The organism is Paenibacillus sp. Dod16, from assembly GCF_049893405.1.
Classification (GTDB): domain Bacteria; phylum Bacillota; class Bacilli; order Paenibacillales; family Paenibacillaceae; genus Paenibacillus_AQ.
This window is the reverse complement of sequence record NZ_JBNDYG010000037.1, coordinates 1-57671: the sequence shown is the minus strand read 5'-3', so window position 1 is coordinate 57671 and position 57671 is coordinate 1. Positions and strand designations below refer to the sequence as shown.

50 protein-coding genes, 5 tRNA genes and 1 pseudogene (1 of these 56 running past the window's edge) are annotated in these 57671 nt (G+C 49.8%); 5 read left to right on the top strand and 51 right to left on the bottom strand.

Annotation, left to right across the window (positions count from 1 at the left end; genetic code table 11):
* The 18 genes from ACPV3A_RS25100 to cymR all read right to left on the bottom strand — a co-directional run.
* Nucleotides 1–509, bottom strand: the start of a protein-coding gene (locus tag ACPV3A_RS25100) for a peptidoglycan D,D-transpeptidase FtsI family protein (protein WP_194541526.1). 1282 nt of this gene lie to the left of the window's left edge; 509 of the gene's 1791 nt are visible here — the first part of the coding sequence; its start codon is at nt 507–509; its stop codon lies beyond the left edge, outside the window.
* Between the two features lie 292 nt (nt 510–801).
* On the bottom strand, nt 802–1953 hold the full coding sequence (locus ACPV3A_RS25095; protein WP_220686120.1) for a Ger(x)C family spore germination protein: 1152 nt from the start codon (nt 1951–1953) through the stop codon (nt 802–804).
* Nucleotides 1946–3052: a GerAB/ArcD/ProY family transporter gene (locus tag ACPV3A_RS25090; protein WP_194541524.1), complete on the bottom strand. Its 1107-nt coding sequence runs from the start codon at nt 3050–3052 to the stop codon at nt 1946–1948. The genes ACPV3A_RS25095 and ACPV3A_RS25090 overlap by 8 nt, the downstream gene beginning before the upstream one ends.
* A 6-nt stretch (nt 3053–3058) precedes the next feature.
* A complete protein-coding gene (locus tag ACPV3A_RS25085; RefSeq protein WP_426201919.1) occupies nt 3059–4567 on the bottom strand; it encodes a spore germination protein in 1509 nt (502 codons plus the stop codon).
* 201 nt (nt 4568–4768) lie between these two features.
* Nucleotides 4769–6943, bottom strand: a complete 2175-nt coding sequence (locus ACPV3A_RS25080; RefSeq protein ID WP_194541522.1) for a methyl-accepting chemotaxis protein — start codon at nt 6941–6943, stop codon at nt 4769–4771.
* A 215-nt stretch (nt 6944–7158) separates the two neighbouring features.
* Nucleotides 7159–8502, bottom strand: coding sequence for a peptidase U32 family protein (locus tag ACPV3A_RS25075; protein WP_194541521.1), 1344 nt, complete (start codon nt 8500–8502; stop codon nt 7159–7161).
* 12 nt (nt 8503–8514) lie between these two features.
* Nucleotides 8515–9447 (bottom strand): peptidase U32 family protein, encoded by a 933-nt coding sequence (locus ACPV3A_RS25070; RefSeq protein WP_426201917.1) that lies wholly within the window; start codon nt 9445–9447, stop codon nt 8515–8517.
* A 108-nt stretch (nt 9448–9555) separates the two neighbouring features.
* Nucleotides 9556–10599: an endolytic transglycosylase MltG gene (gene mltG / locus ACPV3A_RS25065; protein WP_426201970.1), complete on the bottom strand. Its 1044-nt coding sequence runs from the start codon at nt 10597–10599 to the stop codon at nt 9556–9558.
* A gap of 94 nt (nt 10600–10693) precedes the next feature.
* The gene (locus tag ACPV3A_RS25060; RefSeq protein ID WP_233354791.1) at nt 10694–11008 is read right to left on the bottom strand and encodes a DUF1292 domain-containing protein; all 315 of its coding nucleotides are present in this window, start codon (nt 11006–11008) and stop codon (nt 10694–10696) included.
* The gene (locus ACPV3A_RS25055; RefSeq protein WP_071222779.1) at nt 11005–11307 is read right to left on the bottom strand and encodes a DUF1292 domain-containing protein; all 303 of its coding nucleotides are present in this window, start codon (nt 11305–11307) and stop codon (nt 11005–11007) included. Before ACPV3A_RS25055 ends, ACPV3A_RS25060 begins: the two co-directional genes overlap by 4 nt.
* A 17-nt stretch (nt 11308–11324) precedes the next feature.
* A complete protein-coding gene (gene ruvX / locus ACPV3A_RS25050; RefSeq protein ID WP_194541519.1) occupies nt 11325–11738 on the bottom strand; it encodes a Holliday junction resolvase RuvX in 414 nt (137 codons plus the stop codon).
* 12 nt (nt 11739–11750) lie between these two features.
* Nucleotides 11751–12011: an IreB family regulatory phosphoprotein gene (locus ACPV3A_RS25045; RefSeq protein ID WP_006208869.1), complete on the bottom strand. Its 261-nt coding sequence runs from the start codon at nt 12009–12011 to the stop codon at nt 11751–11753.
* A 217-nt stretch (nt 12012–12228) separates the two neighbouring features.
* Entirely contained in the window at nt 12229–14856 is a 2628-nt protein-coding gene (gene alaS, locus ACPV3A_RS25040) for an alanine--tRNA ligase (RefSeq protein WP_339295942.1), read from the bottom strand.
* Between the two features lie 421 nt (nt 14857–15277).
* Nucleotides 15278–16345: an AI-2E family transporter gene (locus tag ACPV3A_RS25035; RefSeq protein WP_426201914.1), complete on the bottom strand. Its 1068-nt coding sequence runs from the start codon at nt 16343–16345 to the stop codon at nt 15278–15280.
* A 158-nt stretch (nt 16346–16503) separates the two neighbouring features.
* Entirely contained in the window at nt 16504–16713 is a 210-nt protein-coding gene (locus ACPV3A_RS25030; protein ID WP_071222775.1) for a hypothetical protein, read from the bottom strand.
* Nucleotides 16714–16724: 11 nt separating this feature from the next.
* Nucleotides 16725–17246 carry a PRC-barrel domain-containing protein gene (locus tag ACPV3A_RS25025; RefSeq protein WP_071222774.1) on the bottom strand — a complete coding sequence of 174 codons (522 nt, stop codon included), beginning with the start codon at nt 17244–17246 and terminating at the stop codon, nt 16725–16727.
* Nucleotides 17247–17385: 139 nt separating this feature from the next.
* Nucleotides 17386–18531: a cysteine desulfurase family protein gene (locus ACPV3A_RS25020; RefSeq protein WP_339295941.1), complete on the bottom strand. Its 1146-nt coding sequence runs from the start codon at nt 18529–18531 to the stop codon at nt 17386–17388.
* Between the two features lie 11 nt (nt 18532–18542).
* Nucleotides 18543–18962 carry a cysteine metabolism transcriptional regulator CymR gene (gene cymR / locus ACPV3A_RS25015; protein WP_071222772.1) on the bottom strand — a complete coding sequence of 140 codons (420 nt, stop codon included), beginning with the start codon at nt 18960–18962 and terminating at the stop codon, nt 18543–18545.
* A gap of 298 nt (nt 18963–19260) precedes the next feature.
* Between cymR and mnmA the strand changes: the two genes are divergently transcribed.
* Nucleotides 19261–20370, top strand: a complete 1110-nt coding sequence (gene mnmA, locus ACPV3A_RS25010; RefSeq protein ID WP_162487654.1) for a tRNA 2-thiouridine(34) synthase MnmA — start codon at nt 19261–19263, stop codon at nt 20368–20370.
* Nucleotides 20371–20443: 73 nt separating this feature from the next.
* On the opposite strand, the gene nrdG is transcribed toward mnmA, so the two are convergent.
* The 4 genes and pseudogenes from nrdG to ACPV3A_RS24990 all read right to left on the bottom strand — a co-directional run bounded on the left by nrdG (nt 20444) and on the right by ACPV3A_RS24990 (nt 25260).
* A complete protein-coding gene (nrdG, locus tag ACPV3A_RS25005; RefSeq protein ID WP_220686126.1) occupies nt 20444–20947 on the bottom strand; it encodes an anaerobic ribonucleoside-triphosphate reductase activating protein in 504 nt (167 codons plus the stop codon).
* Nucleotides 20944–23123: pseudogene (locus ACPV3A_RS25000) on the bottom strand (anaerobic ribonucleoside triphosphate reductase). The gene nrdG and the pseudogene ACPV3A_RS25000 overlap by 4 nt, the downstream one beginning before the upstream one ends.
* 232 nt (nt 23124–23355) lie before the next feature.
* The gene (locus ACPV3A_RS24995; protein ID WP_339222571.1) at nt 23356–23895 is read right to left on the bottom strand and encodes a PCYCGC motif-containing (lipo)protein; all 540 of its coding nucleotides are present in this window, start codon (nt 23893–23895) and stop codon (nt 23356–23358) included.
* 57 nt (nt 23896–23952) lie between these two features.
* The gene (locus ACPV3A_RS24990; RefSeq protein ID WP_426201909.1) at nt 23953–25260 is read right to left on the bottom strand and encodes a replication-associated recombination protein A; all 1308 of its coding nucleotides are present in this window, start codon (nt 25258–25260) and stop codon (nt 23953–23955) included.
* A gap of 279 nt (nt 25261–25539) precedes the next feature.
* Here ACPV3A_RS24990 and ACPV3A_RS24985 point away from each other — a divergent pair, with 279 nt between their 5' ends.
* The gene (locus tag ACPV3A_RS24985; RefSeq protein ID WP_267907843.1) at nt 25540–25668 is read left to right on the top strand and encodes a hypothetical protein; all 129 of its coding nucleotides are present in this window, start codon (nt 25540–25542) and stop codon (nt 25666–25668) included.
* Nucleotides 25669–25770: 102 nt separating this feature from the next.
* Here the strand turns inward: ACPV3A_RS24985 and ACPV3A_RS24980 are convergent, their stop codons facing one another.
* The 9 genes from ACPV3A_RS24980 to ACPV3A_RS24940 form a co-directional block, all read right to left on the bottom strand.
* Nucleotides 25771–27966: a HelD family protein gene (locus ACPV3A_RS24980; RefSeq protein ID WP_426201907.1), complete on the bottom strand. Its 2196-nt coding sequence runs from the start codon at nt 27964–27966 to the stop codon at nt 25771–25773.
* A gap of 302 nt (nt 27967–28268) precedes the next feature.
* Nucleotides 28269–29024, bottom strand: a complete 756-nt coding sequence (locus tag ACPV3A_RS24975) for a tRNA threonylcarbamoyladenosine dehydratase (RefSeq protein WP_426201905.1) — start codon at nt 29022–29024, stop codon at nt 28269–28271.
* A 35-nt stretch (nt 29025–29059) separates the two neighbouring features.
* Nucleotides 29060–30835, bottom strand: a complete 1776-nt coding sequence (gene aspS, locus ACPV3A_RS24970) for an aspartate--tRNA ligase (RefSeq protein ID WP_194541509.1) — start codon at nt 30833–30835, stop codon at nt 29060–29062.
* Between the two features lie 46 nt (nt 30836–30881).
* The gene (gene hisS / locus ACPV3A_RS24965; RefSeq protein WP_220686131.1) at nt 30882–32135 is read right to left on the bottom strand and encodes a histidine--tRNA ligase; all 1254 of its coding nucleotides are present in this window, start codon (nt 32133–32135) and stop codon (nt 30882–30884) included.
* 808 nt (nt 32136–32943) lie between these two features.
* Nucleotides 32944–33399 carry a hypothetical protein gene (locus ACPV3A_RS24960; protein ID WP_194541507.1) on the bottom strand — a complete coding sequence of 152 codons (456 nt, stop codon included), beginning with the start codon at nt 33397–33399 and terminating at the stop codon, nt 32944–32946.
* Between the two features lie 83 nt (nt 33400–33482).
* Nucleotides 33483–33989, bottom strand: a complete 507-nt coding sequence (locus ACPV3A_RS24955; protein WP_194541506.1) for a type 1 glutamine amidotransferase domain-containing protein — start codon at nt 33987–33989, stop codon at nt 33483–33485.
* Between the two features lie 218 nt (nt 33990–34207).
* Nucleotides 34208–34375, bottom strand: a complete 168-nt coding sequence (locus ACPV3A_RS24950) for a hypothetical protein (RefSeq protein WP_194541505.1) — start codon at nt 34373–34375, stop codon at nt 34208–34210.
* A 104-nt stretch (nt 34376–34479) separates the two neighbouring features.
* The gene (gene dtd / locus ACPV3A_RS24945) at nt 34480–34923 is read right to left on the bottom strand and encodes a D-aminoacyl-tRNA deacylase (RefSeq protein WP_426201899.1); all 444 of its coding nucleotides are present in this window, start codon (nt 34921–34923) and stop codon (nt 34480–34482) included.
* A 471-nt stretch (nt 34924–35394) separates the two neighbouring features.
* Entirely contained in the window at nt 35395–37572 is a 2178-nt protein-coding gene (locus ACPV3A_RS24940) for a RelA/SpoT family protein (RefSeq protein WP_426201897.1), read from the bottom strand.
* Nucleotides 37573–37873: 301 nt separating this feature from the next.
* On the opposite strand from ACPV3A_RS24940, the gene uraA reads away from it, so the two are divergent.
* Nucleotides 37874–39178, top strand: a complete 1305-nt coding sequence (gene uraA / locus ACPV3A_RS24935; protein WP_426201895.1) for a uracil permease — start codon at nt 37874–37876, stop codon at nt 39176–39178.
* 94 nt (nt 39179–39272) lie between these two features.
* Here the strand turns inward: uraA and ACPV3A_RS24930 are convergent, their stop codons facing one another.
* The 6 genes from ACPV3A_RS24930 to ACPV3A_RS24905 all read right to left on the bottom strand — a co-directional run bounded on the left by ACPV3A_RS24930 (nt 39273) and on the right by ACPV3A_RS24905 (nt 45927).
* Nucleotides 39273–39788 carry an adenine phosphoribosyltransferase gene (locus tag ACPV3A_RS24930; protein WP_071222758.1) on the bottom strand — a complete coding sequence of 172 codons (516 nt, stop codon included), beginning with the start codon at nt 39786–39788 and terminating at the stop codon, nt 39273–39275.
* A 26-nt stretch (nt 39789–39814) separates the two neighbouring features.
* Nucleotides 39815–42214, bottom strand: coding sequence for a single-stranded-DNA-specific exonuclease RecJ (gene recJ / locus ACPV3A_RS24925; protein WP_426201892.1), 2400 nt, complete (start codon nt 42212–42214; stop codon nt 39815–39817).
* Nucleotides 42215–42275: 61 nt separating this feature from the next.
* Entirely contained in the window at nt 42276–43241 is a 966-nt protein-coding gene (locus ACPV3A_RS24920) for a cation diffusion facilitator family transporter (RefSeq protein WP_194541501.1), read from the bottom strand.
* 138 nt (nt 43242–43379) lie between these two features.
* On the bottom strand, nt 43380–44297 hold the full coding sequence (gene secF / locus ACPV3A_RS24915; RefSeq protein WP_074961950.1) for a protein translocase subunit SecF: 918 nt from the start codon (nt 44295–44297) through the stop codon (nt 43380–43382).
* Nucleotides 44287–45537 carry a protein translocase subunit SecD gene (secD, locus tag ACPV3A_RS24910; protein WP_194541500.1) on the bottom strand — a complete coding sequence of 417 codons (1251 nt, stop codon included), beginning with the start codon at nt 45535–45537 and terminating at the stop codon, nt 44287–44289. The genes secF and secD overlap by 11 nt, the downstream gene beginning before the upstream one ends.
* A 132-nt stretch (nt 45538–45669) precedes the next feature.
* On the bottom strand, nt 45670–45927 hold the full coding sequence (locus ACPV3A_RS24905) for a post-transcriptional regulator (RefSeq protein WP_006208841.1): 258 nt from the start codon (nt 45925–45927) through the stop codon (nt 45670–45672).
* 188 nt (nt 45928–46115) lie between these two features.
* On the opposite strand from ACPV3A_RS24905, the gene spoVB reads away from it, so the two are divergent.
* Nucleotides 46116–47717 carry a stage V sporulation protein B gene (spoVB, locus tag ACPV3A_RS24900; protein ID WP_194541499.1) on the top strand — a complete coding sequence of 534 codons (1602 nt, stop codon included), beginning with the start codon at nt 46116–46118 and terminating at the stop codon, nt 47715–47717.
* Here spoVB and ACPV3A_RS24895 read toward each other — a convergent pair.
* On the bottom strand, nt 47714–48496 hold the full coding sequence (locus ACPV3A_RS24895) for a YetF domain-containing protein (RefSeq protein WP_426201888.1): 783 nt from the start codon (nt 48494–48496) through the stop codon (nt 47714–47716). The genes spoVB and ACPV3A_RS24895 overlap by 4 nt on opposite strands.
* A gap of 192 nt (nt 48497–48688) precedes the next feature.
* Here ACPV3A_RS24895 and ACPV3A_RS24890 point away from each other — a divergent pair, with 192 nt between their 5' ends.
* A complete protein-coding gene (locus ACPV3A_RS24890) occupies nt 48689–49078 on the top strand; it encodes a TIGR04086 family membrane protein (RefSeq protein ID WP_220686138.1) in 390 nt (129 codons plus the stop codon).
* A 137-nt stretch (nt 49079–49215) separates the two neighbouring features.
* Here the strand turns inward: ACPV3A_RS24890 and yajC are convergent, their stop codons facing one another.
* The 13 genes from yajC to ACPV3A_RS24825 form a co-directional block, all read right to left on the bottom strand.
* A complete protein-coding gene (gene yajC, locus ACPV3A_RS24885; RefSeq protein ID WP_071222752.1) occupies nt 49216–49530 on the bottom strand; it encodes a preprotein translocase subunit YajC in 315 nt (104 codons plus the stop codon).
* Nucleotides 49531–49577: 47 nt separating this feature from the next.
* Nucleotides 49578–50717, bottom strand: a complete 1140-nt coding sequence (gene tgt / locus ACPV3A_RS24880) for a tRNA guanosine(34) transglycosylase Tgt (RefSeq protein WP_071222751.1) — start codon at nt 50715–50717, stop codon at nt 49578–49580.
* 20 nt (nt 50718–50737) lie between these two features.
* Nucleotides 50738–51769, bottom strand: coding sequence for a tRNA preQ1(34) S-adenosylmethionine ribosyltransferase-isomerase QueA (gene queA / locus ACPV3A_RS24875; protein WP_071222750.1), 1032 nt, complete (start codon nt 51767–51769; stop codon nt 50738–50740).
* A gap of 5 nt (nt 51770–51774) precedes the next feature.
* Nucleotides 51775–53865 carry a SpoIID/LytB domain-containing protein gene (locus ACPV3A_RS24870; RefSeq protein WP_426201885.1) on the bottom strand — a complete coding sequence of 697 codons (2091 nt, stop codon included), beginning with the start codon at nt 53863–53865 and terminating at the stop codon, nt 51775–51777.
* A 57-nt stretch (nt 53866–53922) separates the two neighbouring features.
* Entirely contained in the window at nt 53923–54930 is a 1008-nt protein-coding gene (gene ruvB, locus ACPV3A_RS24865; protein WP_076320428.1) for a Holliday junction branch migration DNA helicase RuvB, read from the bottom strand.
* A gap of 29 nt (nt 54931–54959) precedes the next feature.
* Entirely contained in the window at nt 54960–55577 is a 618-nt protein-coding gene (gene ruvA / locus ACPV3A_RS24860; RefSeq protein WP_127594677.1) for a Holliday junction branch migration protein RuvA, read from the bottom strand.
* Nucleotides 55574–56077, bottom strand: coding sequence for a crossover junction endodeoxyribonuclease RuvC (gene ruvC, locus ACPV3A_RS24855; protein WP_071222746.1), 504 nt, complete (start codon nt 56075–56077; stop codon nt 55574–55576). Before ruvC ends, ruvA begins: the two co-directional genes overlap by 4 nt.
* A gap of 212 nt (nt 56078–56289) precedes the next feature.
* Nucleotides 56290–57003, bottom strand: coding sequence for a BofC C-terminal domain-containing protein (locus ACPV3A_RS24850; protein WP_426201882.1), 714 nt, complete (start codon nt 57001–57003; stop codon nt 56290–56292).
* 146 nt (nt 57004–57149) lie between these two features.
* Nucleotides 57150–57223, bottom strand: a tRNA-Pro gene (locus ACPV3A_RS24845).
* Nucleotides 57224–57231: 8 nt separating this feature from the next.
* Nucleotides 57232–57311: transfer RNA gene (locus ACPV3A_RS24840), tRNA-Leu, on the bottom strand.
* Nucleotides 57312–57352: 41 nt separating this feature from the next.
* A tRNA-Arg gene (locus tag ACPV3A_RS24835) sits at nt 57353–57429 on the bottom strand.
* Nucleotides 57430–57433: 4 nt separating this feature from the next.
* Nucleotides 57434–57508 (bottom strand) — tRNA-Gly (locus tag ACPV3A_RS24830).
* A 40-nt stretch (nt 57509–57548) separates the two neighbouring features.
* Nucleotides 57549–57624, bottom strand: a tRNA-Lys gene (locus tag ACPV3A_RS24825).
* Nucleotides 57625–57671 lie beyond the last annotated feature (47 nt).

Sequence of the window (57671 nt, the reverse complement as noted above, 5' to 3'; positions counted from 1 at the left end):
ATTCCCGATTGGCGATTGCCGTATCGCTGCTCATAGGGAAGAACCTTGAGTTTCGGTAGTTCAAGCTCTTGAATCTGCGCAATCTCATCTTTGGTTAAGGAACGAGGAATGAGGGATTTGTCCCCATGCCACAATTCTGGTTCCTTTAACTTACCCCAGGTCTGTATCAAATGATCCTTATTTGTTCCCAGTATACGGGCCAGCTTCACTAACTGATGATGGGAGTTCTTTAGTTCCTGCTCGCCAGCAGGAAACATCACGGCTGCCCAGATAAGTTTGCCCGTGAGCGGTTTTCCGTTCCGATCCGTAAAATGACCGCGACCCGAATCCAGCACAAGGCCCCGCTCCCTCTGGATCAGCGATGCCTCTACCATCGTATGCCGGCTGCCGGGAACGCGCTGATGCTTCATCACAAGCTGCACCCATGCAAGACGCAGCGTCAATACGGCGATTAAAAGCGTGAGTATTAGCCATCCGTATGTAATTCGCTTATTGCGGATAAGCCTCATGTCTTGCTCCTCCAATATGGTCGATGTCTCATCATTATTTCCACATGGAAGCTGCCTCAATCACCCTCGCTTCTATACCAAAATGAGCTCTCCAGAAAAGACACCTCCTGATTAAAACGTTGACTCTTAATCCGGTTTCTTTGGCTGCTTCCAGGGCGGGTCACCATATTTGTGCAAATACTGATTTATTTTGAATAGGGTGAACGGAACAATGATGAGCAGGAGTGTGCATATCACAACAAGCGGATTTAACAAAAGGTCATAGCGAAGGTCCATCATTTCCCCTCTTCTCTTATTCGGTACCGGTAACAGTTCCAATGGTTCTGACTTTTGCGTCAACGTTCACATGAATCTTGCATTGCGAAAATATAGATTGGCCACGGTCCCAGTCATTCTCGTAACGCACCCATGTGCGATATTCCCTTTCTTGGCATTTTTTCCAAAACCCCAGGAAGTCGGTTTTATATTCGTTCTGCGCCTTAAGAATAACGTCCATGGCAATTTGCTTGATCCGTTGCTCGGCTTTGCGTTTGATCTCTCCGTTTAATTCACGAACGTTTTCGCCTTGATCCAGCTCCGATTCTCCAATATTTCCTCTGACCGAAATCTCAACATCAAATTCAGGAAGTCCCCGATCGTCCCGATGGACGCGAATGATCCGGTTGAACTCCTTGACTTCATAAACAAGCTGTTTGCCGTGAACAACCAGTTCCAATGATGCTGTTTTGACCGTTCCCTGGATCATATTACGGCCCGTGGTTTCATCCTGGTCCAGAAAGCCCTTGAACTCGTAGTTCTCACCGTTAAACACTGCGGCGCCACTGGTGGATATTCTGTCATCCTCCGTGATGGAAATCTTAGGTAGGGCATAACTGGACTTGGATAGCAGAAAATGATGCAGTTCACCAATATTTGTAGGAGGCGTGATGGATTCGCTCTTATCCTTATTCTCTTGCGTTGAACGAATATATTGCGCAGGCAAGGTTTCAATCTTCGAATGGGTTTCCAGTATCTTGCTTGCCTCTCCATGAGAGACCATAATATTAGATGCTCTTCGGTTCTCCGGATCCCTGACGAATAAATCCAGTACATCCCCAACGTGCTCCGTTTCAACCAGTTTCTCCGAGATGATGATCACTTGGTTATGGGCAAGATAAGGAGAGCGGCTGATCTCATTCGACATCTTCCGTGCAGCCTTGAATACGCTGTCCGCGGTTGAGGATAGATTGATAAAAGGGCTCCCACCCTCATTCTTCTGACCGCTGGACCCTTTCATCTGTGTAGGCACGACAATTTGAAACGTAAGCTTAATTTGTCCATTCTCTGCCTCATCAAGGGCAGTTCCTACCACAAATCCACGCTCCTCGATTTCTATGCGGTCCCAGCAGCCTGCCAAAGGCCATACCAGCATGAATAACATCAGCATCCGAAGCATTTTAGCCATTGCCCTTCACCCCCCGTATCTTGGCCACCAAGAACAGCAGAGCCGGAAGCACCCATGCGAATCCGATACCCATATAGCTGATCCATTCGGCAACTACGTTAAGCTCCCGGAGCGTGCTTGGCAATAAACCGAGGATGAACAGGATTGGTGCCAAAATGAGGATCATCGTAAATCTGCGATATTTAGGAAAAACGGATTCCAGTGCCAGTAAAGCTACATCAAACGCCATCGCATTCGTGCTGAATAACGTCATCAACCAGATGACAAAAAAGAAAAATTCAAACCGTTCAAATATACCCCCAGGGACCTCAACCTCTTTAGCCAATTCCGCTAACGGATACAATGTATTGGAGACCACGATCGGTCCAAAAACGCCAATGACAAAAACGAAAATAATGAAGTAGATAAAGATGGGTATTAACACCCCCCGGAAGACGGAACCGAGAAGCTTGCTTTTCCTGACAACGTAAATGTTATAGAACAGCATAATTTCGAGCCCTAAATAGGAGAATACCGTATCCTTTGAAGTGATAACGATTCGTCTCCAGTCGGTTTTCAACACAGGCAGCAGATAATGCATGTTTAAACTTCCGAGATTCAAAATTACGATCAGCAGCATGATCGATAGGACAATGGGGAAAAAAATCAGATTCAGGCGTACCAAAGCGATACTCGGCCCTGCGGCTGCGTAAATGAGCACCAGTAAGTAAACTAAACCGATGATTTCCTCCGGCGTGTTATCAAATAGATATAGTCTTGTGATGGTGGAAACACCGCGCACTTGATAACTGACAAACAACAATAGGTATAAACTGATCAGCAGCGTCACCACATGGGCTGCTTTTCGATTCAGGATGATTGTTGCCATCGCATGATAATTTTTGCCGGGAAACCTTGAAGCCAACGCCCCGATCGCCCATGCAAATCCAAGAGCGATCATGCCCCCAAGCATGATCGACATCCAGCCATCCGAAAAATGGGTGTTCCTTGCAATCGTATTAGGGAGCGTAAGGATTCCGAGTCCTATCAACATATTACTAACAGAATATACAATCTCTTTACTGCCAATCGATTGATTGCTTAATTGGTTATTGTTCATTACAAATCACCGCTTTTTTGCCCGATGGATGTCTTGGGGCTTCATAAATAAAGGTCTGCGCGTAAGCCAAGTCACCGGCAGGCGGATAAACATATCCTTCCAATCATGCTGAATAGAGGGTGCAACGGGACTGAGATAAGGGATTCCAAAAGTGTGCAGCCTCATCAAGTGGATACAGATCAGGATAAAAGTCAACACGATCCCGTACAGTCCCAGAAAGCTTGCAGCAATCATGATTGCAAAGCGCAGCATTCGAAAAGATATGCCTGCGCTGTAAGATGGAATGGCAAAAGACGATATCGCTGTCAGGGCCACAATGATAACCATAATCGGGCTCACGATCCCAGCCTGAACCGCAGCCTCCCCTATTACAAGTCCTCCGACAATACCAATCGTCTGACCTATCGGCTTCGGTAGGCGGATTCCCGCTTCACGCAGCAATTCCAGTGTAACCTCCATCAGTAAGGCTTCGATCACAGCAGGGAAAGGTACGCCTTCCCGGGAGGCAGCAATCGAGAATACGAGCTTAAACGGAATCATCCCTGGATGGAAAGACAGAATAGCAATATACAGCGCGGGTAGAAACAAGGTAATTCCGATAGCCGCCAGGCGCAGCAAGCGTATAAGCGAGCCAATGCTCCATCGTTCATAATAATCTTCTGGCGAATGCAACAGAGAAACGAAAGTAAACGGTAGAAGCAGCACAAAGGGTGTACCATCCAGCAAAACCGCTACTTTTCCTTGCAGCAAGGCAGATGTCACTTTATCAGGTCGTTCGGTATTCAGGATCTGCGGAAACGGCGATAAAAAACTGTCTTCAATCCACTGCTCTACCGTCCCGGATTCAGGAGCATAATCAAGATCCAGTGACTTCAGCCTGCGGTTCACTTCTTCGATTAGATCGGGATTCGTCAGGCCTTTAATATAGATGACCGCAAGGGATTGATTGGATCGTCTGCCGATGATGTGCGTGTCGATCGTCAGATTAGGCTCCCGAATATGTCTTCGCAATAGAGATATGTTCGTGTAAATGCTCTCCGTGAATCCCACCCTCGGCCCGCGAACCAACGCTTCGGTTTGAGGCTCCTCAATGCTGCGTGCCGGCCACTTCCGGCTTTTGATCAGTAAGACTTCATCCGTCCCCTCCAGCATTAAAGCGGTATCGCCCGAGAGTATGATAGGAATCACCTCATCCCATCGCCTTGTACGATTGGTTATCTGCAGCGATATCATCCGATTCTCAATCTCGTGCAGCATCATATGAGCACTTATCATGGATTCCTGGGAAAGCTCCTGATTTTGCTGGATCGGCTGGATTATCTGCTCCTTAATCAACAATTGATCAGATAACCCTTCGAGGCTGACAATGGCAGAGGTATAAGTGCTCCCTCCAACCTGCAGCACTTTCGTGGTAAGGTCGCTAGGATCGTTGAGTAACAAGCTAAATGTTGTCAGATTTTCCTTAAGATTCGTTGACAGGAATTCAGGTGTATGACCAGGCTGCCTTGTATTCAAGTGACCTCGACTCCTTCAACCATATTCTCCGTTATCATTGCCTCTGAAAGTTATTTTTATCCGGCATCAAAAATAGCCCCACAAAGTGGAGCCTATGCTTCGTTGCTTATATGCTTCGCTGAAAACTTATAAATTCAGTAATATGAAAAAGGCTGCCCCATCAGCTTAAACGGATGGAGCAGCCTTTGAATTATAACAATCTTACAGTCTAAAACGAGACAAGGTCTCTTTCAGGTCATTCGATACATTCTCCAGCTGCGATGATAGATTAACCAGCTGACTGCTGACGCTTTGCTGCTCTGTAGAGAGAGAAGCTACCTCTTCCGAAGTTGCGGAGGATTCTTCCGCTACCGCGCTCACATTACTCATCGCTTCCGAAAGTACATTCTGAGATTCATTCAGTTCATCAATCGAATGCGTTACCGAATCCAAGGATTCGATAAAATCGACCATCTGCTGCTGAACGGATACGAAGATATCATTTGTTTCCTTAACAGCGTCCATCTGACCTTTGAAGAGAGGATTCGCATCCAGCAATACCTGGACGGTTTCATTCATCTCGGTCATGATCCGGTCTGTAATCTGGCTCACCATATCAATGGACTGCCTGGATTGGTCTGCCAGCTGGCGGATCTCATCGGCCACGACCATAAAGCCTTTACCAGCCGCCCCAGCACGGGCAGCCTCGATTGTTGCATTCAATGAAAGGATATTCGTTTGCTTTGTAATATTCTGAAGTACGTCCAGCACTTTGACAACCGAGGAGGTTGTCTCCTTCAAGCCATCAACCTTGTGCATCATGGAACGGGTCATATCCTCAGTCTGATGGGTCTTATCCAGCAAGTCGCTCAAATGCTTCGTTCCAAGCTCACTCGCGCTTTCCACGTGACGGGCCGATTTGCCCATCTCTTCGTTGGCTGAAACGACCATTTGCATCTGCTTCGAGATATTGTTGGTCAGATCGCTGCCGCGCTCGGCTTCAACCGCCAGACTGCTGGCACCGTTGGCAATTTCCTCGGTCGCTACGGCAATTTCTTTGGCGGAAATAGCCGTCTTCTTCGAGGCATCACTTAACTCGGTTGCCGTTCTAAGCACTTCCTGAGCGGTATTGCTCGTTTGCTGAACGAGTCCGGTAATCTGCTCCATCATATCGTTAAAGCTTGCGGAGAGCTGACCGATTTCGTCCTGGCTCTTATGGTCTGTGCGAACATTCAAATTGCCTTTGGCGCCTTCCTTCATCAACAGGTTAAGCTTGCCTAATGGACGGGCAATCATTCTTACCATCCAAATCCCGATCAGAATGGCAAAAATAACGTCGATGGCAGCCACGATAAGCGTGATGACCAGTATGCTTGATGCATCCTTCGTCAGCTCGCTGGTTTGGACAGATCCTACGAGCTTCCAATCGTTGGTGTTCAGCGTATTATAAACCGCCAGCACATTTCTTCCTTCCTCATCCTTCGTTCTTACGTCATCCGTTTTGGTGTCGGCCGGAAATTCCTTCGCAAACGTCCAAGCGGTTTCCGAACCTACAATGGAGGACTCGCTGGAGGAAACAACGATGCCTTCCGGACTGATCAATTGCAGCTGGCCGTTCTCGCCCAGGTTGATTCCCTTCAGCTGCGTATCCAGTACCGAGGCGTTAAGTTCAAACATCACCACATACGTTGAAGTCAGATCGTTCATAGACCCTAAAGAACGGGCAATCGTGAAATATGGTGCCCCGCTGTTCTGCATCGTTGGCAGCCACATAATCTTCTTGTCGCCTTCCTTCAATTCGGTATACCAGCTTTGCTCAAGGACGGTTTTCGAAGACTCTGACGCTTGACCTGCCGATATGATCTTCTCACTCTTGGTAGGAATCAAATAAATGGCTCGGATCGACGAATCCGATGTAATCTGATTGGATAGTTTATCCCGAATGCTGCGCTCCACCGTAAACGCGTCGTAATCGCTTAACTTTTTATCCGTGTATTCAGACAACAACTTCTGCAATTCAATGTCATAGAAGATTTGTCTACCGGCATTCTCGTACTTCTCCAGAATGATGTCGATTTTCTCAGAGGTTTGAATGATCGTCTGCTGATTGCCGTTTGCAGCATTCTTCTCAATCGTGCTCTTCGCCTTATCGTAGGACAGATAACCCAAGACGATCACAAAAAATACAATCGCTGACAAAAAGATCAGGAACAATCGGATTCCGACGGATTTCGCCGGGTTCATCGGCATCCGGCTTATAGCCGTTCCCACGTTTGAAAAAAACGACTTGGCAGTATGTATCCCTGTTGATGCCGAAGATTTTTCCTTTTTCTCTTTGATACCCCCGGGCTTCTTGCCCTTTTTCGGCTTCTTATCATGCTGCTCAACTTCTGACATTAGCTGTTCACCTACCACAATCATATTATTAATACGTCGGTCCAATCCCTTGTAACGTATTCGTTACTCTTTATTTCGACAATTGGAGGTGTTTTCCTTTGGGTTTTCGCAAAAAAATAATTCTTAATCCCTAATTTTTTTACAAACAAAAAGAATCCAAGGTCCATCCACAGACCCGGATTCTCAATTGTGTAGTTCTTTAGATCTATTTTTTGTTACCCTTTACGCTTTCTCATCATATCAAAATGGCGCACCGGCTGATCCACCTTCATGCGAATGAGCTGCAAAGGATGGCGAGCTGCATCAAGTTCACTGCCGTTCTCATCCTCAATAGGACCAACTGCCTGCTTAAAGAAGGTTCCTTCCGGTCCGAAAAACTCGATTTCATCCCCTGGCTTAAAGTGGTTTCGCTGCTGAATGACAGCCGTTCCCGACTTCTCGTCATAGTCCATCACCAGGCCGGCGAAGTCATAAGGGACCGCCTTCTCTTCGGGTTCATAGATATGATCCTCATGGTCCGGTGTATCATAGAAGAACCCGGTATTCAGCGGCCGATTGGCCGCTTTATTAATTTCTTCGATCCATTCCGGCTTCAATACATAATGATCAGGGTCAGCCATATAGGAATCAATCGCCTGTCGATATACATTAACCACAGTCGCTACGTAATGGATCGACTTCATCCGTCCTTCAATCTTGAAGCTGTCGATTCCCACCTCAATCAGATCCGGAATATGCTCGAGCATGCAGAGATCCTTCGACCCCATCGTAAACTGGTTGTCTTCCGGCTGGAACAACGGGATCTGCGTAACGCCCGGTTTGAATGGGGACGGAGCAGGGGCCGGCTGTTCCATCAACTGCTGCTCTTCCGATACCCACTGGCCTTGCTCTTCTCTTCCATCCACAAACAAATCGTATTTCCAACGGCAGGATTGGCAGCATCCGCCCCGGTTGGAATCACGATCCGTAAAATGATTGGACAACACGCAGCGACCGGAGAACGAGGAGCACATCGCGCCATGGATAAAGGCCTCAATCTCAATATCGACATGCTCTTTAATCGCCGCGATTTCCTCCAGACTCGCCTCGCGTCCAAGTACAACCCGCGGCAATCCTTCATCCTTCCAGAACTTCACGGCCTGCCAATTCAGCGTGGATTGCTGTGTGCTCAGATGAACTTCGAGCTTGGGCGCGGCACGTTTGGCCACTTCAATAATTGCCGGATCTGCGGCGATGATTGCCGCAATGCCTGCTTCCTCCAAACTTCGCAGGTAGGCTTCAATTCCCTCAATGTCCTCATTATGCGCATATATGTTGGTTGCCACAAATACTTTGGCGCCGTATTTCTTGGCGAACTCCACGCCCTCTTTCATTTCTTCAAAACTGAAATTGTCCGCATTTGAACGAAGCCCGTATTTCTGGCCCCCAATGTATACCGCATCGGCGCCATAATGCACCGCAAATTTCAGTTTTTCCAGATTACCCGCCGGGGCGAGCAATTCCGGCTTGTCCAGGCGATAGCGTTTGCCCTTGTACTTTGGCTGTGCCATTGCTTCCATGCTGTCCACTCCTTAATAAACTTGTTCCTTATAGAAAAATCCAAACGACAATTCACGTTCCGGATCCTGAATCGCGCGAATTCCGTCCATCCACTCTTCCTGAAAAGCATAAGTGGATGCATCTGCAGCATATAAATCAATCGCTTGGCGATAGGTTCGAATCACCAGCTCATTGTAATGCCGCGGCTTCAGCAGCGTCTCAACCTTAAAGCTGTCCATGCCTGCTGCCATTAACAGATGCAAATCCTCCAGAATGCAAATATCCTCCGAACTCATAATATGGGTTCCGTTGATATCTTCATAGATCGGATATTTCTCTTCTTGACGCTCAGCTTCAATGAGAAACAAACCGCGCTCCTTGCCAAGGCTGCCTTCATGCACCGGTCTGCCCTGCTGCTGCATATAGCTGTTCACCAGGCGCCGCTTGGAATGATAGATGTTGGTCATGCCATGAACCTGAACCTGTGCTTCCAGCTGAAGCTGCGGCTTCATGTCGGTTACCTCGTCCATATTTAATTCACGCGCAAGAATAACCCGGGAGGCGCCTTTGCTTCCCCAGTAATTGGCCGTTGAATAGTTGGTGGCGGTCATTTCTGCGTTCCAATGAAGTTTTACCTGTGGAGCCAGCTCTTTTACGGTAGTGAGTACGGATGGATCGTTAAATTCCACCGCGTCTACCCCGATTTCTCCGAGCGCCTTAACATAGGCAGGTAGCTCGGGCAGCAAATCATTTGTCATCAAGTTGTTCAAGCTGACGTACACTTTGCTTCCTCGTTCATGAGCAAGATGTACGACTTGGGTTATTTCATCCAATGTCAGACTGCCAGGCAGTCTCATGCCGAATCGATCCTCGCCAACGAGCAGTGCGTCGGCTCCCGCTTCCAGGTAAGCAGCGGCATCAGCCAGAGACCCGGCTGCTGCCAATAATTCAGGTTTGATACTCATTTAAAAATTCCTCCCTACTTAGAGGTTGTTCAACAAGACTCTTCTGAGTACGAGCTGGATCTGTTCCTTGTCACTCAGCGTATCAGCGGACTTGCTCAACACGTAATATTATTGTTGTGCCATCTTCTTGCTGGTCTCGATATTTTTCAAATGCTCTTTATACGTTTTGGCAAACAGATGCTCTTGTGTACCGTCTTTCTTTGTTACATAGAACAAATAATCGGATTTCTCCGGATTCAAAGCAGCCTGAATCGATTCCAGGCTCGGGCTCGAGATCGGGCCAGGCGGCAGACCCTTTTGACGATATGTGTTATACGGGCTTTCAACCTCAAGGTCGGCATAAAGCAATCGTTCCTTCGGTTTATCCAACAGATATTGCACGGTTGCATCGATTTCCAGCTTCATGTCCTCTTCCAATCGATTATATATAACGCCAGCCACCAGGGCACGCTCCTGATCTGCAACCACTTCCCGCTCCACCAGCGAAGCGATGGTCATGAGTTCATGGAACGTTACGCCGCGAGCCTCCAATTGACTCTCCCAATCCGGAATTTCGGCCAAACGTTTCTCCGTTTCTTTCAGCATGGTTTCTACAATACCTTTTGCCGTGATATCCTTCTTCGGAAGTTCATAGGTCGCAGGGAACAAGTATCCCTCGAGATGATGCCTGAGGTCTGCCTCCTGGGGAATTTCTCCAGCAATCGGAACATCCCAGCCGGCCGGCTGATCCACAACCTTCAAGAATTCCTTCTCATCGATTCCGCTCTCTTGAGCGATGGTCTCCGCCATTTGAAGGATCGTATATCCCTCAGGGATCGTGAAACGAACCATCTCCTCGGGCTTCACTTCGCCTTTGTTCATCTTTGATAACAGTTCCTTGAACGGAGTGCCTGGGGTTGCCTCATAGGTTCCTGCCATCAGACGGCTTCCTTCCCCGCTAAGCTTTAAATAACCTTTAAGTATAAGGGCATTCTTGATCAGTCCCTTTTCCTCAAGCAGATCGGCGATAGAGGACGTGCTCATGCCGGACTCCACGGTGAATTCGACGGGAGTTTCCGAGCTTTGAACGGGCTGTAAACCATTCCATACGTAAAATACGGCCCCGCCCGCAAGGAGGATCAGGACCAATACTGCTATTGCCAGTTTCTTCAATCTACTCATCCCTTCACACCAAAAGGGGCGGACAGCTCCGCCCCTTCCTGAACTTTCATTTGAAAATTAAGCATGTGCTCCTGCAGGAGGGAACTTAATCCTCGTCTCCTTCGGGAAACGTCAGCTCATCATAGAGCTCTGACACATTCTCCCATTCCTCGTCGTCGTCAATGGTTGACAGCTGCAATCCGCCGTCCTCGCCCTTTACGATACGAAGCACCTCGTACTCCTCATCGGTTCGATCCGGCTGAACCAGAATGGCATACCCTTGACCATCCACTTCAAATTCGGCGGCAATATCATAAACCTCGATATGGCCTTTATCGTCCTCAAGCTCGACACTCTCACCGAATGCTTCCTTAAGTACTTGGGTCCATACGATATTCTCAACCGAAAAATCAGACATCATTCGTCTCTCCCGTCCAGCTCTTCCACGAGCGTATTGAAGGTTTCTTCAACAATGGCCCATTCTTCATCGTCTTCAATCATAAACAATTTCAAGTCGTCTCCGTCTTCCTCATAACGGAAGGCGTAGACCTCGTCTGTCTCTTCGTCGGCAGACTCCCTTGGTACGACCATCATATATTTAGCATCCGAGCCATCCACTTCGAATTTCATGATGACTTCGAATTCTTCCTCGTTGCCTTCATCGTCGGGAATATAAATAATTTCCGGTTCTTCTTCCATACCAATATGCTCATTAGCCATTGTAATCACCCTCACCTTTACCTTTTAGAATCCAAGTAGTTTTGCAAAATCAAGCTTGCCGCCATTTTATCTACAACCTGTTTTCGCTTCTTTCGGCTGACATCGGCTTCAAGCAATGTCCTTTCAGCGGATACTGTTGATAGCCGTTCATCCCAAAGGTGAACGGGTAAGGATAGGGACTCTCGCAATGTGCTTGCGAATTCCATGCAGATTTCGCCCCGCGGACCAATCGTGCCGTTCATATTTTTAGGCAAGCCGACCACGATTTCACCGACCTCGTTATCTTTGACGAGTGCGGCAATTCTGTCCAGTTCGCCTTCATCACGGCGGCGCTCGATAACTTCAACCCCTTGGGCCGTCCATCCGAACGCGTCGCTTATGGCAACACCGATTCTGCGGTCCCCGTAATCCAATCCCATGATCTTCTTCATCCCTGTGTGCTCCTAACGGTGACTGGCTAAATAGAACCGGACCAGTTCTTCAATCAATTCATCTCGCTCTTTTTTCCGGATCAAACTTCTGGCATTATTGTGCCGAGGTATATAAGCGGGATCCCCGGACAAAAGATACCCTACGATTTGGTTAATCGGATTGTACTCCTTCTCTACCAGCGAATCGTATACCGAAAGTAGAATGTCCTGGGCGGAAGCCTCCTTTTCATCACCTTTTACATTGAACTTGACAGTCTTATCCATGGAGTCCATGTGTGACACACCTCGCTTCTTCAAAGAACATGTTTACCATGCTTCGTCGAATAAATATTTACCAGCTTGATCTAGTTATATCATAACATAATCCTAAGTCTCTACGGAAATCGAAAGCGAAATATTTAGAGAGTGTTCCAAAAAATTCGGGATTGTGTACAGCAAAACGTTGGATCCCGCTTACGATTGCCAGCTGTACACAATCTGGACAATTCTGTTACACGCCCCGGGCTATGAGATCCTCGGCGTGCTGCAGCGCCTGGGTCAGTTTGGAACCATCCTTGCCCCCGGCTTGCGCCATATCCGGACGGCCTCCGCCGCCTCCGCCGCATATCGAAGCCACTTCTTTAACGAGCTTGCCGGCATGATAGCCCTGCTTCACCAGATCCTGCGGAACGGCTACGACGAAATTCACCTTGTCGCCTGCTTTGGAGCCGAGCACGAGGATCGCCTCCGGCAGCTTGCCCTTCAATTCGTCAGCAATGCCGCGGAGTCCATCCATGCTGCCAGCCTGCACTTCAGCTGCAAGCAGCGACGTGTTTCCGACCTGCTTCACTTTATCGGTCAACTGGCTAGCCTCAATCGCTCCAAGTTTGCCTTGCAGGGACTCGTTCTCCCGGGCAAGATCCTTCACCTGCTGGTTCAGGCCTTCAATCCGCTTCGGCACGTCCGCAAGATTGCTCTTCAACAAACCTGCGGCTTGCTTGAGCAGATCCATTTGGCCTTCCAGATGCTCATAAGCGTAACGTCCCGTTACGGCTTCAATGCGGCGAACCCCGGAGCCGATACCGCTCTCGCCAAGCAGCTTGAAGATTCCGATCTGGGAGGTGTTGGCTACATGGCATCCGCCGCACAGCTCGATGCTGTAATCTCCGACCTGAACGACACGGACGATATCTCCGTATTTCTCTCCGAACAATGCCATAGCGCCCATCGCCTTCGCTTCATCAATCGCCTTGCGCTCGATAACGACCGGAATGCTCTTCCATACCTGTTCATTCACGCGGCGCTCAATATCGGCCAGCTCCTCAGGCGTAATGCTGCCGAAGTGGGAGAAGTCGAAGCGCAGACGCTGCGGTTCAACAAGGGAACCTGCCTGATTGACATGATCGCCCAGCACTTCCTTCAATGCTTTATGCAAAAGGTGTGTAGCGGTATGGTTCTTGACGATATCATTGCGCATAGCGGAGTCCACCTGCGCTTTGACCGTATCGCCCACTTTAAGCTCGCCGAGCTCTACGGTTACGAAATGCACATGCTGTCCATGCGGAGCCTTGAAAAGACCTTCCACTCGGGCACGAACGGATCCGCCTTCTATCATCCCCTGGTCGCTGACCTGACCGCCGCTTTCGGCATAGAACGGGGTAACGTCCAGAATGACCTGACAGGTCTCGCCTTCACTGACGCTGTCTGCGAAGCTGTCACCGGAAACAATGGCGAGCACTTTCGCCTCGCTGACGGTGTCATTATATCCAACAAATTCACTTTTAACCGTATAATCGGAAAGAACGCCGCCTTGAATCTTCATGCTTTCCGTTTCATGACGGGCCGCACGCGCACGATCACGCTGTTCCTTCATCGCAGCATCAAAGCCTTCACGGTCCACGGTCAATCCGTGTTCGGACGCATAATCCTCCGTTAAATCAAACGGGAAGCCATACGTATCATACAATTTGAACGCGTCGCTGCCGCTGATGACCGATTTGCCCTGCTTCTTCGCTTCGGCGCTAACGTCAGCCAGGATGTTCAAGCCGTCGGAGAGCGTTTTGTGGAACTGTTCTTCTTCCGTTGCGATGACCTTCTCGATAAAGGCGCGCTTCTCAACGACCTCTGGATAGTATACGCCCATAATATCGCCTACGGTACCGGTCAATGTATACATGAATGGTTTGTCCAGCCCGAGCACCTTTCCGTAACGAACCGCACGACGGAGCAAACGACGGATGACATAGCCGCGGCCTTCGTTGGAAGGCAGGACGCCATCGCCTACTGCGAATGCAACCGTACGAATATGGTCTGCAATGACCTTCAGCGCGATATCGTACTCCGTCTTCTCATTGTATTTAACGCCGGCAAGCTCTGCCGTCTTCTGAATGATGGGCTGGAACAGGTCGGTATCGAAGTTGGACGCTACGTTTTGCAGGATGGAAGCAAAGCGCTCGAGTCCCGCACCCGTATCAATGTTCTTGTTCGGAAGCGGTGTATAGCTGCCGTCCTTGTTGTGATTGAACTGGGAGAACACGAGGTTCCATACTTCGAGCCAGCGTTCATTCTCACCGCCAGGGAACATTTCGGATTCCGGAGCATCCGTGTCGTATCCTTCACCGCGATCATAGAAAATCTCGGTACAAGGTCCGCAAGGTCCTTCGCCGATATCCCAGAAGTTATCCTGCAGCTTAATGATGCGTTCCTTCGGAAGTCCGATTTTTTCGTTCCACAATTTGAAGGCTTCCTCGTCTTCCGGATACACGGTAACGGACAGCTTCTCCGGATCGAAGCCGATCCATTTCTTGTCCGTCAGGAACTCCCAAGCCCAGGTGATAACCTCTTCCTTAAAATAATCCCCAATGGAGAAGTTGCCCAACATTTCGAAGAATGTATGGTGACGACGGGTTTTGCCGACATTCTCAATATCATTGGTCCGAATACATTTTTGCGAATTTGCAATTCTCGGATTCTCCGGCTTCACGCGCCCGTCAAAATAAGGCTTGAGCGGAGCCATGCCTGCATTAATCCAGAGCAGGGACGGGTCATTGTGCGGAACAAGCGATGCACTTGGCTCGATATTGTGGCCTTTCTCTGCAAAAAACTCTAGCCATTTGGAACGGATTTCACTAGCTTTCATCTCTACACTTCCTCCAGTCATAATATGGCGTCCGGATCACTTGGTTCCGAACACAAAAAACGCCCCTGAATTAAATTCAGGGACGATGTTCTCGCGGTACCACCCTGGTTATCGTCCATTCATCCTCCAGCAGGGTCCTCCTGGAATCACATATGTGACGATCGCCTCGTAACGGCTGGATAACGGGGGCCACCCGGTGAATTTGAATCACACTCAAAAATTAGCATTCGGCTTAGGTTCGCTTCCAGGTTCTCGCAGCCAGCCGGAAATTCTCCAGGCAGGAACCTGTTCTCTGGGCAAGGTACGCAAAGCCTACTGGATTTTCTCATCGATTTGTACGTTTATAGGTTTATCATTTCAAGTATATATAGGGCGTAACTATCTGTCAATGCTTGAACATTGCCGCTACAGACTGGAGTCTTCAGCCGGATTTCCTTCTGACATAATAAGCGAAAAAATGCTGCAGCAGCACTTTGATGACGGCAAAGACGGGAACAGCCAAAATCAAGCCCACGGTCCCTGCGATTTGACCGCCGACAAGGAGCGCAAAAATGATCAGGAGCGGATGCATATGCAGCTTTTTCCCCACCACTTGGGGCGAAATGATGTTGCTCTCCAGCGTCTGGCAGATCATATTAACGGCCACCACCAGCAGCACCATCTTCCAGGAAATCGTGGACGCCATCACAAGCGCAGGAGCCGCCCCGAGAAAAGGGCCCAAATACGGAATGATGTTAAACACCGCCACGATGCTTGCCAGCAGCAGTGCGTAAGGCATACCAACGATCATATAGCCTACATAAGCCAGTACGCCGATGATTATGCATACCAGGAATTGTCCGCGGACATAGTTTCCAAGAGCCGTGTCGATTTCCTTAAGCAGCGTAACAATCGACTTCCGGCGGCTCCGCGGCAGATAGGATACTGCGGTTCGCTGGAACACCTCAAAATCTTTTAATATGTAAAAGATCAAGAATGGAACAATTAACACGTTAAACAGGATATTAATCGTGTTGCCGATATTGTCCATGAAATCCGAGATCCCTCCGGCCAGCCTCGATTCCATCTGTAAGAACCAGCTGTTGACGCCTGTCCTTACTCCCGGAGGCAGCAGCCTGCTGTCCAGATTGGTCATCAAGCTTTGGGCGTTCATCGTTAATTCAGGCAAGTGCTCGTTGAGCTCCTCCAGCTGTCGAATCAGCATCGGAATCATGTTCATCAGAATGACGGCAAGCGACGTGAGAAAGACGGCATAAATGAGCAGCACCGCCATGCTCCGCGGAACTTTGCGGTCAGAGAGCATGCATACAACCGGATTGAGCACATAAGATATGATCATGGCAACCAGAAATGGCGCCAGGACAGCTTTGAGAAATCGATAGACATCCAGAAACAGCGGACGCAGCAGCCAGACAAAGTAAAGAGAGATGAGTCCGAGCATTAACCATACCAACAATCGAAACCATTTGTTCTCGGTCAGCTGTTCCACACAGGCACCCTCCTTTTTCGAAAGCTACCCTGTAGTATATGTACAAGCATCCAGAAATAAACTAACATTTCCGCCGGACAAAGTGAAAAAGACTCCTGCTTCGTCAGCCGTACAGGCCTTCAGCAAGGAGTCGTTATCTTACAATATGTACGCGTTCTTTAGGAAGACGCGTGCATAGGAGGGAAATCCGGCTGCATTTCATCACCGAAGAACAAATCATCCAGCGAGCTGAGCGTCCCATCCTCTTCTACCTGGTATACGGACATTTTCTCTCCGTTGACTGTCAATTCGATAAAGCAACCCCAGCAATAAAACTGGTGGGAGCCGATTTTCCCAATATCTTTGGAACTACAGTTTGGACATTTCATCCTACCTCACCCTATCCGTTCACAGAATTAATGGCTTTTTCCAGACGCTGTTCGCTCATCGGGGGTACCATAACGGCACTTTCGCCGATAGCCATTTCCGCTGTGCAAGGCAGCCATTTGCGACCTTCGATCAAATCCGAGACAAATCCATCGGATATTTCCAACCCTAGTATTGTATTGCCCTGTTCCTGCTCAAAATAAACATCGGATATACGCCCGAGCAGGATACCATCCTCTGTCAAGACCTGCATCTCTTTCAGTTTGCGCTTGCCCAAAAGGTACGTAAGCGGTATATCATTGGCGCCCAGCTTGCGGACAGCCTCTTGGCTCCGGATCATGACGGCATCTTCCCCGTATGCTACGATATCTTCCCATGAGACGCTTTTCACATGCGAGGAAAACAAAGCCTTGCCTTCCAACTCCAACCCGGTAATCAACCAGTTCTCATCTAGTATAAAATCGTGGATTTTGCCGATTTCCTTACCGTTCTCCACGTCGAATACAGCCAGTCCAATCATTTCTTGAAGTTTCATATACAGTGGACACCTCCTCATCCTTCATGGTTTGAAATCAGCCGCCGGTCAAAATTTCGTTAGCCTGACGGGCCATTTCCAAGGATGAAATGGACGAACGCATACCCCCTATTCCCTAGAAGGAGAAATCCCTTAACATCTATTTACGTAACCGATTAAGGATGGTTCCAATTTTTTGGGCTGTGTACTCCATTTCTTGTGTAGTATTACCCAAACCGAAACTAAAACGAATCGCGGAGCGCAAAACAGGATCAGAAAGTTTCATTGCTTGGAGTACATGGGATATTTCCAGAGATCCCGACGTACAAGCCGAGCCGCTTGCCGCCGCAATTCTTTCCATATCGAGGTTCATCAGCATCGTCTCCGTGTTGGCACCGGGAAAGCTGATATTTAGGATGTGAGGTAGGTAATGTTCCGAATTTCCGTTGATCACAAAATCATCCTCGCCAATCTCCTGACGAAGCCCTTCAAGCAGCGTCGATCTCAGCTCGCGATAATGCCTGATACGCGCCTCCATATTATGAACGGTCCATTCCACTGCTGCTGTAAAACCGGCAATTCCAGCCATATTCTCTGTTCCGGCACGACGCTTCTTCTCCTGCAGCCCTCCGAACAGACGCGGAGATACGCTGAGACCTCTGCGGACAACCAATGCTCCGACGCCCTGGGGGCCGTTGATTTTGTGGGCAGAAAAACTCCACATATCCACAGGAAGCTCGCGGCAGTTGATCGTTTCCGATCCCAAGGCCTGAACAGCATCGGTATGAAACACGATGCCCCGGCTGCGGCAGAGCTCGCCGATTTCGCTGATCGGCTGAACGGTGCCTACTTCATTGTTGCCATACATAATGGTGACAAGCGCTGTGTTGTCCTGAATTGCACCCGCAATGTCCTCCACAGAGACACGCCCGGTAGAGTCGACGGGGACATAGGTAACCTCACAGCCCCTCCGTTCCAGCTCATGGCATGTATGAAGCACCGCATGGTGTTCAATCGCCGACGTAATCACATGCTTGCCCTTCACACCTAGCGACTCCAGCAATCCAAGTATAGCCAGATTATCGCTCTCGGTTCCGCCGGCCGTGAACACCAGCTCGTCCGATTGGCATCCTAAAAGGGACGCAATCCGATCACGCGCCCCATTCACGATCTTCTTCGCTTCCCGTCCAAAAGCATGAACGCTTGAAGCATTGCCGTATTGGCTTGTCATCACCTTCATCATCCGCTCGGCAACCTCCGGATGAACCGGGGTTGATGCGGCATGATCCAAATATACTGATCTCATAACCGTCACCCTTAAATATAGAACATATAGTTGTCTGCAGCAGACTGTTCCTGATAGTTGATCAGATAATCCAGCGTCGTGGAATCCAGCACTTCAGCAATGCTGTCGCGGATGCGCAGCCACAGATCCCGCTTCGCCGGATCGTCCTCTTCCGTAAAGTCCACAGGGGATATCGGTCCTTCCAGTACGCGGATGACGTCCCCGGCCGTTATGGATGCCGGATCACGGGACAGGATATAGCCTCCGTATGCGCCGCGGATGCTTTTGACCAGCCCCGCATTCCGCAGCGGTGCGATCAGCTGCTCAAGATAATGTTCCGACAGCTGGTTCTTCTCGGCAATGCTCTTCAGCGAAGTCGGCCCTTCACCAAACCTGGCGGCCAGCTCCATCATAATGGTTAATCCGTATCTTCCTTTTGTTGATATCTTCAAAGGTGACACCTCTTTCGGTAATTGTATATTATGTCCATCCTGTAATGAGTTGTAGGTGGCGGGTGAGCGATAAATACGGCGTAATCTACGTGTGAAGCAGCTTATCCTGTATTTTTCTCCGTATTCCGATCATTACCCTCAGCTTATGGTAACATATCCTGGACCTCAATGGGTAATATTCCAGCTGGAAAGATTGAAAAATGTTCACCCTGAGTGGACAAAATGAAACGTGTGAACCTTGTTCCAATATGTTAAAATACCTCCATGGGCACAATTCAATATGAAAATGGTGATAACGATGTCAAAAGAAAAACATAACACTCGTATCGTTGTCGGCATGTCGGGAGGAGTCGACTCCTCCGTAACAGCGCTCCTGCTCAAACAGCAGGGCTATGAAGTGATCGGCATCTTTATGAAAAACTGGGATGATACCGATGAGCTTGGCTACTGCACAGCTGAAGCGGACGCTGAAGACGTGCGCCGCGTGTGCGAGCAGCTCGACATTCCCTACTATACCGTCAATTTCGAGAAGGAATACTTCGATAAAGTATTTACCTATTTCCTCGATGAATATAAAGCTGGGAGAACGCCGAACCCCGATGTCATGTGCAACCGTGAAATCAAATTCGGCGAATTTCTAAACAAGGCCATGGATCTGGGAGCCGACTATGTCGCTACCGGCCATTACGCCCGCGTCATCGAAGAAGACGGACAGTACCGGCTGCTGCGCGGCGTCGACAGCAACAAGGATCAAACCTACTTCCTCAATGCGCTGAGCCAAGAGCAGCTCTCCAAGGCGATGTTCCCGATCGGGCATCTGCCGAAACCGGAAGTTCGCCGCCTCGCCGAAGAAGCCGGACTGTATACAGCCAAGAAAAAAGACAGCACCGGCGTTTGTTTCATCGGCGAACGGAATTTCAAAGAATTTCTTGGACAATACCTCCCCGCCCAATCCGGCGATATGGTGGACATTGTCACCGGTGAGGTGAAAGGCCGCCATGATGGCCTGATGTACTACACGCTGGGACAACGCCAAGGTCTCGGCATTGGCGGCTCAGGCTCCGGAGAGCCTTGGTTTGTTGCCGACAAGGATTTGACTAACAATATTTTGTACGTTGTTCAAGGCGATCATCCGTGTTTGTATTCAACCGGACTCGTTGCCTCCGGAATGAACTGGATTGCAGGACAAGACGCTATGCCCAAAGACGCCTACACCTGCACCGCGAAATTCCGCTACCGTCAGCCGGACCAGGAAGTAACGATAACGCCGCGCGAAGACGGAACCGTTCATGTCGCGTTTGCGAAGCCGCAAAAAGCAATCACGCCGGGCCAAGCCGTTGTCTTCTACCAAGGGGACGAATGCCTTGGCGGCGGAACGATCGAAACGGCGGATAAAGTTCCTTATTAATCCGCTGGCTTAAACGAAAGAGCACACACTTCACACGGAAGATTCCGTAAAGTGTGTGCTCTTTTTTTACATGTTAGCGAAGAACATATTCTACCGTTTCTCCGCGTTCCAGGCTGGCGGATACGTCAATGAAACGCTGATTCGAGCTGCCTCGGAAGGGAAGCGAGACATCCCTTAGCTCCAACTGGAATTTGCCATCCACGATAACGTCGCACTGTTTTGCCAATTCGCGCAGCTTCGGCTGCCTCATCAGCGCTTCAAAGGTGAAGCCCGTGTAGGCCCATATGCTTTTCCCGGGACAGAGGGTCCTGAGCTTGCTTACAAACGCCGCGCATTCCTCCGGCGAGAAGAACGGGTCTCCACCGCATAAGGTCACGCCATCCAGCAAAGGGTTGTCGACGATATCCTGCAGTATGGACGCGGACAATTCTTCTGTAAACGGCTCCCCCGCTTCAAAGTCCCAGGAATCCGTATTAAAGCATCCGGCGCAGCCATGACGGCAGCCGCTCACGAATAGAACTGCCCGAAGTCCTGGGCCTTCATTAATGCTCTCGGGGATATATCCGCACACATTCACAGATGCTTCACCCGATCCCTGACCTCAGCCTGCTTGGCCGAATTGAAGCGCTCCGTATAATTGTAGCGCCGCATCCTGGGCAAGAGCTTCCGATGATCCCTTCGTGGTTGCATGCCGGACAACGGTCGACAGGATGGTTTACGGAGAAATATCCAATGTTCTGCATCAGAGCAAACTGCACGATGTCCCGAAAAGCAGCCGTATTCTGCCGGGCATTGCCGTCGAGCTCCACATATGAAATCGCTCCTGCATTACACAGCTCATGGAAAGGAGCTTCGGAACGGATTTTGCGGTACGCGGCCATCGGATAGTACACCGGAACATGAAACGAGTTCGTATAGTACTCACGGTCTGTCACACCCTCGATCACACCGAAGGTTTGCCGGTCCAGCTTCGTGAATTTTCCGGACAGCCCTTCTGCCGGCGTGGCAAACAACGTAATGTTCAGGTCGTATTTTTCACTGGCCGCATCGCAGAATTGACGCATATGTCGGATGATTTCGATTCCCAGCCTGCGGCTGTTCTCATCCTCTCCGTGATGCAGTCCGGTCAACGCCTTCAGGCATTCTGCAAGCCCAATGAATCCAAGTGCCAGAGTGCCGTGCTTAATCAGTTCGCGTACCTTGTCCTCCGGGGCCAGGTCTTCGCCGCCTTCCCACACGCCTTCCCGCATCATAAAATCGGACGCTTTGGCCGGTTGGTCCGCCTGCAGCTCGTAGCGGTGAATCAAACCCTCTACCGCAATCGTCATATACTGATCCAGCTGCTCGTAGAAGAGGCTCAGGTCGGGCATATCCCGCTTGCCTTCGACGATACCATGCTCGATGCCGAGACGAACCAGATTGATCGTATTGAAGGACAAATTGCCTTTTCCGCTCAGGCGGTTTCGCCCGAACCGGTCTGAAATCGTCCGTGTCCTGCAGCCCATGGTGGCAATAATCGTGTCTGGCTCGTCCGGCTTATAGTAGACCAGATTAAACGACGCATCCACGTTGACAAAGTTCGGGTAGAGCCTGCGGCTTGAGCACTCAACGGCTTTCAGGAATAGATCGTAATTGGGCTCCCCTTCCGCCTGGTTAACCCCTTGCTTGCACTGGAAAATATGCTGCGGAAATATCGGCGTCTCTCCCCCGCCGAGTCCTCTCATCGTGGCATCCAATAGAGTATGGGACACCAGCCTTCCTTCCGTTGACGTGCACATGCCATAGTTCAGCGATGTGAAAGGGATCTGTCCACCGGCCCGGCTGCTCATCGTGTTTAAATTATGGATCAGGGATTCCGCGGCCTGTTTTACTTCATTCACCGTTTCGTTATATGCGTAATGATATATTCGCGGATAAGAGTCCTTCAACTGCTCGTTGTCTATGTATAATTCGTTATCGGGAAGAACTTGTACATTGGGTCTATGCTTGCCCTGCTCCACCTCTCCGAAGTAGGCAAGCCCTTTCCGAAAATGTCGGCGAAACGATTTGCCGACATACGGGGCCAGATCCCAATCGATTTTATTTCCGGACACGCCGCCGAATTGACTGTTCTGCTGAGATTGAAATATGATGGCCACCAGCGCCATCGCGGTCATAATGCTCTGCGGCGGCCTGACCGATCCGTTACCGGTATTGAACCCTTTGGCCAATAGACGGTCAAACGGGATGAAAATACAGTTCGTCGTACCGAGTGCATACTGGTCCAGGTCGTGCACGTACACATAACCATCCCTGACCGCTCTCATGAGCTCTCCGGGCAGGATAAATTTGCTTGCCATCCATTTGGCATACTCAGAGCCGATCCGACTCATTTTTCCACTGAAGGATTCCCCGTTCAGATTCGCATTCTCCCGCAGCAGATCCAGATTCGTTACCCCAATCACATCCCTGCTGATCTTGTAGAGTTCTCCCCGCCGCATCCGCTCCAGATCACGGGCTTCCCTGTAATGTTGATAAGCTGCCGCTGTCGCTGCATAACCTGTGCTTTCCAATTGTTCAACAACGATATCTTGAATTTCCTCCACACTCACCTGCTCCATCCCCGCGGTGACGCGGGCAACCTCCTCGCCAAGCTGCAGGGAAGCCTCCTTGCGGGACACCCCCTCAACAGCTATAAAAGCTTTATCCACTGCCTTCACAATCCGGCTTATCTCAAAATTCACCAGGCATCCGTCTCTCTTCATGACTTTCATGAAACGAATCAACTCCTTCTTCTCAGATCATTTATACACTATATATAGTTTCGTTTAATCAATTTACATCCATATATAGTTTGATGCTGTGAGATAGATCACGTCTGCTGATCCTATGAAGCATATGAGCCAATCCTGATAACGTCCTTAAAGGACATGAATCCCAACAGAAAAAAGGCACTCGAGTGACCATTGATCACATCGGGTACCTTCTTGTTTAACCACAGTAGAATTAACTTTCGGCAGGCGGCAGCGGGGTTGGTGTCGGCTTAGCATAACCTGTGCTGTATTTCTCGTCGATTGCGGTCCGAATATCCGTCAGGCTTTTGCCCTCGCTGCTCATTTTAGCTGATTCCACGGCAATGTCCAGGCATACCCCGCAGCGGGTGCCATGATCATCCCACACCACGGTGCCGTCCTCCTGGATCTCATCAATAAAACAGTTCAGGTTGCTCTCATGACCGGCACTGTCCCCACAGCCGCAGTAACAAGGAATGTATTTCAGGACATCACTGACCTGCGCGGACAAGGCATAGATCGTTTGGAGCTCGCTGGTCTGGCTCTTCAAAAAGGCAGGCAGCTCATCAATCGAAGCCGTCGCCTCCTGGATATCCCCGTTGGACAGCTGCGTCTGATGTCCATGCTCATGCGCTGCCTCGGTTGCTTGTCCACTTTCGACCTGTTCCTGGGCGCTTTTCCCCGAACAGCCGCTCAGCATAAGACCGACGGACAGCAGCAGGATGACAAACCGTTGTTTCCCTGTTTTCATCATTCGTTTCCTCCATTTAACTATACTAGCAGCCGTAGATCCCGTTATCGCAGTAAGACCTTATTCTTCGCGTCGTAATCGCTGGTTGTGAGCGATCTTGGCTTCGTTCCCCTGCTCGGTCGCCTGATAGAACACCCGGCGGGAAAGCTCCTTCGGCAAATATTCCTGCTTCACGTAATGGCCCGGATAATCATGCGGGTACTTATAGCCGACATGCCCCAGCTTTACCGCCCCCGAATAATGCGCATCACGCAAATGAAGCGGGACCTCCGCCGACTTTACTTCATCCATGGCGGACATCGCCCGTGATATGGCGGTCACAACGCCATCGGATTTTGGACTTTCCACTGCAAACAGGATAGCCTGGGCGATATTAAGCTTGGCTTCCGGCCAGCCGTTATTCCGGTAAGCGTTCAGTGCGCTTACAGCCTGCACCATCGCTTGCGGATTAGCCAGCCCGATATCCTCGCTGCTGGCAGCAATCAAGCGGCGGATGAACACCATCGGGTCCATCCCCAGCTTTTCGACCGCATACAGGAACCAGAACAATGCCGCATCGCTGGAACCCCGAATGCTTTTATGAAAGGCGGACAGCACGTCATACTGCGTGGACTCGTCCGCCTTGACGAGCGGCTTGCGTATCGATTCCTCGGCCACATCCAGCGTAATATGGACCGTGCCGCCTGCATCAGGCGGGGTCGTCATCGCAGCGAGCTCAAGCGCATTCAATGCACGCCGGATGTCGCCGTTCGCCATCGTTGCAATATGCTCCAATGCTTCCTCATCTGCCTGAAGCTCCATGAATCCAAGACCTTTATCCGGATCGGATAGCGCGCGCTGCATCGCGATCATGGAATGGTTCTTATTCAGCGGCTCAAGCTGGAACAAGGTTGAACGGCTCATCAAGGCCCCATTTACGTAATGAAAGGGGTTCTCCGTCGTCGCGCCGATAAATATAATCGTGCCGTTCTCCACGGCAGGCAGCAGCGCGTCCTGTCTTGAGCTGTTAAAGCGGTGGACCTCATCCAGAAACAGGATCGTTTTGGTGCCGTACAAACTGCGGTTGCTCTGGGCTTGCTCAATGACCTCCCTGACGTCCTTAACCGAGGCCTCCACCGCATTCAGCCGAACGAAGTACCCCTTCGTTTGCTGTGAGATAATATGCGCAAGCGTCGTTTTGCCGCATCCCGGCGGGCCGTACAATAAAATGGAAGAGACCTGGTCTGCCTCTATGGCCCGTCTGAGCAGTTTGCCCGGACCGATAATATGTTCTTGTCCTATATATTCATCCAGCGACGAAGGGCGCATCCGATCGGCCAGCAGCCGGGAATCCCGATCCCCTTCACGCCCGATACTGAATAAATCCATTGCTACACTTCCTTGTCTGATATCAATGTAACGATAAGCCGGTTTCAATCAAATCCGTCACACTCTATCATACCATATTTAGTTTCGCCATGCCTGTAAGCAACCCTATGACATCCACTTTAGTGATTCGGAAATCCATCGATATTCGCGCCCGTTTAACATGTTAACGAACTTTTATCTTTCCGGAGCGTTACATAATATAGAAATTATACAGGGTATCCGAAGTGAGGTAGACGAAATCTCGCTAGACCATCCAAAGCTCGAAGGGAGGTTCTTGAAATGAAACGAAAACCTATGCGAAAAATGACCCTCTTCATCATCTTGGCAGCTGCACTTTTCATCCTCGCCGTTTGGACCTTGATCCGGTATATCGAGAATCTGGGCTCTTCCTACCAAATGCTTGGTTAAGCAAAAAGCAGAACAAAAAAGTCCCGCAGAGAAAGCACATGCAGACATGTGCCACCCCACGGGACATCTTCCTATCTTTCCATTTCACACTGCATTACAACGTTAGTAACACAATCTCACCTTACTCCACGGCCAGCCGCTGGCAGTAATTTCTGAAGTCTCCGTCCTGATATACGTTGGCAGCGGCTCATTATGCAGCAGCCACAGCTCATGCAGTGCCCGCGTACATCCCACATACATCAGCTTGGCATCCCAAGCTTTTTCCGCGTAATGCGCCCGATCTGCATCCGCCACCACAACCGCATCGAACTCAAGCCCCTTGGACAAATAAACAGGAAGCACGGAATAACCGCCCTGATACGTTCCTTTGCTGCCATCGATCAGATTCAGCATCGGCCATGCAGTAATGAATTGCTCATGCAGCTCTTGCGCTTCTCGCAAGGTTCGAGTGAGTATAGCGACCGTCCGATATTCCTTAGCGATGAGTGCCTCCATCGCCCGTTCCAAATCTCTCGTTCTGGATTTCGCCGAATCATAAGGTATCAGGCGAACGGTATCGCCGCTCCGGAATACCGGAACGGCAAGCAGATCACTGCTGACACCCTTCTCCAAAATACCGTTCGCAAATTCGATGATCTCCATCGTGGAGCGGTAACTGCGTGTAAGCGCAAAATAGGCTGTTTCCTCTTCCTTAAACAGGGAGCTCATCTCTTCCCACGCATGAACGCCGCGATAGGCATGAATGCCCTGCGACAAATCACCTAATATGGTGAAGGAATGTCCTCTGACGAACAGGTCCAGCACAGCCACCTGAAATGGCGAGAAATCCTGAGCCTCATCAATAACGATATGGTCAAAACGCTGCTCTCCGGTAATATCATTCAATAAACAGTGGAAATACAGCAAGGCAGGCAAATCCTCTTCGCGGACCACGTTTTTCTTCAGATCTTTACGCGTTGCGGCGAGCACCTCGGACGGAATCAGAGCGGATAGCTCTTCAAACCACGATCCGGTTGCCTTAACCGCCCCAAACAATTGTTTATATAATGAGACCGGCTCAAATTTCGGCCATCGGTTCCCATAAGCCTTTTCTCGTTGAGCCGCTTTTTTCTTCCGTTCTTTCATCACTGCCGCTGATGGCGATTTCTTCAGCTCCATCTCGACCCAGCGGTGCAGCCGGGCCAGCAGCCGTTCCTTCCGCTTGGCCAGCGGGTACGGTTTATATTCCTGGTAGAACCATTCCGCGATCGTCTCCTGTTTCAGTACAGCCCCATCCCATGGAGAGAAGTCCCCGTCCGGAAGAGCCTCCGTTTCGATGGACTCCACGCAGCGCCGGATGATCCCCATCAGTCTCAACGAGCCTTTGTAGCGCCCGCTGACATTATCGTCAATATCGGGGGTACCCTGACCTGGCTCTGTCTCGAACCATTGATGAAGCGTCTGTGCATGATCATCCGAAGCGAGCTGAATATCGAGCAGCTCCGCTGCCCAATCGCCAAATGTGCGCTGCTGTATATCGCCGACTCCGAGCTCAGGCAGCACGTCGGATATGTAATCCAGAAACATCAGGTTGGGTGCGAATATGATCATTTTCTCCGCGGTTACCTGCTCCTTGTACTGATAGAGCAAATATGCCAGCCGATGCAGCGCGACCGTCGTTTTTCCGCTTCCCGCCACCCCTTGGATGATAAGTGCGGTATTTTTGGCAGCCCGGATGATTTTGTCCTGCTCGGCCTGAATCGTGGATACGATATCACGCAGCCGGTTATCCTTGTTCTCCCCGAGACGGTAAACCAAAAACTCATCAGATACGGCAGGTCCGCCGCTTTCCCGATTGTACGTATCCGATACCCGTTCCAAAATTTGCTTTCGGATCACGACGTTGCGTTTTAAATAGACTAGCCCCTCGATGATTCCTTCGGGTGCTTCGAACGAAGCCGGGTCGGTACCGCCGGTAAACGAATAAAAAAGACTCGCGACCGGAGCTCGCCAATCAATCACCATCGGGTGATCCCCGGCATCTTCCTTATCGAAGCCAATCTTCCCGATGTAGAGCGGTTTCTTCGCTGCCGTTCCGCTCTCCTGAAAATCCAGCCTCCCGAAGTAAGGCTCCGGCAAACTTTTGGCGAGGGCCTGCCGTTTCTCTTCCCGTCCTGCTTCGAGCACCTGCTCCGTAAAATCATGGCCCGTGTATACCGGAATGCCGCGCAAACGTTCAAGCTGACGGTCAATTTCAACGATAACCTCGTATAGTCTTGACTCTTCTTCTTGATAGGCACTTTGAAAAGATTCTGACACTTTCAGTTACCTCCTAAGAAACATATTTTTTTCGCATCGAAGTCTGGCTTTAAGGGCCGTGACACAAAAAGGAGTTTCATTGTAGCACAACTGGCCCGGATATACTAGCAAAGCTCTGTCATAGGAATTTTAATGTTTGGGTTTGTTGTCCTGATCGCTTTCGTCCGCAGAAAAAACGCAGCGTCCTTTGACGCTGCGTCTGGTTAACCACGCTCAACTTTGCCGAAAGGCTGTTCTTGCTCCATGCCTTCCGTTTACCTATCGTTTTCTCGAGCCGAGTTTATTTTTGTCCGGATGCCTCGTTACAACGAAACGCCGCCTTTTTCAAGCAGTTCTTTCACCGTTACGCTCACCATAATCAGTCCGGCCACAGGCGGAACGAATGCATTGCTTGCCGGAGGCTGCTTCGCTTTCCGGATTTCAGGAGCATTCTCGGGTACAATCTTCTCCGTAACGTCCTGGCGGGGCTTCATCGGCTCCTCTAGTGAGAAAACAACCTTGACCCCTTTCTTGATGCCGTCTTTGCGCAGCTTGGTGCGTACAATACGGGCAATCGGATCCATGGACGTTTTGGAGATGTCAGCTACCTGGAACTTCGTGGGGTCCATTTTGTTGGCTGCCCCCATGCTGGAGATGATCGGAATACCGCGCCGCAGGCATTCCTTGATCAGATGTACTTTATAAATAATCGTATCCGACGCATCAATCACGTAATCCAGATCGAATTTAAACAACTCTTCATACGTTTCTTCGGTGTAGAACATGTTCAGGGCGATCGCTTCACATTCCGGATTGATCAATTTGACACGTTCAACCATCAGGTCCGCTTTCTTCTGACCTACCGTGGTCGTTAACGCATGAATCTGCCGATTGATGTTGGTGATATCCACCACGTCTTTGTCGATCAGAATGATACGGCCTACCCCGGAACGGGCGAGGGCTTCCACCGCAATGCTCCCCACGCCGCCGATACCCAGCACGGCTACCGTGCTGTTCTTCATCACTTCAAGGCCCTCAGGACCAATGGCTAATTCCGTACGGGAAAATTGGTGCAGCATAATTCAAGCAACCTCCTTTATCAAGAACAACGGACTTATTTCTCGTCGCCCGGCTTCTTGGCGAGTTTGATATGCAGCTGCTCCAGCTGTCCTCCGTCCACCTGGGAAGGAGCGTCCATCAACAGATCCGTTGCGCTTGCCGTTTTCGGGAACGCAATCGTTTCACGCAGGTTCGTGCGTCCGGCAAGCAGCATCACCAAACGGTCCAACCCGAAGGCGATTCCGCCGTGTGGAGGAGTACCGTATTCAAAGGCGTCCATAAGATAACCGAATTTGTCGTGCGCCACTTCCGGTGACATACCAAGAGCCGCAAACATTTTCTCTTGGATCTCGCGTTTGAATATCCGCATGGAACCGCCGCCTACTTCATATCCATTCAGAACGATGTCGTAAGCTTCCGCGCGCACGGCAAGCGGATCCGTATCCATCAATTCCAGATCTTCGTCTTTTGGACGGGTGAACGGATGATGCTCGGCCACATAACGCTTCGCCTCTTCATCATAGCTGAACAGCGGGAAGTCCAGCACCCAAGCAAACTTGTACTCGTTGTCATTGATCAGGCCAAGCTGACGTCCGATTTTCAAGCGGAGCGCGCCAAGCACGTCGGCAACCACTTTTTTATTGTCTGCGGAGAACAGCAGCAAGTCGCCGTCTTCGGCTCCTGTGCGTTCCCTTACCGCTTCAATTTCTTGCTCGCTGAAGAATTTCACGATCGGCCCCTTGAACTCGCCTTCTTTCACTTGAATCCAAGCAAGACCCTTCGCTCCGTAACGGGCTGCATATGGCCCCAGATCATCAATTTCCTTACGTGTCCAAGTCCCGCAGCCTTTAGCGTTCAAACACTTCACTTCGCCGCCTTTTTCAATGACGGAAGAGAATACTTTGACGCCGCTGCTTGCAACGATATCGTTCATTTCGATCAATTCCATACCGAAGCGGAGATCCGGCTTGTCGGAGCCGTATTTACCCATCGCATCAGCATAACTGATACGCTGGAATGGTGTTGCAAGCTCAACGCCGATGGTTTCCTTGAACAGCTTCACCATCAGCTGCTCCATCATGTTCAGCAGGTCGTCGCGCTCCATGAAGGACGTCTCGATGTCGACCTGGGTAAATTCGGGCTGACGGTCAGCCCGCAAGTCTTCGTCACGGAAGCAGCGTGCAATTTGGTAGTAACGTTCAAGCCCGCTCACCATAAGGAGCTGCTTATAAATTTGTGGAGATTGCGGAAGCGCAAAGAATTCACCTGCGTGTACGCGGCTCGGTACGAGATAGTCGCGTGCGCCTTCCGGGGAGCTCTTGGTCAGAATTGGCGTCTCAACGTCCACGAAGCCCTCGTCATCGAGGAAGTCGCGGAATACTTTCGACGCTTTGGAGCGCAGCATCAGCGTTTTTTGCATCTCTGGACGACGAAGGTCCAGATAGCGATACTTCAAACGAAGCTGCTCATCCACTTCCACGCCGTCTTCGATAAAGAACGGAGGCGTTTTGGCTGCATTCAGCACTTCAATGCTTGTCACTTGAACTTCGATTTCGCCAGTAGGCAAATTCGGGTTGAACGTTTCTGGATCACGCTTTACGACTTTACCGGATACGGCCACCACGAATTCGCTGCGGACCTTATCGGCAACAGCCAAAGCTTCGCCTGAGAAATCCGGGTTAAATACGATTTGCATGATGCCGCTCCGATCGCGAAGATCAATGAACAGCACGCCGCCCAAGTCGCGGCGGGTTTGTACCCAGCCGTTCAGTGTTACAGTTTCTCCAATGTTCGCGGTTGTCAGATGACCGCATTGATGCGTCCTTTTCATCGTTTATCATTCCCCTTTACTATAATTAAGTCGCTTCATGCGACGATTAAACCAATTCTTGAACCAGAGCGTCCAATCTAACCGTACGCTGCTCGCCGGTCTCCATCGACTTCAGTGCAATCTCTCCGCGCGCCAGTTCATCTTCACCCAAAATGGCGGTATAACGAGCTTGCAAACGGTCGGCGGACTTCATCTGGGCTTTCATTTTCCGGCCAAGGTAATCACGTTCGGCAGCTACGCCCTTGCTTCGCAGTTCGTAGATCAATTTGGCCACTTCCTGCTCAGCGGCTTCACCCAGCGCCACCAGATAGACATCCAGCGGCTTGGCTGCAGACAGATTAACCCCTTGGTGTTCCAGAATCAATTGGATTCGCTCAAGACCAATCCCGAACCCGATGCCAGGCTGATCCGGTCCGCCGATCTGATCGACCAGTCCGTTGAACCGCCCTCCGCCGCCTACCGTATCAATCGCGCCGATGCCCTGGGCCTTGAATTCAAATGCGGTATGCGTATAATAGTCCAATCCCCGAACCAGTCTTGGATTGATTTCATACTCGATGCCCATCGCATCCAGGTACCCTTTCACTTTCTCAAAGTGCGTGCTGCATTCCTCGTCCAGGCTGTCCAGAATCGAAGGCGCATCATCGAACTTCCCTTGGTCCTTCTTGCAGTCCAACACGCGCAGCGGGTTGCGTTCCATGCGCGACTGGCAATCCGAGCATAAGTTCTCTTTCATCGGTTCCAGGAACGCAAGCAGCGCACTGCGGTAAGCCGCCCGTACTTCAGGCGTCCCTACAGAGTTAATCTCTGCTTTTACCCCGTTCAGCCCAAGCTCCTTGTAGAAGCTGTATCCCAGCGCAATCACCTCGGCATCGATAGCCGGATCTGCCGTCCCGAACACCTCGACGCCGAACTGATGGAATTGACGGTAACGTCCCGCCTGTGGACGCTCGTAGCGGAACATGGGACCCATGTAATACAGCTTCGTGACGTCAGGCTCTCCATACAGCTTGTTTTGCACATATGCCCGCACGACGCCTGCCGTTCCTTCCGGACGTAGGGTCATGCTGCGATCCCCTTTATCCTTGAACGTATACATTTCCTTCTCTACGATGTCGGTGGTTTCGCCCACCCCGCGTTCGAACAACTCGGTCTGTTCAAAGATCGGTGTGCGAATTTCGCGGTAGTTGTATCTTCGGCACAAATCGCGTGCCTTCTCCTCGATAAACTGCCATTTCTCGACGGCACCTGGCAGGATGTCCTGCGTGCCTGTCGGTTTCTCGAATTTCTCGTTTGCCATCTTCATCCCTCCACGTCCTATGACATCTTCACCCTTGGAACATGTCCATTGCCTTGATCTGGTTCACTTCTTGAAACTAACTTAGAACTAACTATGGAAAAACTCCTGGGGAGTCATTTCGCAATAAGCCGTGAAAACTAAAAAATCTCCCGCCCCGCTGTCCTAAGACAACAGGGACGAGAGATCGTTATATAATCACCCGTGGTACCACCCACATTCCGGCGTTGACACACCTTTAATCAGTGCGTTCAATCATCCGCTTCATCCGTATAACGCCCGGCCGCGCAGTTCGGCTACTGTCTATCCCACCGGTTAACCGGTGCTTGCTTCGCCGTCTGTTCTCGGGGAGGTCATTCGTCCACTCATCAAGCGAATCCTTACAGCCAAGGGATTCTTCTCTGGTCTTGTGGGGATGGAGTACTTGTTCCCGTCATGAAATCTGTTATTGATAAATATAGTATACCCAAAACATTATATTTTTAGATTCTAATGAACTACCACACTAAAGTCAAGAAACTTTGTTGAAATTGCCCGAAAAAAGAAAAAAACCTACAAACCACGTTGTAGGTCCAAAACATATATTATATAAAAAAGGGGGTCATGCTGTTATTATAAACAGGGAATATTAAAGAAACATTGAACAAACATTACAGTTATGTTACAAGCAAGAAAGCGCTTTTAATATTATAACCAAAAAAGGCTGCTCCATCAGCGGAACAGCCCTTTTGCGTTCCCAGGTAAGCTCCCCGGGAATGATGATCTTCCATCTTCTAAAAGGGAAATAACGCGCTGCTAGCTTCTTCGCTAATTAGTCAAATCGCTCCACATAAGCGTTATTCGCCCGCAAATCATGTACGATCTGATCGTAATCCTCGTCCCTTACCTTAACGGACAGCGTATATCTCAGATCATCATAGTCCCGGTCCGTTACGTCTGCTTCGCGCCACGTGTCGCCCAGTGTGTCATCGCCGTGCGGTCGATCTTGCGCTATATCGCGGCTGTCATTGGCGTCACGGGAGCCCACGATGACCCCGGGAGCCCCCACGACTCCGCCGGGTGCTCCCATCGTTGTAGCCCCAGCAGTCGCTCCACCCGTGCCGGAATTACCCCACGGCACCAGCGGCACGAGGATGTTGCCTCCGCCTCGAACCGAATCCTGAAGCTGTCCCACCTCCAGCTGCTCCGTGTTGTACGTTAACAGCCTCGTCCTTGCGCCTTCAGCGTCGTCTTCCGTTCTGAAATAAGCTTGAATTTGTCTAGACATGTCCATTCCTCCTTTTTTTCAACCCAAGTGTTTGAAAGACCGGTATAACATGGACAACCATACAGCATGCAGCTGCTTTCTTCTTACAGTGCCTTTAACAGCTCACGCACAAAGGCCGGCTCGTCTTTCGGCGTCCGGGACGTAATCAAGTTACGATCCACGACGACTTCCTCATCCTTAAAGTTAGCGCCGGCATTTACCATATCATCCTGAAGCGGAGGATAGGAAGTGATCGTGCGTCCCTTCAGCAGGTCGGCACTTGCCAGAATTTGCGGCCCGTGGCATATCGAGGCAATTGGTTTGCCTGCCTTGTCCGCTGCTGCAACAAACTGCAATATATGGGAATCCAGACGCAAATTTTCCGGGGAAGAGCCGCCTGGAATAACCACCGCATCATAATCGTTTATATTGACGTCGGCAATGGCTTTATCCGTTGTATACGATGCCTTGCCTTGTTTACCCTTAACCTCTTGTCCTTGCTTCAACCCAATAATATCAGCTTGATGCCCCGCTTCCTTCACGGCATCATAAGGAGTTTTCATCTCGGAATCTTCGAATTGGTCAGCTAGTAGAAATGCAACTTTACTCATCTGGCATGTCTCCTTTCATGATTGTCCTCGATTTGTTATTACCCTGGAATGTCCTTTTTATAACAGCGGAATGGACGGAAGCCCTGCGATCTGCACCATTCAGGTACATGGTCATGATAGGGGGGGCTGTGGGACTCACAACTTATGAAGAAGAGCCTGAGAATATTCTCAGGCTCTTTCATGAAGTCACCAGAAGTGACACACGATCCTATTGGGTCCTACGATCTCGGCAGCTGCTTCCGCATATGTCCCTTTATGCTGATGAGCTGTACAGGATCTTCCGAAGCTGCAACCATGCGCTCTGTGCTCGCTGCTTCCCTAATGTCTCCGGACCCGACCATCGTGGGCAAACTGCTCCATATCGAAAATTTGGGAGGTTGGCGCATAGCAAACACGGCTCCTTTTTTTGTGTGAATGCCTCACAAGCATTTGTTCACTCAGGATGCCCCATCTCTCCAATATGATGCATGCTGCCCGTCTTTTTAGCCGCTTATGATCTGCTGTCAATGATCAGGGTTACCGGTCCCCAATTCGTTAGCGACACGTCCATCATGGCTCCGAACACCCCGGTCTCAACCTGAAACCCCTTCGCTATGAGCTCGCGGTTAAACGCTTCATACAATGCATTCGCTTCATCCGGTTTGGCGGCGGCCATGAAATTCGGGCGTTTTCCCTTGCGGGTGTCACCATAAAGTGTAAACTGGGATACCGACAGAATGGCTCCGCCCACGTCCTGGACGCTAAAATTCATTTTTCCATCCTCGTCCTCAAAAATGCGCAGCCCCGCAACCTTCTCGGCAAGGTATTTGGCATCCTTCTCTTCATCCTCGTGCGTCACACCGACCAGCACCATCAATCCCGCTTCAATCTGGCCAACGATTTCATTGTCAACCGTGACTTGCGCATGCTTACATCTTTGAATAACCACTCTCATTGTGTTTAGCTCCTTTTTTCCATAAGAAAAATGTCTATCGATGTACTCTCTAAGAAGACAGACCGCGTTTATCGGTAGTTTTTCTTGCGATATCAGGCAGACAGATCCTCCGAAGTTTATACGCTGATATCTTAAGAAAAATGTCTATCGATGTACTCTCTAAGAAGACAGACCGCGTTTATCGGTAGTTTTTCTTGCGATATCAGGCAGACAGATCCTCCGAAGTTTATACTCTGATATCTTAAGAAAAATGTCTATCGATGTGCTCTCTAAGAAGACAGACCGCGGTTATCGGTAGTTTTTCTTGCGATATCAGGCAGACAGATCCTCCGAAGTCTATACGCTGACATCTTAAAATAAAACGGCCTGTCTCCCGCAGGATAACAGACCGCATTCGTATAATCATCCGTGACTGTACATGTCCATGAAACCCCGGAGTCCGTTAACCACGCTACCGTGCCATCACTTGCGTCACTGCATGATCCGATGAACGGTATATACATCCTTCACCCGCTTGATTCGCTCCACAACGGAATGGAGATGATCCGTATTGCGGATCAAAATCGTCATGTGAATCATTGCCATTTTGTTCTTGTCAGATCGACCGGTCACAGCGGAAATATTCGTTTTGCTCTCTGAAACGGCCTGAAGAACTTCATTTAACAGTCCGTTGCGATCATGGCCCGTCACTTCGATATCGACGCTGTAGTTAGCCTCAACCGCCGTTTCCCATTCCACCTCGATGACGCGAGCGGCATCCTCGCCTTCACCCATGGACGGCAGATTGGCACAATCCGAACGATGGACCGATACGCCGCGTCCGCGGGTAACGTAACCGACAATATCATCGCCGGGTACGGGATTGCAGCATCTCGCGAAGCGCACCAGCAGATTATCAATCCCCTTCACGCGCACGCCGTTAGTCGGACGGCTTCGTTTCTCCGCCGGCTTGATTTCCTTCATCTCGGAGGTCAATTCAAGCTGATTCGCTTCCTCCTGCTCCTTACGGAGCTTCTCGGTCACTTTGGTACAGATTTGAGCGGCCGTGATCCCGCCAAAGCCAACCGCCGATAACATATCCTCGATATCATTAAAGGCGAATTTCTTGGCCGCCTCCATTAATTTATCATCGGTCGTCCATTCGGACACCTCAAGACCGAGGCGCTTGATTTCGCGCTCCAGCATATCGCGCCCCTTCTCCACATTCTCTTCCCGCTTCTCTTTCTTGAACCACTGCTTGATCTTACTGCGGGCATGGGAGGATTGGGCAATCTTCAACCAGTCCTGGCTCGGACCGTACGAATGTTTCGATGTTAAAATTTCCACGATATCGCCGGTCTTGAGTTGATGATCCAGCGGAACGATTCTGCCATTGACCTTGGCACCAATCGTTCGATTTCCTACTTCAGTATGAATTCGGTAGGCAAAATCGAGAGGGACGGAGCCTGAAGGCAGCTCGATCACCTCGCCTTTTGGCGTAAACACAAAAACCAGATCGGAGAAAAAGTCCATCTTCAGAGATTCTACAAATTCCGAGGCATCCTTCGTCTCATGCTGCAGCTCCAATATTTCACGGAAGAACGTCATCTTGTTATCGAAGCTGCCTCCGGTGCCTGCGGAACCTTCTTTATAGGACCAGTGAGCCGCGATACCGTACTCTGCCGTACGATGCATCTCCCAGGTCCGGATCTGAACCTCTGTCGGTTCCCCATTCGGTCCGACCACCGTCGTATGAAGGGATTGATACATATTCGTTTTTGGCATGGCGATATAATCTTTGAAACGGCCAGGCATCGGCTTCCACAAGGTATGGATGATGCCAAGCGTAGCATAACAATCCTTGATATTGTCCACAATAATGCGGATTGCAAGAAGATCATAAATTTCGTTGAATTGCTTGTTCTTCACCGTCATTTTCTTAAACACGCTGTAGATATGCTTCGGCCTGCCCGATAAGTCGGCTTGTATGCCCATCTCGTCGAGCTTCTCACGGATACAGACTATGACATTGTCGATATACTGCTCACGTTCAGCCCGCTTCTTGTGCATTAAATTCGCAATGCGGTAATACTGCTGCGGATTCAAGTAACGAAGCGCGATATCCTCCATCTCCCACTTGATCGCGGAAATACCTAGACGATGAGCGATCGGACAAAAGATCTCTAGCGTTTCATAGGAAATACGGCGCTGGCTTTCCTCGGACTGATACTTAAGCGTGCGCATATTGTGAAGCCGATCCGCCAGCTTGATCACGATCACCCGGATGTCCCGGGCCATCGCGATAAACATTTTACGATAATTTTCGTTCTGCTGTTCTTCTTTGGATCGGAATTGGATACGTTCCAGTTTCGTTAAACCATCCACCAGCAGTGCGCAGGTATCCCCGAAGCGCTCACGGATCTGCTCGAGCGATACAGTTGTATCCTCAACGACATCATGAAGCAACGAAGCAATAATAGACAACGTGTCCATCTGCATATTCACCACGATGTCTGCAACCGCAAGCGGATGAAGAATATAAGGTTCTCCCGATTTCCGCACTTGTCCGTGGTGGGCTTGCTCCGCAAATTCATAAGCTTCCTGGATGCGGAGAAGATCGGGTTCTTTTATATAGGCGCTGGCCTTTTCGAGTAATCGCTCTATGCCCATTTTGGAGTCCTTCTCTTCCCTTTCTATATAAAATGGAACCCGCCCTTGTCAAAACGTGCAGGTTCCCTCGTGATTGTTTTCCTATCATTATGACGCTTGTGACGTTATACGTCAACATGTCGAGCGTTCAGACACTTATAGTATGCCCGTTTCCGGCTCGGAGACATCAAAACTTGACATGAAATGAATATTTTGACGAACTGTAAAAATTAATGTTGAAAAAACGAACGATTGTATTTAATCTATTAAAGATCGTACGCGAACGGTCCTATATTTAAAGTCCTAAGAGGAGTGAAATGGTTTGCAACGAGAAATTCAAGTAGATGAGAAACTTCCGTTTGGCCCAGGCTTTCTTCTAAGCCTGCAGCATTTGTTCGCCATGTTCGGAAGTACGGTGCTTGTACCGAACCTATTCGGCGTGGATCCCGGCATGATCCTGCTGATGAACGGCATCGGCACACTGCTCTACATTTTTTTATGTAAAGGGAAGATCCCGGCCTACCTCGGCTCAAGCTTTGCCTTTATCTCGCCGGTTCTGCTCGTGCTCGCCGACGATCCGGAAGCCAACTATAGCAAGGCACTGGGCGCCTTTATCGTAACAGGGATTATCTTCTGCCTGGTAGCTCTTATCGTTAAATATGCAGGAACCAAATGGATCGACTTTGTATTCCCGCCAGCGGTAATGGGTGCCATTATTGCCATGATCGGGCTTGAGCTTGTACCGGTTGCCGCAGGTATGGCCGGCTTCTTACCAGAAGAGGGGCAATCCATTGATGCTAAAATCATTACGATTTCACTCGTAACACTTGGCGTCACCGTACTCGGATCGATCCTGTTCCGCGGCTTCGCCAAAATCATTCACATCCTGATCGGAATTGTTGTCGGTTATGCTCTCTCCTTCGCGCTAGGCGTGGTAGACACCGAAAAAATCGCGAACGCGAAGTTCCTGTCGGCCCCGGAGCTGACAACCCCGGTTTTCGATAACGGAGCGATCTGGTCCATCATACCGGTAGCAATCGTTGTGATCGTTGAGCACATCGGCCACCTGCTGGTCACCAGCAATATCGTGGGCAAAGACCTCTCCAGAGACCCTGGCCTGCACCGCTCCCTTCTCGGTAACGGTATATCCACCATTCTGTCAGGATTCGTAGGCTCCACACCCAATACCACCTATGGTGAAAATATCGGGGTCATGGCACTCACAAAGGTATACTCGGTATTCGTAATTGCCGGAGCAGCCATTATTGCGATTCTGCTATCCTTCTCCGGCACGTTCTCCGCCGTTGTAGCGAACATTCCTACACCTGTAATGGGCGGCGTATCTCTGTTGCTGTTCGGGGTTATCGCAGCTTCCGGTCTTCGAATCTTTGTTGAGCAAAGGGTCGATTTCTCCAAAGCAAGCAACATGATCCTGGCTACTCTGGTCCTGGTTACGGGGATTAGCGGCGTAACATTGAAGATTCCTAACACTACCATCGAGCTGAAGGGTATGGCCCTGGCTACCATCGTAGGTGTTCTCATGGCCCTTCTCTTCAAAGTCTTCGAGATTACCGGCCTCTCCAATGAACAAAATGATGAGCCGCTCGTAGAAAAAACGCCGGATTGAAACGACAACTTGATTGCAAAATAGAAAAATGCCCTGAGCTGACTGCTCAGGGCATTTTATTATTTCCCGGGAAAATCAGGGAGAATGTTGTCGGTTACTCGTATTGCATTAATGTAAATACATCGATTCCATCCAGCTTCGAACGGCCATTGAGATCAGCCAGCTCGATCATGAATGCAGCTCCAACAACGTTTCCGCCCAATTGACGAATGAGGTTAACCGAAGTCGCAATCGTGCCGCCTGTTGCAAGAAGATCATCCGCAATCAATACATTTTGACCCTTCTCGATTGCATCGGTATGCATCGCCAAGCGATCTTTACCATATTCGAGGTCATATCCCACTTCGATCGTTTCGTAGGGAAGCTTTCCGCTTTTGCGAATGGGCGCGAATCCTACCCCAAGAGCATAAGCCAGCGGTGCTCCTACAACAAATCCACGGGCTTCGGGACCAGCTATCACATCAATTTTGAGATCGGATACCAAGACCTTCAATTCTTCGATGGCTTTGCGATACACCTCACCATTCTTCAGCAGTGTAGTAATATCTTTGAAGCTGATCCCCGCCTGCGGAAAATCGGGAATGACACGAATATAATCTTTAAAATCCAAAATAATCTCCTCCTGTATAGTTGCGGTTAAGATACGCCTTTTGTGCGGGACATCATCCATTGGGTTAATTGTTCCGTACCGGCATGCAGCAGATGCTGCTCCATCTCTGCCAAATCGCTTAATTCACGGAAGTGACGGGAAGCGTCCAGCGGTTTTTTCTCCGGCTTCGGTATAAAGGTAATCTGTCCCTGAACACGCTGGATGAACGCCAATTCCTCAAACACATCCAGTACTTTGAGCAGCATGCGTTCGGACAAGGACGTCTGCTTCTGCAGACGTGCTACAACCTCATTCTCCAACACGGGAGCAGACGTCATTCCGGCAAGTGAAACGTACAGCTTTTTAAACTGTTCGCGGTCCGGAATTTGCAGTCGTTCGCGCAGGTTCCGGGTCGGATGCAGCATGAATATATTAGGAACGGAATGGAAGGCTGACATGAATGCATCCAATTGTTCAGCCGTCTCCGGTACATCCAGTACGAACAAAACGGAAATATCTTCTTGACTGTTCTCAGCAATATCATTATCCGGCATGATGCCAGCATTCCTATCATATACCCAAAGGCACATATCATACAATTGACTTTTTATTTCCGGATGTGAATCTTTTGCGTACACCACTGCGGAACGGACTGCCGGGCAGCGCAGATGCGGCTCCAGCTCCGCTCTCCACCTCTGAATTTCCTGTATCGGCTCCTTGATCCCGCGGTAGTCAAACACCTGTTGATAAGGGGCGCAGATATCCTGAATCATGAGCTGTACTTTACGGCTCCCGTTCCATTCATTCACGGAAAGCTCGCCAAGCACATCCACAACCGATCCCACCGGCAAAATATCGGCTAGATGTCCCCAGCCGAATGAGATTGCATCGATAACCTCCCGCTTTTGCTGCAAACGAAGCTTCAGATGTTTCCCCTCTTTGCCGATTTTGCGGACGTCCTTGATGACAACATCCCGAAAGACAATCTTCGGCACAGCATTGGCCATGCCAAACGGGCCTAATTGTTCAATTTGTTCAATAACAGGCACCGATACCTCCGACAAGCTAGCCTCCAGGTCCGCTTCACAGATTGCAATTAGATGCTCTTCTTCGAGCGCTTCTTCCGCATATCGATGAAGTCCCTGTTCAAATTCCTCCAAACGGTCCCGATGGAGGCTCATGCCCGCTGCGGATGGATGCCCCCCAAAGTGGTCCATGACGTCCTTGCAGGAATGCAGAGCCGCATAAATATCGAATCCCGGAATCGATCGGGCGGAACCTTTACAGTTCCTCGTCTCGGGATCAATCCCGAGAATAACAACAGGCCTGTAGAATCGCTCCAGTATTTTGGAGGCCACGATGCCAACTACGCCAACGTTCCAGCCTTCACCCGCCAACACGATTACAGGAGGAACCTCCTGTCCTCTCCAGCGGTTTTGAACCATGCCCAGCGCTTCCTGGACGATGTTTTCGACCACTTGCTGCCGCTCCTTGTTCAGCCCATCCAATTCCCAGGCAAGCCGCTCCGCTTCTTCCCGGTGTTCTGTTGTAAGCAGCGTAACGGCACGGCCTGCATGATCCAGACGGCCACTGGCATTAATCCGTGGTGCCATGGAGAATGCAACATTAACGGCTGTCACTTGCTCCACATGAATTCCCGATACCTCAAGCAAGCAGCGGATGCCTTCATACTTCGTACTCCGCATCGATTCGATCCCGTGCTTCACAAGCACCCGATTCTCCCCCGTGAGCGGCATCAAGTCAGCAATGGTTCCGATAGATACAATCTGAAGCCATTCCTCCGGCGGTTCTCCAACGAGAGCCTGTGCCAGCTTGTAAGCCACGCCTACGCCCGCCAGCCCCTTAAAGGGATAGGGACATGTAGGGATTTTCGGGTTGATCAGCGCATAAGCTTCTGGCAGCACCTCAGGCGGCTCATGATGGTCCGTGACAATTACGTCGATGCCAAGGCTGTTGGCATACGCAATTTGCTCCACTGCGCTTATCCCGGTATCAACGGTAATGACCAGACTGACCCCTTGCTGATGAGCCCAATCCAGCGCGTGATTATGTAAGCCATAACCTTCATTGGATCGGTGAGGTATATAAATATCATAAGATGCGCCCAAGTAACGCATCAGATGAATCATCAATGACGTGCTGGAAACACCGTCTGCATCATAATCGCCGTAAATTAGAATATGCTCCCGATCCTCCAGCGCTTTACGAATACGCGGTACAGCCTCCTGCATCCCTTGCATGAGATAAGGGTCATGCGTCAGCTCAAACGTTCCATATAGAAATCTCCGTCCATCCTCGGCTGAATGTATCCCTCGTGACGCCATAAGCGAAGCCACCATCGGTGGCAACGACAGATCCTGGGCCAGCCTATCGGTGATCGATGACTCTGCCGAGCGTATTCTCCATTCATATTTGGAATACAGCACAGGGACTCACCTTCCTTTTCCTGCCTTTTTCCTGCTGTCTTATACCTGTTAGCTCCAGACGCTACTGCGGCAGTGTCGGCATATCGTTGTCCATCAAGTCAAAGTTCGATTTATACGGATAACCCGGTTCATAGGGTACAACGTGAACTTTGGCATCCGTAACCTGAATAAAACGATGAGTTAACAGCTTCCGGATGCGCTCGGCAATTTCTTGAGCCTCCAACACGGACGTCCGGGGATTCACGGTAACTTTCACTTCAATATTCACATGACGGATCTGCCCGTATTCCTGAACCTTCAGTTCCTCGATCGTGATCACGCCATGTACCCGCTGAATCGTATCCATGAATTCGGCTTCGTGCTCATGCCGCTTCTCTTCCACGAGGGTACCATAAACGGAATGAACGATTAATATATACCCCTTGCGGACCACGAGACAAGCCACAATCAGAGCCGCAACCGAATCCATATAGAGCAGGGGTGTCCAATCGAAGTAGGAGCCGCCCATCGCTAGTGACACGCCGATCAATACCGTTAGCGAAGAGTACAAGGTAAATCGATGATCAGCGGACAGCACCTCGTACCTGGGGTCATTGTTTCTTTTTATCTGCCGGGATTGGTACTGAAACACGGCTTCATTCACCGCGAGTGATATAAAAACTGCAAGCAATGCCGATTCGGTCGGCGGCTCCAGGTCGCCTGATGCCATGGTTTGGATCGCGGATACCGCAATTTGAATACCACCCATGATCAATAAAACGGCAAATAGGATCGAGATCACCGGCTCCGTTGTGCCCGAAACGTTCCGTTTGTCCCGAATTAAGTTTTTATTGCCGAATATACCGAGGCTTGGCAAACGGTCCACCAGTAAAGTTACGGCGTTCGCGGCAGAATGCAGAGCATCTCCGATTAGAGCCTTACTGCCGGATAAGTAACCGGCGATCCCTTTGCACAAGGCCAATGCAAAATCCGCTACAATGCCTGTCCAAAGGACAGTCTCCGTATGATTCAAACGTTCATTGCTCACTTGAGGCCCCCCTCAATGTCACTATTGATCCTGTGCTTATCACGCTGTTAACTTTAGAAAGCCGCGTCGCCAGCGACGCGGCTTTCCACTTGTATAGGATCCTCTGCTATCTAGACTGCTACACCAACAGCGGCTGAATTAAATTTCAATCTTATCTTTGCTTGGCTTAGGCGAATTTGGTTTATTGCTGACATTGCGCCCTTTAAGGAGGAGCCACAACGGACTCGCGATAAAGATCGAAGAGTACGCGCCGAATAACAAACCGATACAAATCGCCAGCGAGAACATCTGAATCGACTCACCGCCAAGCAGAAGTATGAAGAACGCTGCAATAAACACGGACAGTGCCGTATATATCGAACGGCCGAGTGTCTGAGATAAGCTTTTGTTTACCAGATCCTTAAGATCCGAGTACCGCTTGATCTTGGCAAACCTTAGATTTTCCCTGATCCGGTCAAAGATGACGATCGTATCGTTAATTGAGTAACCTATAATCGTCAGAACAGCAATAATGAATGTCAGGTCTACCTCAAGACCGAGGATAGAGAAAATACTGATAACCACGAATGCATCATGCAGAAGGGCTACGATCGCTGCTATCGCAAAGCGCCATTCAAAGCGGATGCTGACATAGATGATAATTCCGATACAGGAGATCAATACGGCATAAATTGCGTTTCGGCCCAGCTCTTTTGCCATCTCGGGGTCCACCGTGTTGACCTCGAAAGTAGCCTTTTCATCCAGCTTCTCAATGCCGGTACGCATCTTCATATCCTGATCCTCGGTCAGAACCTCCCTGAATCGGATATTCACGCGGTCATTACCAGGTGTAATGCTCGCATCTTCACCGATTCCCGCCTCTTCTAACACGGTATCAATCTGCTCCGTAGTCAGCGTTTTGGAGAGGGAAATGTCCACGTTCGAACCGGATTGGAAATCAACGCCGTAGTTAAGACCACGAGTCAAGAGGAATACCAAGCCCAGAATCGTAATTGCAATGGACAGTATATAGAAAAACCTGCTTTTGCCTACGAAATCAAAGTTCTTAAAGCTCACGAATGTCACGCTCCTTTACGCCATAATGGCTCGGTTTGCGGGCCCAACCAATATTCACAAGCAGATTGAGCAAGAAACGGGAGAAATAAACATTCGTGGCAATACTCACGATGATCTCCAGAATCAATACAAGCGCAAAACCTTTGACCGCGCCGGTACCAAATCCGAACATGACAGCGGCAACGAGTATCGTCGTCAAGTTGGAGTCCATAATAGCTCGCAGGGATGACTTACCGCCTGCTTTGACCGCGGATGGAACACTCTTGCCAGTTCTGATCTCTTCCCGAATGCGCTCATAGGTGATGATATTGGCATCAACCGCCATACCAATACCTAATATAAATGCCGCAATACCTGGGAGCGTCAGCGTAAAGTCAGCCCATACGAAAACAAGGATCAGAAGCCATGTATGCAAAATAAGTGCAAAGCTTGCCAGCAAGCCCGGTACACGATATCTGATAATCATGAACAGCAGGATCGCAACAGAAGCGATCAGACCGGCTTGTAAAGTCTTTGTAAGAGATTGCATGCCAAGCGTAGCCCCTACGCTCTGAGAGTATTTCTCGACCAGTTTCAGCGGCAGGGCGCCGAGATTAATCGTATCCCGGATCTGCTTTGCTTCATCCAGCGAATAATTCCCCGTAATTTGTGCGGTACCGTCCGTTAATACGGCTCGCACCGTCGGAGCTGACAGCAGTTGGTCGTCCATGAAGATAGCCAGCTCTTGACCGAGAAGACGTTCTGTAATTTCAGCAAACTTCCCCTTGTCCTTCACTTTAATATCTATCATAGGCTGATTAAGCTGATCATAGGCAACCGATGCGCCGTTCTCGACGAAATCGTCGCCGCGGAGCTCAATTTTACAGAACTCCTCGCCTTCTTTACAGCCGTCATTGCTTCGGAATGTGAGGTTTGCAGGTTCTTTCATTGTTTTTCGAACTTCAGCCTCATCCGTTACGCCTGCCACCTTTAAGCGGATCCGGTTCGTCCCTTCCGGCGTAACCTCAGGCTCTGATGTTCCCATTGCATCCGCACGCTTTTGCAAACTCTTTGCGGTTTCCTGCAGTGCTTCTTTTGTGACTTGCTGCCCTTCCATCAAAGGCTCCGCTTCATATAGGATTTCGAATCCACCCTTAAGATCCAAACCTAGACGGACGTCTTTCAGCAAGCCCGGAGTTGTAACGGCCATTAATACAGTGATCACGAGTACGGTTCCGACGAAACTGATAATTCTCTTCATGCCGTCCTTTGTTCCCCCTTTTTACTCAATATTCCTATTATAGCGATGTCATAAAACCCAGTCAATTTATCAAAATTTGTCGGGCTTATGAAATGAACCCTTATATCCGCAAGGCAAAAGGGACCTCTTCGATTAATCGAAAGAAGATCCCTTATATGCTGATATTGTCATATAGTTCATTAACGCTGTCGCCTTCAAGGACAGAATGTCATTGACCAGTTTATGGAGGGAGGGAACGCCTTCCTTTTCATACTTGCTGCTGACACAGTTCCATATATCGTCGCTAGTCACATACTCGTACCCAATCAAATGCATTTCCTCAACCTTGCTCAAGCATACCATTTCAATGGTGCTCATCAATTCTTCCTCGCTCATTTGCTCGAGTTCCATGCATATGGCCTCCTCACTGACTCCCTGTTGTCCCTAAGTTACATTCGACATGATACATTGCTTTCCTTCTATTCCTACCATGTCCTGAAAAAAAAGTAAAGTCATCAGATGGGACAGGTAGGGCATATCCATAAGAATAGCCATGTCGTGTCATCGTATTCAGTCTTAACCAGGGAGTGGGATGGACAGTGAACAAGCAATCATTTATTAAAGGAACGCTGATTTTACTTGCAGCCGGCATATTAAACCGCCTACTCGGTTTTATCCCCCGGATCGCCCTCCCCCGGATCATCGGACCCGAGGGTGTCGGAATTTACCAACTGGGCTACCCCTTCTTTATCGTGCTCGTGACCATCATTACCGGCGGAATTCCGCTGGCCATTGCCAAAATGGTTGCCGAAGCGGAAGGCGCCGGGAAGCGGGATGCTTCCCAAAAAATTCTGCATGTCAGTCTAATGCTGACGCTTACAGCAGGCACTCTCTTTATGGGACTCAGTCTGCTCCTTGCCCCTTGGGTAACCGGCGTGCTTTTGCCGGACGAGCGTGTATACCAGACCTTTATCAGTATGACGCCCATGATGATCATCATTGCTGTATCGTCAGTCTACCGCGGATATTTCCAGGGCAAGCAGAACATGATTCCCTCCGCAAGCTCCTCCGTGATCGAGACCATTGTCCGCATTATTTGCATGCTGTGGTTTGCACATCTCTTGATGCCCAAAGGCATTGCTTATGGGGCAGCGGGTGCCATGCTCGGAACAGCCGTAGGAGAATTGATTGGCATGATCGCGCTGCTGCTGCAATACTCCGGCGAGGGACGACGAACGAGTAAACTTTTACCCAAGCCCCAAGAAGCAGTATCGGAAAAAAAAGCAGAAGAAGACTCCCCGTCGAATCAAGGCATTCTGAAACGTTTACTCGGTATTGCATTGCCTGTTACAGGGGGCAAGATGGTAGGGTCCTTTTCCTACCTGCTGGAGACGATTCTGACTAATCGCAGCCTGGCCATGGCAGGTATAGCGACGTCCGTAGCCACAGCTCAGTACGGTGCACTGCAAGGGATGATCATCCCGCTCCTGCTGCTGCCCGGTGCACTGACGGTTTCCCTGGCCATCTCTCTGGTACCTTCACTCTCGGAAGCAGCCGCCCGTAATGACCGGTCTACGATCCATAAACGTATGAATCAATCCCTTCGGCTAGCGCTTGTCTCCGGAGCTCCGTTCGCCATCATTATGTTTGTCCTGGCTGAGCCATTATGCCTACTCCTGTACAACAACGCGGAGATTAGCGATATGCTCAAAATCATGGCGCCGTTTGCCTTGTTCCTGTATGTGCAGTCCCCGCTTCAAGCTGCCTTGCAAGCACTGGACCGTCCAGGCCGGGCATTACTGAATACGTTATTCGGGGCGATCATCAAAATGAGCCTCATTGTGTATTTGGCATCCAATCCCGCCTTTGGCATAAAAGGAGCCGTCATTGCCATTATCGTAAACAGCATTGCCGTTACATTACTCCACGGTTTCAGCCTATCGAGGCTGATCGGCTTTCGATTCCGTCTGCTGGATTATGTCAAAATCGGGGCGGTTATGATCATTATGGGTGCCTGTGTCCTCTATGGGTACAAACATCTTCCGTTTTCGACCGCGCCATGGCTGCAATTTTGGGCTTCCATCGCAGCTGGTATTCTGGTCTATTTCATCATGATCTTTATGACCAAGCTGGTAACACCGCGAGATTTGGAACGTGTGCCTGTCGTCGGCACCTGGTTCAATAAATTCAGCCGTCGTTAGATCCTGTCTTTACGGTCAATGTAAATCCGGCCTTTATGGTCAATGGAGCATAGAAAAATATCCTTAAAATCCTTAGCACCGAAATTCTGGATCTCGTTCTTTAGCCAGAACCGCGTTTTTTGGATTAATTCAAGGTTCTCGTCCTGCACCTTTCCATCCAATATAAGCGGTATGGGCAGTCCTTCATACGTAATTTTATCGTAAGGAATATCTACGACTGTAGGGTTTTCTTTTTCGAATTGATTTGAAGTGGATGAAGAGTTGGTGGCGCCTGAGGTGTTGGATGAACTTGAAGAGCTATTCGAACTGCTGTCGGAGCTGCTGCCCGTATCTTTCGGAATCACGGTAAGCTGGCCGGATGTTTCGAGTATCGCAAATTCGACGTCCGCGAGGCTGTCAATGTCTTTGCCTCTCAACTGCTGCATCAGATCATCCAAATTATAGCGAAGCCTTGCCATCTCTTTGCGATGGAGTCTGCCCCGGGACACCAACACGCTCGGCTTTCCGTCAGCAAATAGCCGTATATTTCGATTTTTTAAGCCGATATAAGCAAGTCCTACCTGAATGGCAACCAAAACGGCGATAGGAGCAAGTCCCTCCCATATCGGTTTTTTAGTATCTTCAAGAACAAAAACGGCGATCTCTGCAATCATGATGGATATGACCAAATCGAAGATGGATAGCTTTCCAATTTCCCGTTTGCCCATGATTCTCATGGTGACAAAGATGACCACATACATCAGAATGGTCCGCAGAATCAGAATAGTCATATGAGACATAATCAATCCCTCCTAGCTTGCCTGACATTCTCATGTACAGCTATTCTGGCCTGCTACTGCTGTTCCCATTCGATTACAACAGATTAATTAATGGAAATCATGTTAAACCGGCAGCAAAATATTCAGTTTGTACTATATGTACAGGCTTGGCCATACAATTTAATGATCAAGATTTGTTAAGGGGGATGATTCATGGAACCGATCCGGCGAGTCTTCACTTTCAGGATCACCAATCCGATTCTTTCAGGACTATTGTATTCTTTTTTCTGGATGTTTCTTGGCGCGTTGGCGTTATCCCTGCTTCTATGGGGCAGCGGGCTGGCCGAAGATGATTTATCGTTCTACACGTTTCTTGTACATGCCGTCTCCGCCTTTATCGGAGGTTGTGTGAGCGGCAAGCGCGCAGGAAACAAAGGTTGGTATTACGGCTGTCTGACAGGGCTGGTATACGGCGTTACACTGCTCGTCATTGGTTTTCTTGCTTTGGATAGCTCCTTATCTCTCGGAGATTTGACGCTGATTGCTACGGTATTTGCTGGCGGCGCCATCGGGGGGATGTTCGGGGTCAATTTGAAAAAATAACGCTGGCTCAAATGCTCTCCATTACTTAAGGACTTCTGTTTCCCATTCTTCACGCTCATATAAAAAACAAAGCCGGCTCCCATGAGGGAGTCGGCCTTTGTTTTAACGATTACATTCCATATGTATGTGATACGTCATTATGCATCCGCATTCACACTATGGCTTATCGAGTTGCGGTCGAACGTTAACTTCGTTACATCGTTCACTTTCAAGACCACAATGTCGTCGGTAATCTCCACAATCGTGCCGTGAAGACCTCCGATCGTTACCACTTTGTCGCCCTTGGACAAGGCGCTAAGCATGGCGTTTCTGGTCTTCTGTTTCTTCTGCTGTGGACGAATAAGCAGAAAATAAAAGATGACAAACATCAGCACGAACGGCAAAATCAATCCCAAAATGCCTCCGCCGCCTTGGGTCTGTCCTGCTGCGAGATCAAATGAAGTTCCAAACATTTCTTTCCCCCCTTTCACAAACTTATCATGATGGCCATGAGCTTGCTTTAGAACCCTTTTTCATTATCATGTAGGCCGTACTTATCAAAAAACTCATCGCGGAAGTCAAGCAGACGATCTTCCATAATACTCTGACGCACATTACGCATCAAATTAATCAAGAAATGCAGGTTATGATACGTTGTCAATCTTAGTCCAAACGTTTCATCACTCTTGATCAGGTGGCGCAGATAAGCACGCGAGTAGTTACGGCAAGTGTAGCAGTCGCATTCCGGATCCAGCGGTCCGTAATCCCTGGCATATTGAGCATTTCGAACGACAAGACGGCCTTGACTTGTCATCGTTGTCCCGTTGCGAGCGATCCGCGTCGGAAGCACGCAATCGAACATATCCACACCACGAATCGAGCCCTCAATCAACGCATCGGGTGATCCGACTCCCATCAAATAGCGAGGCTTATTGTTCGGCAGCAGGGGCACCGTGTAATCCAGCACTTCATACATAAGCTGCTTCGATTCTCCCACACTAAGTCCACCAATAGCATAACCCGGGAAATCCATGGAAGTCAAATCACGGGCGCTCTGACGGCGCAGATCCTCATGCATGCCTCCCTGAACGATGGCGAATAGGGCTTGGTCTTCCGGTCTGGCATGACTCTTCAGGCAGCGTTCAGCCCAGCGAGAGGTCCGCTCGGTGGATTGTTTAACGTACTCATACTCTGCAGGATAAGGCGGGCATTCATCAAAAGCCATCATAATATCAGATCCGAGCGCGTTCTGAATCTCCATCGCAACTTCCGGGGAGATAAACAGTTTATCTCCGTTCAAGTGGGAACGGAAATGTACGCCTTCTTCCGATATTTTTCTCATTTCTGCCAAGCTGAATACCTGGAAGCCGCCGCTATCGGTCAGGATCGGACGGTCCCAGTTCATGAATTTGTGCAGTCCGCCCGCTTCTTTCACAATATCATGTCCAGGACGCAGGAAGAGGTGATAGGTGTTGCTCAAAATAATATGGGCATCCATGGCTTTTAACTCTTCCGGGCTCATGGTTTTTACGGTTGCCAATGTTCCGACAGGCATGAATGTCGGCGTATCGATCACGCCGTGCGGGGTGTGCACTCTGCCGAGCCTGGCACCTGATTGTTTGCACGTTTTAATATGTTCATAAGTAACAGCTGCTGCCATGGTGATAACCAACCTCCGAATTAATAGATAAACATCGCGTCGCCAAAGCTGAAGAACCGGTATTCCTTCTCAACAGCCTCCTTGTACGCTTTCATAATGTGTTCGCGACCGGCCAGCGCACTAACCAGCATAACCAGCGTGGATTTCGGCAGATGAAAATTCGTGATCAGTGCATCCACGACGGTAAAAGCATAACCGGGATATATGAAAATGCTCGTCCAGCCGCTGCTTTCTCGCAGAGGCTCGCCGTTTCGCTCCGATCCAACCGTCTCCAGCGTTCTGCAGGAAGTGGTTCCTACAGCGATAACCCGGCCGCCGCGCCGCTTCGTCTCATTCAGCAGCTCAGCGGTTTCCTGGGAGAGGGAATAGTACTCTTCATGCATGACATGATCCTCAACCTGATCCACGGACATCGGACGAAATGTCCCCAGTCCGACATGCAGGGTGATGAAGGCGATGTCCACTCCCTTGGCCTGGATCTGTTCCAGGAGAGCCTCCGTGAAGTGCAGGCCAGCCGTCGGTGCAGCTGCGGATCCCTCATGCTTCGCATATACGGTCTGATAACGATCGCGGTCATCCAGCTTTTCCTTAATATATGGCGGGAGCGGCATTTGCCCCAGTTCATCGAGGATTTCTTGGAAAATCCCCTTATACGAGAAGGATAAGGTGCGGGCACCCATCTCTCCTTCTTCCTCGATGACCGCTTTTAATTTTCCGTCGCCAAAGGAGATGACGTTTCCCTTTTTCAGCTTCTTGCCAGGTTTTACAAGTGCTTCCCACCGGTCTTGCCCCATATTCTTCAGCAGAAGGACCTCTGCCTTCGCACCGGTGTCTTCCTTTGCACCGAATAATCGGGCCGGGATTACCTTGGTATCGTTTAATACAAGCGTATCTCCCGGATTCAGGTAGTCTATGATGTCCGCAAACGTTTGATGGCGTATATCTCCGCTCTGTTTATCCAGCGTGAGGAGCCTGGAGGAACTTCGATCCAGCAGCGGTGTCTGCGCAATTAAATGTTCGGGTAATTCAAAATCATACAAATCCACATTCATGTCGGTCAGTCCTTCGTAATAGTCGTGTTGCGGTAATAGTGTTGGAGTATCTGCTTGTAATCATACCCTTCGTCTGCCATTCCCTTGGCACCCCATTGAGACATGCCCAGGCCATGACCAAAGCCTTTGCCGGTAAATTTAAAGCCGGGAGAGCTTTCAATCACGCGCGCTTTCCCCGTTCCATTCATCACAACGGTGCCGGAACCTTTGACATTTCCGTTGCCGCTCCCTGAGATGACGGACACCGATTGGCCGCTTGAAACCGTTGATACCGCACCATTCGCGCTCAATACAGTATAACTTCCGGTTGATTCAATATCAAACAATGTGCTTGGCAAACCGTTAAAAGCCGAGCGGAACATATCGGGATATTTCACGTCCAGCACTTGACCGTTGGCTTTAACCGCAAGGGCACGTCCAGACGGGCCTCGCTCCGTTACATCCAGCGAAGTAATGGAAGCAGGCAGGCTATTGGAGGTTTTTCCTTTTAGAGAGGCAAGCAATTGATCCGAAGTATAGGGACCGCGAACCCAGTCATAGCTGTTGGATTCCGCCACTTTCTCTAGGACGACAGCCGTTTCGCCCGGATTCATCTTGCCTACAGGCTCAACGTTCGATTGGATCAATGGGAGTGGACGCACGTTCGTATCCTTGGCGGTAACCGTCATATACAGGAGTCCTGCCGATGTTTTGTTTCCGGTTTCCTTCACATTGTCCTCACGTACATAACCTGTAACGCCACTCGGAAGAAGTACATGATACCAAGATTTAAGCGCTGCCTGGGACGAGGAGTCTCCAGGGCTTTCCACCGCGGCAAACAGATCGTTACGGTTACCCCACACCTCGGTGGAATCTGCCGTCATTCCTCCGCTATTGGATGAAAAGACCGTTTCCACAATTTTACCGTCCTTCATGACAACTTCGCCGTCGGTTGCATCCACTGCTTGAATAATGCTCGGATACTCATAGGCGGTCCCGTAATAAGCCTGGCTTAACGTTGTGTCCACGACATGAGCTACTTCGAACTTATTACCTTGGAAGAGCGCATAGCTGCGGGCTGCCACAGCCTGTGCTTTCAGTGCTTCAGCCCCCCAAGTAGACGGCACCTCGGCTCCAACGACGGAATACAGGTACTGCTGGAACGGGAGCTCATTGACAAGATACAATTGACCGTTCTTTTGTCCGATCTCCAAAACGCCTCGATACGAACGATCCGATCGTTCCTTCACATTCGTCCCGGCGCCTGAAGTCCCTTCTAGCCGCAATACGGACTGACCACCCGACAACATATAATGCTGTGTCTCTTGAGGAGTCGCCAGGTTGAGACTTACATCTCGTCTCATAATCAGACCTGCAGCGGACGCATTCTGTTCAACGAGGGAGCCGGATAGTTTAGAAGCTTCCTGTTTGACTGCAGCAAGGTCGGCTGTGTTGGCTGCCTCGCCGACCCACACCTCATAAGCGGATGCACCTCCGCTGGGCACCACTACATTAAACGCATCCATGCCGGCATCCGCATACGTCTTACGCACAGACTCGGCTTCAGCCTCCGATCCGTACGATCCTGCTGACAGATGCAGCCCGCCTTTAACCGAAGGCGTTTGACCATTCAGATGAGCAGCCGCCGTCTTTGCCGTTCGCGCAGCCCCGTCCAAGGCCGCTTTCTCTGTTTCGTACATACCTGCATATAGTTTGTAAACATTGCCGTCCGCAAACAGCAACGGTTTGTCATTCGTCGCTTGCAGTTTTTTTGCTGCTTCCGAAGCCGTTTTCCAATCCGTGGTCTCAAGCACCTTGACGCGGTATGTATCCACACTCATTCGGACCTGCTGGTTTGCTGGGATGTTTATCAAAGCCTGCTGTGCACCGGATGCAAGCAGCGATGCCGTCAGAGCCTCAGTGGATTTCAGTGTTACGGCATTGGTTATTGATTTATACTGGCTTCCCAGATCCAGGAACATCGCAACACGAATCGTATCTATTGAAGGAGCGGCCGCATGTACCGCAGGCGCGCTCCATAAGGTTCCGGCAACAGCCAATGACAAGAGTCCTTTGGTGGTCCAACCGAATAATGATTTCGTCCAGTTCCTATCCATTTACGTATTTCCTCCTGTAGCTATTAGGATTTGGTATGAATGTAATGATTCTATAATCTAACGACGATCCTCAGGGAAGGGAATACCTAAATGTTGATAAGCTGTGGGCGTTACAACTCGTCCCCGGGGTGTACGCTGCAAGAAACCGATCTGTAGGAGATACGGTTCATATACATCTTCAATGGTTTGGCTTTCTTCTCCAATGGTTGCCGCAATGGTATCGAGACCTACTGGTCCCCCGCGGAAGCTTTTGATCATGGCATTCAGCATTTTATGATCGATAAAGTCCAGACCCATCGGGTCGATCTGCAGCATCTTCAACGCTTCCTGAGCGATGCTAGGCGTGATCATGCCATCTCCTCGAACCTGGGCGTAATCACGCACCCTTTTCAAGAGTCGGTTGGCTATGCGTGGCGTCCCGCGCGATCTCAGGGCAATCTCTTCCGCTGCCTCTCCTAATATCTCGATCTCCAAAAGATCGGCGTTGCGCGACACAATGTAACTCAACTCGTCGACCGTATAGAATTCCAGACGGCTTACCACGCCAAAACGGTCCCTTAGCGGCGCAGAGAGCAATCCAGCCCGGGTGGTGGCGCCAATTAAGGTGAACGGTGGCAGATCTAGACGAACTGAGCGTGCGCTTGGCCCTTTGCCGATCATAATATCCAGCGCAAAATCCTCCATCGCCGGATACATCACTTCCTCTACCGTCCGATGCAGGCGATGGATCTCATCAATAAACAGGACGTCTCCTTCCTGCAGATTGGTGAGAAGCGCAGCCAGATCTCCCGGACGCTCAATGGCCGGACCGGAAGTCGTACGGAGATTAACGCCAAGCTCGTTGGCGATAATATTCGCCAGCGTCGTTTTTCCGAGTCCTGGAGGTCCGTACAACAACACATGGTCAAGCGCTTCGTTACGCATTTTTGCCGCTTCGATATATACCTTGAGATTTTCCTTAACTTGATTCTGTCCTATATATTCAGCCAAATAACGTGGACGAAGACTAAGCTCGACAGCCTGCTCGTCCATCATCAGATTGGCGGAAATAATTCGATCATCCATCTATTAAACTCCTCTCCTGCAGCGATCCTCTAGCCGGCGTATAGCTGCTGCAGTGCCCGTTTCATCAGCACGTCAACGGATTCACCGCTTGCGGCAGAATCCTTAATCTTAAGCCAGACCTTATCCAGCTCGCTATCCGTATAACCAAGAGCCTTCAGTCCTTCACGTGCCTCAGACCACGCCGAGCCGTCAGCTTCCGGTTCAGGCTCCTGAATGGCAAACAGACCGGTCATCATGCTCGCATTTCCGAATCCCTCGAGCTTGTCCTTCAGATCCAGAATCATGCGCTGCGCTGTTTTCTTACCGATTCCCGGAAGCTTGATCAAGAAGGATACATTCTCTTGGTAGATCGCGGAAACCACATGGTCCGGAGATCCCCCGCCCAATATGCCGAGCGCCACACGCGGGCCGATTCCCGAGACTTCGATCAGTTTACGGAACAGCTTCTGTTCCTCCCGCGTCGGAAATCCAAACAGCAGGATGGCATCCTCACGGACATGATGATGGGTAAACACCGTAATAGTTCCTTCGGTTTTGGCAAAAGCATATGGATTCGGGCAGAACACCCGATACCCTACCCCTTGAACATCCAATACAATATATTCACTCTCTAAATGGACAACCTGTCCCCGTAAAAAATCGATCATTTTCGCAATACCTCATTTAACTTGGAATTCAGTGTATAGGAATGAGCGTGGCAGATCGCTACAGCCAGTGCATCCGCCACATCGTCAGGTTTGGGAATGCTCTGCAGCTTCAGGAACATCCTGACCATCTCCTGCACCTGTTTCTTCTCGGCCTTTCCATAACCGACAATGGCCTGCTTCACCTGCATCGGCGTATATTCTGCAATCGGGAGCCCGCGCTGGACCGCAGCCAGGATGAGCACTCCTCTGGCCTGTGATACAGACATCGCCGTGGTTACATTCCGGTTAAAAAATAACTTCTCGAAAGCAACGGCCTCAGGCTCATATTTATCAATAAGCTGCCCCATGCCCTCGTACACGTGGTGCAGCCTCTCTTCATCCGGAGTATGGGCTTCCGTCTGGATACAGCCATACTGTACCGGCGTGACTTTACTTCCAACCTTATCTACAAACCCGAAACCCACAATCGCAATCCCGGGGTCGATCCCTAAAATGCGCAAACCAATCTCTCCTCTGATGAAGCGAACATATGTATCGTTCTCTCATTATAACAAAAGATCGACCACTGTTGAGGAAAAACTTTGATCCTTTAAGCACCGGTTACGTATCCTCTGTATTGAGACCGCTAACATACCTGTGCAACGCAAAAAACTGCCCGGTAAATTTCCGGGCAGCAGCATTTTCGGTCACCAAGCGACAAGGCTGGGAGGTTCTATGGGGTCGGGTTCATGACATTTTCAGCCATATCCCGGGCATAGTCGCTAAAGGTTGACAGAACACTGTTATACTCTTCCATATCTTGAATTCGAATACCTTCCTCAAGCTGCTGAATCACATCTCTAGGCAAAGACGACTCCATCGAACCGACATCCAGCTGAAAGAAGGTCCGCATCACTTTCTCTTCCTCCGGTGGTCCATCAAACAAGGTTAAGTTTCCGTTGGAATCAATGCTCATATAGGCTTGCCTCTTACAGGTGGGTGAAAGGTCGGATACGGTTTGCTCCAGCCAGACTTCACCCTTGTTATCCAATCGTCCCTGCCATAAAGGATTTTTATTCATCAGTTCATAAATACCATCCGCCGTAAGCTTTCCCAAATCCTGTTCTTCGATGCCACATACATAGGTGATCCGAACATGAACATGCTTCTTTCCCTTCGAGGTATTCAGCTTTTGCATGAATTCCCTCTGATCCTGCCGGCGTTCTTCCAACTTATCATCCTCAATCTGCAAGTAATGCATCGTTTCTACGGCCAGTGGCGTATCGTCGGATGCAGCAGTGAGCAGCTTATTCATCTGATCCTTTATATTCTGGCCGGACCATATCATGATACCTGCGATCAATAGGATCGCACAGGACCAAATCGCGCGTCTCCAGCGTCTCCAGCGTTTTCTGAACAGCTTCTTAAAGAAATGAAAAACACTCAAGGTTATCCCCTTCTATTCAATGTTTTTCATATTGTGACCGGGAAGCTGCCAAATTATTCAGTTCCGCTTTTGCCATCAGCCTCATTTTCAATCCAAAACAAAGAAAGACCGCCTTCAGTTACACTGAAAGCAGTCTTTCGATCGAATCGGGATGACACGATTTGAACATGCGACCCCCTGGTCCCAAACCAGGTGCTCTACCAAGCTGAGCTACATCCCGTTATTTAATGCCGGTGAAGGGACTCGAACCCCCACGGTTTCCCTCACGATTTTGAGTCGCGCGCGTCTGCCAATTCCGCCACACCGGCACAATGTAATTTCATAATGAGTTAAGTAATTGTTTAAAAAATGGCACGCCCTGAGAGATTCGAACTCCCGACCTTTTGATTCGTAGTCAAACGCTCTATCCAGCTGAGCTAAGGGCGCAAAATGGAGCGGACGACGGGAATCGAACCCGCGACCCTCGCCTTGGCAAGGCGATGCTCTACCGCTGAGCCACGTCCGCAATGTAATATGTATTCCGTCTTATGCTCTCTTGGTAAAGATGGTGAGCCATGAAGGACTCGAACCTTCGACACCCTGATTAAAAGTCAGGTGCTCTACCAACTGAGCTAATGGCTCTTATTACTAAGAGTAAATGGCGGAACTACGGGATACTCTCTCTTCGT

What these genes read in the sequence shown, in the direction of transcription:
- ACPV3A_RS25095 (WP_220686120.1), bottom strand. Translation starts at nt 1,953, where the DNA reads ATGGCTAAAATGCTTCGGATGCTGATGTTATTCATGCTGGTATGGCCT.
- ACPV3A_RS25090 (WP_194541524.1), bottom strand. Translation starts at nt 3,052, where the DNA reads ATGAACAATAACCAATTAAGCAATCAATCGATTGGCAGTAAAGAGATT.
- ACPV3A_RS25080 (WP_194541522.1), bottom strand. Translation starts at nt 6,943, where the DNA reads ATGTCAGAAGTTGAGCAGCATGATAAGAAGCCGAAAAAGGGCAAGAAG.
- ACPV3A_RS25075 (WP_194541521.1), bottom strand. Translation starts at nt 8,502, where the DNA reads ATGGAAGCAATGGCACAGCCAAAGTACAAGGGCAAACGCTATCGCCTG.
- ACPV3A_RS25070 (WP_426201917.1), bottom strand. Translation starts at nt 9,447, where the DNA reads ATGAGTATCAAACCTGAATTATTGGCAGCAGCCGGGTCTCTGGCTGAT.
- ACPV3A_RS25060 (WP_233354791.1), bottom strand. Translation starts at nt 11,008, where the DNA reads ATGATGTCTGATTTTTCGGTTGAGAATATCGTATGGACCCAAGTACTT.
- ACPV3A_RS25055 (WP_071222779.1), bottom strand. Translation starts at nt 11,307, where the DNA reads ATGGCTAATGAGCATATTGGTATGGAAGAAGAACCGGAAATTATTTAT.
- ruvX (WP_194541519.1), bottom strand. Translation starts at nt 11,738, where the DNA reads ATGAAGAAGATCATGGGATTGGATTACGGGGACCGCAGAATCGGTGTT.
- ACPV3A_RS25045 (WP_006208869.1), bottom strand. Translation starts at nt 12,011, where the DNA reads ATGGACTCCATGGATAAGACTGTCAAGTTCAATGTAAAAGGTGATGAA.
- alaS (WP_339295942.1), bottom strand. Translation starts at nt 14,856, where the DNA reads ATGAAAGCTAGTGAAATCCGTTCCAAATGGCTAGAGTTTTTTGCAGAG.
- ACPV3A_RS25030 (WP_071222775.1), bottom strand. Translation starts at nt 16,713, where the DNA reads ATGAAATGTCCAAACTGTAGTTCCAAAGATATTGGGAAAATCGGCTCC.
- ACPV3A_RS25025 (WP_071222774.1), bottom strand. Translation starts at nt 17,246, where the DNA reads ATGAAACTTCAAGAAATGATTGGACTGGCTGTATTCGACGTGGAGAAC.
- ACPV3A_RS25020 (WP_339295941.1), bottom strand. Translation starts at nt 18,531, where the DNA reads ATGAGATCAGTATATTTGGATCATGCCGCATCAACCCCGGTTCATCCG.
- mnmA (WP_162487654.1), top strand. Translation starts at nt 19,261, where the DNA reads ATGTCAAAAGAAAAACATAACACTCGTATCGTTGTCGGCATGTCGGGA.
- ACPV3A_RS24995 (WP_339222571.1), bottom strand. Translation starts at nt 23,895, where the DNA reads ATGATGAAAACAGGGAAACAACGGTTTGTCATCCTGCTGCTGTCCGTC.
- ACPV3A_RS24990 (WP_426201909.1), bottom strand. Translation starts at nt 25,260, where the DNA reads ATGGATTTATTCAGTATCGGGCGTGAAGGGGATCGGGATTCCCGGCTG.
- ACPV3A_RS24985 (WP_267907843.1), top strand. Translation starts at nt 25,540, where the DNA reads ATGAAACGAAAACCTATGCGAAAAATGACCCTCTTCATCATCTTGGCA.
- ACPV3A_RS24975 (WP_426201905.1), bottom strand. Translation starts at nt 29,024, where the DNA reads ATGCTGCACCAATTTTCCCGTACGGAATTAGCCATTGGTCCTGAGGGC.
- aspS (WP_194541509.1), bottom strand. Translation starts at nt 30,835, where the DNA reads ATGAAAAGGACGCATCAATGCGGTCATCTGACAACCGCGAACATTGGA.
- hisS (WP_220686131.1), bottom strand. Translation starts at nt 32,135, where the DNA reads ATGGCAAACGAGAAATTCGAGAAACCGACAGGCACGCAGGACATCCTG.
- ACPV3A_RS24960 (WP_194541507.1), bottom strand. Translation starts at nt 33,399, where the DNA reads ATGTCTAGACAAATTCAAGCTTATTTCAGAACGGAAGACGACGCTGAA.
- ACPV3A_RS24955 (WP_194541506.1), bottom strand. Translation starts at nt 33,989, where the DNA reads ATGAGTAAAGTTGCATTTCTACTAGCTGACCAATTCGAAGATTCCGAG.
- ACPV3A_RS24950 (WP_194541505.1), bottom strand. Translation starts at nt 34,375, where the DNA reads ATGCGCCAACCTCCCAAATTTTCGATATGGAGCAGTTTGCCCACGATG.
- dtd (WP_426201899.1), bottom strand. Translation starts at nt 34,923, where the DNA reads ATGAGAGTGGTTATTCAAAGATGTAAGCATGCGCAAGTCACGGTTGAC.
- ACPV3A_RS24940 (WP_426201897.1), bottom strand. Translation starts at nt 37,572, where the DNA reads ATGGGCATAGAGCGATTACTCGAAAAGGCCAGCGCCTATATAAAAGAA.
- secD (WP_194541500.1), bottom strand. Translation starts at nt 45,537, where the DNA reads ATGAAGAGAATTATCAGTTTCGTCGGAACCGTACTCGTGATCACTGTA.
- ACPV3A_RS24905 (WP_006208841.1), bottom strand. Translation starts at nt 45,927, where the DNA reads ATGGAACTCGAGCAAATGAGCGAGGAAGAATTGATGAGCACCATTGAA.
- ACPV3A_RS24895 (WP_426201888.1), bottom strand. Translation starts at nt 48,496, where the DNA reads ATGTCTCATATGACTATTCTGATTCTGCGGACCATTCTGATGTATGTG.
- ACPV3A_RS24890 (WP_220686138.1), top strand. Translation starts at nt 48,689, where the DNA reads ATGGAACCGATCCGGCGAGTCTTCACTTTCAGGATCACCAATCCGATT.
- yajC (WP_071222752.1), bottom strand. Translation starts at nt 49,530, where the DNA reads ATGTTTGGAACTTCATTTGATCTCGCAGCAGGACAGACCCAAGGCGGC.
- tgt (WP_071222751.1), bottom strand. Translation starts at nt 50,717, where the DNA reads ATGGCAGCAGCTGTTACTTATGAACATATTAAAACGTGCAAACAATCA.
- queA (WP_071222750.1), bottom strand. Translation starts at nt 51,769, where the DNA reads ATGAATGTGGATTTGTATGATTTTGAATTACCCGAACATTTAATTGCG.
- ACPV3A_RS24870 (WP_426201885.1), bottom strand. Translation starts at nt 53,865, where the DNA reads ATGGATAGGAACTGGACGAAATCATTATTCGGTTGGACCACCAAAGGA.
- ruvB (WP_076320428.1), bottom strand. Translation starts at nt 54,930, where the DNA reads ATGGATGATCGAATTATTTCCGCCAATCTGATGATGGACGAGCAGGCT.
- ruvA (WP_127594677.1), bottom strand. Translation starts at nt 55,577, where the DNA reads ATGATCGATTTTTTACGGGGACAGGTTGTCCATTTAGAGAGTGAATAT.